Annotated in this window: 50 protein-coding genes and 1 tRNA gene (2 of these 51 cut by a window edge); 27 read left to right on the top strand and 24 right to left on the bottom strand. The window is 66.6% G+C overall.

The window, feature by feature from the left end; all coding sequences use genetic code 11:
• Positions 1-987 carry the 3' portion of a SulP family inorganic anion transporter gene (locus tag Ga0609869_RS02420; RefSeq protein ID WP_125408130.1) on the top strand. It extends 642 nt beyond the left edge of the window, so the window shows 987 of its 1,629 coding nt (coding positions 643-1,629); its start codon lies off the left edge, out of view; its stop codon occupies positions 985-987.
• Positions 988-991: 4 nt separating this feature from the next.
• Here the strand turns inward: Ga0609869_RS02420 and Ga0609869_RS02415 are convergent, their stop codons facing one another.
• On the bottom strand, positions 992-1,597 hold the full coding sequence (locus Ga0609869_RS02415) for a flavin reductase family protein (protein ID WP_125408132.1): 606 nt from the start codon (positions 1,595-1,597) through the stop codon (positions 992-994).
• Positions 1,598-1,672: 75 nt separating this feature from the next.
• Here Ga0609869_RS02415 and Ga0609869_RS02410 point away from each other — a divergent pair, with 75 nt between their 5' ends.
• Positions 1,673-2,170, top strand: a complete 498-nt coding sequence (locus Ga0609869_RS02410; protein WP_125408134.1) for a GNAT family N-acetyltransferase — start codon at positions 1,673-1,675, stop codon at positions 2,168-2,170.
• A 196-nt stretch (positions 2,171-2,366) separates the two neighbouring features.
• Here Ga0609869_RS02410 and ptsP read toward each other — a convergent pair whose 3' ends face one another.
• The 5 genes from ptsP to Ga0609869_RS02385 all read right to left on the bottom strand — a co-directional run bounded on the left by ptsP (position 2,367) and on the right by Ga0609869_RS02385 (position 7,234).
• The gene (ptsP, locus tag Ga0609869_RS02405; RefSeq protein ID WP_125408136.1) at positions 2,367-4,610 is read right to left on the bottom strand and encodes a phosphoenolpyruvate--protein phosphotransferase; all 2,244 of its coding nucleotides are present in this window, start codon (positions 4,608-4,610) and stop codon (positions 2,367-2,369) included.
• 9 nt (positions 4,611-4,619) lie between these two features.
• Positions 4,620-5,858 carry an aspartate kinase gene (locus tag Ga0609869_RS02400; protein ID WP_125408138.1) on the bottom strand — a complete coding sequence of 413 codons (1,239 nt, stop codon included), beginning with the start codon at positions 5,856-5,858 and terminating at the stop codon, positions 4,620-4,622.
• 67 nt (positions 5,859-5,925) lie between these two features.
• Positions 5,926-6,606, bottom strand: coding sequence for an SDR family oxidoreductase (locus tag Ga0609869_RS02395; RefSeq protein ID WP_125408140.1), 681 nt, complete (start codon positions 6,604-6,606; stop codon positions 5,926-5,928).
• Between the two features lie 14 nt (positions 6,607-6,620).
• Positions 6,621-7,061 (bottom strand): DUF1178 family protein, encoded by a 441-nt coding sequence (locus Ga0609869_RS02390; protein WP_125408142.1) that lies wholly within the window; start codon positions 7,059-7,061, stop codon positions 6,621-6,623.
• Complete coding sequence (locus Ga0609869_RS02385) at positions 7,058-7,234, bottom strand: hypothetical protein (protein ID WP_170168866.1); 177 nt, start codon at positions 7,232-7,234, stop codon at positions 7,058-7,060. Before Ga0609869_RS02385 ends, Ga0609869_RS02390 begins: the two co-directional genes overlap by 4 nt.
• Before the next feature lie 116 nt (positions 7,235-7,350).
• Here Ga0609869_RS02385 and Ga0609869_RS02380 point away from each other — a divergent pair, with 116 nt between their 5' ends.
• The 3 genes from Ga0609869_RS02380 to thpR are packed head-to-tail and all read left to right on the top strand — an operon-like array spanning position 7,351 to position 9,535.
• On the top strand, positions 7,351-7,872 hold the full coding sequence (locus tag Ga0609869_RS02380) for a glutathione peroxidase (RefSeq protein WP_125408144.1): 522 nt from the start codon (positions 7,351-7,353) through the stop codon (positions 7,870-7,872).
• Entirely contained in the window at positions 7,869-8,984 is a 1,116-nt protein-coding gene (locus tag Ga0609869_RS02375) for an acetoin utilization protein AcuC (protein WP_125408146.1), read from the top strand. Before Ga0609869_RS02380 ends, Ga0609869_RS02375 begins: the two co-directional genes overlap by 4 nt.
• Entirely contained in the window at positions 8,981-9,535 is a 555-nt protein-coding gene (gene thpR / locus Ga0609869_RS02370; protein WP_125408148.1) for an RNA 2',3'-cyclic phosphodiesterase, read from the top strand. The genes Ga0609869_RS02375 and thpR overlap by 4 nt, the downstream gene beginning before the upstream one ends.
• Here thpR and Ga0609869_RS02365 read toward each other — a convergent pair.
• Complete coding sequence (locus Ga0609869_RS02365) at positions 9,532-10,512, bottom strand: threonine dehydratase (RefSeq protein ID WP_125408150.1); 981 nt, start codon at positions 10,510-10,512, stop codon at positions 9,532-9,534. The two genes, thpR and Ga0609869_RS02365, sit on opposite strands and share 4 nt — an antisense overlap.
• Complete coding sequence (locus tag Ga0609869_RS02360) at positions 10,509-11,825, bottom strand: 3-deoxy-D-manno-octulosonic acid transferase (protein WP_125408152.1); 1,317 nt, start codon at positions 11,823-11,825, stop codon at positions 10,509-10,511. Before Ga0609869_RS02360 ends, Ga0609869_RS02365 begins: the two co-directional genes overlap by 4 nt.
• A gap of 171 nt (positions 11,826-11,996) precedes the next feature.
• Here Ga0609869_RS02360 and Ga0609869_RS02355 point away from each other — a divergent pair, with 171 nt between their 5' ends.
• From Ga0609869_RS02355 to Ga0609869_RS02340, 4 genes are all read left to right on the top strand, one after another.
• Complete coding sequence (locus Ga0609869_RS02355) at positions 11,997-12,137, top strand: hypothetical protein (RefSeq protein ID WP_170168867.1); 141 nt, start codon at positions 11,997-11,999, stop codon at positions 12,135-12,137.
• A gap of 841 nt (positions 12,138-12,978) precedes the next feature.
• On the top strand, positions 12,979-14,310 hold the full coding sequence (locus tag Ga0609869_RS02350; RefSeq protein ID WP_125408154.1) for a hypothetical protein: 1,332 nt from the start codon (positions 12,979-12,981) through the stop codon (positions 14,308-14,310).
• 112 nt (positions 14,311-14,422) lie between these two features.
• Positions 14,423-16,360 carry a DNA methyltransferase gene (locus tag Ga0609869_RS02345; protein WP_125408156.1) on the top strand — a complete coding sequence of 646 codons (1,938 nt, stop codon included), beginning with the start codon at positions 14,423-14,425 and terminating at the stop codon, positions 16,358-16,360.
• Positions 16,357-18,993 carry a DEAD/DEAH box helicase family protein gene (locus Ga0609869_RS02340; RefSeq protein ID WP_125408158.1) on the top strand — a complete coding sequence of 879 codons (2,637 nt, stop codon included), beginning with the start codon at positions 16,357-16,359 and terminating at the stop codon, positions 18,991-18,993. Before Ga0609869_RS02345 ends, Ga0609869_RS02340 begins: the two co-directional genes overlap by 4 nt.
• A gap of 92 nt (positions 18,994-19,085) precedes the next feature.
• Here the strand turns inward: Ga0609869_RS02340 and Ga0609869_RS02335 are convergent, their stop codons facing one another.
• Positions 19,086-19,328: a helix-turn-helix domain-containing protein gene (locus tag Ga0609869_RS02335; protein WP_125408160.1), complete on the bottom strand. Its 243-nt coding sequence runs from the start codon at positions 19,326-19,328 to the stop codon at positions 19,086-19,088.
• Positions 19,329-19,465: 137 nt separating this feature from the next.
• On the opposite strand from Ga0609869_RS02335, the gene Ga0609869_RS02330 reads away from it, so the two are divergent.
• The gene (locus tag Ga0609869_RS02330; protein ID WP_125408162.1) at positions 19,466-20,200 is read left to right on the top strand and encodes a hypothetical protein; all 735 of its coding nucleotides are present in this window, start codon (positions 19,466-19,468) and stop codon (positions 20,198-20,200) included.
• On the opposite strand, the gene Ga0609869_RS02325 is transcribed toward Ga0609869_RS02330, so the two are convergent.
• Both Ga0609869_RS02325 and Ga0609869_RS02320 read right to left on the bottom strand, forming a co-directional pair.
• The gene (locus Ga0609869_RS02325; RefSeq protein ID WP_369022829.1) at positions 20,193-21,560 is read right to left on the bottom strand and encodes a site-specific integrase; all 1,368 of its coding nucleotides are present in this window, start codon (positions 21,558-21,560) and stop codon (positions 20,193-20,195) included. The two genes, Ga0609869_RS02330 and Ga0609869_RS02325, sit on opposite strands and share 8 nt — an antisense overlap.
• Positions 21,561-21,852: 292 nt before the next feature.
• Positions 21,853-21,926: transfer RNA gene (locus Ga0609869_RS02320), tRNA-Cys, on the bottom strand.
• Positions 21,927-22,158: 232 nt separating this feature from the next.
• Between Ga0609869_RS02320 and Ga0609869_RS02315 the strand changes: the two genes are divergently transcribed.
• The 4 genes from Ga0609869_RS02315 to Ga0609869_RS02300 all read left to right on the top strand — a co-directional run bounded on the left by Ga0609869_RS02315 (position 22,159) and on the right by Ga0609869_RS02300 (position 26,699).
• Entirely contained in the window at positions 22,159-23,670 is a 1,512-nt protein-coding gene (locus Ga0609869_RS02315; protein ID WP_125408166.1) for a bifunctional aminoglycoside phosphotransferase/ATP-binding protein, read from the top strand.
• Positions 23,671-23,780: 110 nt separating this feature from the next.
• Complete coding sequence (locus Ga0609869_RS02310) at positions 23,781-24,434, top strand: protein-L-isoaspartate O-methyltransferase family protein (RefSeq protein WP_125408168.1); 654 nt, start codon at positions 23,781-23,783, stop codon at positions 24,432-24,434.
• Positions 24,435-24,486: 52 nt separating this feature from the next.
• Positions 24,487-25,872, top strand: a complete 1,386-nt coding sequence (locus Ga0609869_RS02305) for a TolC family outer membrane protein (RefSeq protein ID WP_125408170.1) — start codon at positions 24,487-24,489, stop codon at positions 25,870-25,872.
• Positions 25,873-25,940: 68 nt separating this feature from the next.
• A complete protein-coding gene (locus Ga0609869_RS02300) occupies positions 25,941-26,699 on the top strand; it encodes a hypothetical protein (RefSeq protein WP_125408172.1) in 759 nt (252 codons plus the stop codon).
• A gap of 146 nt (positions 26,700-26,845) precedes the next feature.
• Here the strand turns inward: Ga0609869_RS02300 and Ga0609869_RS02295 are convergent, their stop codons facing one another.
• Complete coding sequence (locus tag Ga0609869_RS02295; protein ID WP_125408174.1) at positions 26,846-27,166, bottom strand: DUF6280 family protein; 321 nt, start codon at positions 27,164-27,166, stop codon at positions 26,846-26,848.
• A 216-nt stretch (positions 27,167-27,382) separates the two neighbouring features.
• Here Ga0609869_RS02295 and efp point away from each other — a divergent pair, with 216 nt between their 5' ends.
• A complete protein-coding gene (gene efp / locus Ga0609869_RS02290; protein WP_125408176.1) occupies positions 27,383-27,946 on the top strand; it encodes an elongation factor P in 564 nt (187 codons plus the stop codon).
• Between the two features lie 98 nt (positions 27,947-28,044).
• Here the strand turns inward: efp and Ga0609869_RS02285 are convergent, their stop codons facing one another.
• From Ga0609869_RS02285 to Ga0609869_RS02270, 4 genes are read right to left on the bottom strand one after another with little or no spacing between them, the layout of a single operon-like run.
• A complete protein-coding gene (locus Ga0609869_RS02285) occupies positions 28,045-28,848 on the bottom strand; it encodes a fructosamine kinase family protein (protein WP_125408178.1) in 804 nt (267 codons plus the stop codon).
• Positions 28,849-28,851: 3 nt separating this feature from the next.
• Complete coding sequence (gene ygfZ, locus Ga0609869_RS02280) at positions 28,852-29,607, bottom strand: CAF17-like 4Fe-4S cluster assembly/insertion protein YgfZ (protein WP_125408180.1); 756 nt, start codon at positions 29,605-29,607, stop codon at positions 28,852-28,854.
• A gap of 37 nt (positions 29,608-29,644) precedes the next feature.
• Positions 29,645-31,396: an ABC transporter ATP-binding protein gene (locus Ga0609869_RS02275; protein WP_125408182.1), complete on the bottom strand. Its 1,752-nt coding sequence runs from the start codon at positions 31,394-31,396 to the stop codon at positions 29,645-29,647.
• A 3-nt stretch (positions 31,397-31,399) separates the two neighbouring features.
• A complete protein-coding gene (locus tag Ga0609869_RS02270; RefSeq protein WP_125408184.1) occupies positions 31,400-32,089 on the bottom strand; it encodes a phosphatase domain-containing protein in 690 nt (229 codons plus the stop codon).
• A 120-nt stretch (positions 32,090-32,209) separates the two neighbouring features.
• On the opposite strand from Ga0609869_RS02270, the gene Ga0609869_RS02265 reads away from it, so the two are divergent.
• The 4 genes from Ga0609869_RS02265 to Ga0609869_RS02250 all read left to right on the top strand — a co-directional run bounded on the left by Ga0609869_RS02265 (position 32,210) and on the right by Ga0609869_RS02250 (position 35,312).
• Positions 32,210-33,409 (top strand): pyridoxal-phosphate-dependent aminotransferase family protein, encoded by a 1,200-nt coding sequence (locus Ga0609869_RS02265; protein WP_125408186.1) that lies wholly within the window; start codon positions 32,210-32,212, stop codon positions 33,407-33,409.
• A 59-nt stretch (positions 33,410-33,468) separates the two neighbouring features.
• Positions 33,469-34,437, top strand: coding sequence for a Gfo/Idh/MocA family protein (locus Ga0609869_RS02260; RefSeq protein ID WP_125408188.1), 969 nt, complete (start codon positions 33,469-33,471; stop codon positions 34,435-34,437).
• A gap of 82 nt (positions 34,438-34,519) precedes the next feature.
• Positions 34,520-34,966: a baeRF12 domain-containing protein gene (locus tag Ga0609869_RS02255; protein ID WP_125408190.1), complete on the top strand. Its 447-nt coding sequence runs from the start codon at positions 34,520-34,522 to the stop codon at positions 34,964-34,966.
• A 43-nt stretch (positions 34,967-35,009) separates the two neighbouring features.
• Positions 35,010-35,312, top strand: coding sequence for a DUF4389 domain-containing protein (locus Ga0609869_RS02250; protein ID WP_170168868.1), 303 nt, complete (start codon positions 35,010-35,012; stop codon positions 35,310-35,312).
• 200 nt (positions 35,313-35,512) lie between these two features.
• Here the strand turns inward: Ga0609869_RS02250 and Ga0609869_RS02245 are convergent, their stop codons facing one another.
• Positions 35,513-37,339 (bottom strand): M3 family oligoendopeptidase, encoded by a 1,827-nt coding sequence (locus tag Ga0609869_RS02245; protein ID WP_125408194.1) that lies wholly within the window; start codon positions 37,337-37,339, stop codon positions 35,513-35,515.
• A gap of 164 nt (positions 37,340-37,503) precedes the next feature.
• Here Ga0609869_RS02245 and Ga0609869_RS02240 point away from each other — a divergent pair, with 164 nt between their 5' ends.
• Together Ga0609869_RS02240 and Ga0609869_RS02235 are read left to right on the top strand one after the other, a co-directional pair.
• Positions 37,504-38,520 carry a ligase-associated DNA damage response exonuclease gene (locus tag Ga0609869_RS02240; protein ID WP_125408260.1) on the top strand — a complete coding sequence of 339 codons (1,017 nt, stop codon included), beginning with the start codon at positions 37,504-37,506 and terminating at the stop codon, positions 38,518-38,520.
• A complete protein-coding gene (locus Ga0609869_RS02235; RefSeq protein WP_125408196.1) occupies positions 38,517-40,109 on the top strand; it encodes an ATP-dependent DNA ligase in 1,593 nt (530 codons plus the stop codon). The genes Ga0609869_RS02240 and Ga0609869_RS02235 overlap by 4 nt, the downstream gene beginning before the upstream one ends.
• Here Ga0609869_RS02235 and Ga0609869_RS02230 read toward each other — a convergent pair.
• Both Ga0609869_RS02230 and Ga0609869_RS02225 read right to left on the bottom strand, forming a co-directional pair.
• The gene (locus Ga0609869_RS02230) at positions 40,081-41,067 is read right to left on the bottom strand and encodes an alpha/beta fold hydrolase (protein ID WP_125408198.1); all 987 of its coding nucleotides are present in this window, start codon (positions 41,065-41,067) and stop codon (positions 40,081-40,083) included. The genes Ga0609869_RS02235 and Ga0609869_RS02230 overlap by 29 nt on opposite strands.
• Position 41,068: 1 nt before the next feature.
• The gene (locus Ga0609869_RS02225) at positions 41,069-41,356 is read right to left on the bottom strand and encodes an SCP2 sterol-binding domain-containing protein (RefSeq protein ID WP_125408200.1); all 288 of its coding nucleotides are present in this window, start codon (positions 41,354-41,356) and stop codon (positions 41,069-41,071) included.
• A gap of 68 nt (positions 41,357-41,424) precedes the next feature.
• Between Ga0609869_RS02225 and Ga0609869_RS02220 the strand changes: the two genes are divergently transcribed.
• From Ga0609869_RS02220 to Ga0609869_RS02200, 5 genes are all read left to right on the top strand, one after another.
• A complete protein-coding gene (locus Ga0609869_RS02220) occupies positions 41,425-41,985 on the top strand; it encodes a tetratricopeptide repeat protein (protein WP_125402924.1) in 561 nt (186 codons plus the stop codon).
• A 24-nt stretch (positions 41,986-42,009) separates the two neighbouring features.
• Positions 42,010-44,925 (top strand): helicase-related protein, encoded by a 2,916-nt coding sequence (locus tag Ga0609869_RS02215; protein ID WP_125402923.1) that lies wholly within the window; start codon positions 42,010-42,012, stop codon positions 44,923-44,925.
• A gap of 7 nt (positions 44,926-44,932) precedes the next feature.
• The gene (locus Ga0609869_RS02210; RefSeq protein ID WP_245972069.1) at positions 44,933-45,313 is read left to right on the top strand and encodes an RNA-binding S4 domain-containing protein; all 381 of its coding nucleotides are present in this window, start codon (positions 44,933-44,935) and stop codon (positions 45,311-45,313) included.
• A gap of 51 nt (positions 45,314-45,364) precedes the next feature.
• Positions 45,365-45,703: a ferredoxin FdxA gene (gene fdxA, locus Ga0609869_RS02205; RefSeq protein WP_125402922.1), complete on the top strand. Its 339-nt coding sequence runs from the start codon at positions 45,365-45,367 to the stop codon at positions 45,701-45,703.
• Between the two features lie 246 nt (positions 45,704-45,949).
• Positions 45,950-46,462, top strand: a complete 513-nt coding sequence (locus Ga0609869_RS02200) for a CarD family transcriptional regulator (RefSeq protein WP_125402921.1) — start codon at positions 45,950-45,952, stop codon at positions 46,460-46,462.
• Between the two features lie 236 nt (positions 46,463-46,698).
• Here Ga0609869_RS02200 and Ga0609869_RS02195 read toward each other — a convergent pair whose 3' ends face one another.
• Together Ga0609869_RS02195 and Ga0609869_RS02190 are read right to left on the bottom strand one after the other, a co-directional pair.
• The gene (locus Ga0609869_RS02195; protein ID WP_125402920.1) at positions 46,699-48,582 is read right to left on the bottom strand and encodes a monovalent cation:proton antiporter-2 (CPA2) family protein; all 1,884 of its coding nucleotides are present in this window, start codon (positions 48,580-48,582) and stop codon (positions 46,699-46,701) included.
• A 113-nt stretch (positions 48,583-48,695) separates the two neighbouring features.
• Positions 48,696-51,068, bottom strand: coding sequence for a hypothetical protein (locus Ga0609869_RS02190; protein ID WP_369022828.1), 2,373 nt, complete (start codon positions 51,066-51,068; stop codon positions 48,696-48,698).
• A 160-nt stretch (positions 51,069-51,228) separates the two neighbouring features.
• Between Ga0609869_RS02190 and Ga0609869_RS02185 the strand changes: the two genes are divergently transcribed.
• Entirely contained in the window at positions 51,229-51,903 is a 675-nt protein-coding gene (locus Ga0609869_RS02185) for an SIMPL domain-containing protein (protein ID WP_125403575.1), read from the top strand.
• Positions 51,904-51,907: 4 nt separating this feature from the next.
• On the opposite strand, the gene Ga0609869_RS02180 is transcribed toward Ga0609869_RS02185, so the two are convergent.
• From Ga0609869_RS02180 to Ga0609869_RS02170, 3 genes are all read right to left on the bottom strand, one after another.
• Positions 51,908-53,200 carry an O-acetylhomoserine aminocarboxypropyltransferase/cysteine synthase family protein gene (locus tag Ga0609869_RS02180; RefSeq protein WP_125403574.1) on the bottom strand — a complete coding sequence of 431 codons (1,293 nt, stop codon included), beginning with the start codon at positions 53,198-53,200 and terminating at the stop codon, positions 51,908-51,910.
• Between the two features lie 273 nt (positions 53,201-53,473).
• Complete coding sequence (locus tag Ga0609869_RS02175; protein WP_125403573.1) at positions 53,474-54,361, bottom strand: dihydrodipicolinate synthase family protein; 888 nt, start codon at positions 54,359-54,361, stop codon at positions 53,474-53,476.
• Between the two features lie 10 nt (positions 54,362-54,371).
• A protein-coding gene (locus Ga0609869_RS02170) for a GT-B fold glycosyltransferase domain-containing protein (protein ID WP_125403572.1) crosses the window boundary here: on the bottom strand, positions 54,372-55,118 show its 3' portion. The gene runs 258 nt beyond the window's last position; only the last 747 of its 1,005 coding nucleotides appear in the window; its start codon lies beyond the right edge, outside the window — the gene reads right to left on this strand; the stop codon is at positions 54,372-54,374.

The raw sequence follows: 55,118 nt of genomic DNA, 5'->3' as shown, positions 1-55,118 counted from the left end.
GCCGCCATCGTCATCGTCTTCGGCATCGACGTGCCGCGGGTGGGCGATCTCGCCTCGATCCAGGGCGGGCTGCCGCAGTTTCACATCCCCACCGTGCCGCTGAACTTCGAGACGCTGGAGATCATCTTTCCCTATGCGCTGATCCTGGCCGCCATCGGGCTGATCGAAAGCCTGCTGACGCTGAACCTGGTGGGCGAGATCACCGGCCAGCGCGGCGGCGCCTCGAAGGAGTGCATCGCGCAGGGCGTGGCCAATACCGCGACCGGCTTTTTCGGAGGCATGGGGGGCTGCGCGATGATCGGCCAGTCGATGATCAACGTCAAATCGGGCGGGCGCACACGGCTGTCGGGCATCTCGGCGGCGCTGTTCCTGTTGGCCTTCATCGTCGTGGCCGCGCCGCTGATCGAGAAGATCCCGCTGGCCGCGCTGGTGGGCGTGATGTTCATGGTCGTCATCGGCACCTTCGCCTGGCAGTCGCTCATGATCATGACCAAGGTGCCCAAGGCAGATGCGCTGGTCATCGTGCTGGTGACGATCACCACCGTGGTCTACGACCTGGCCATCGCGGTCGTCGTGGGCGTCATCGTCTCAGCGCTGGAATATGCCTGGCAGAACGCCCAGCGCATCCACGCGCGCACCTACGAGACGCCCGAGGGCGCCAAGGTGTACCAGATCGAGGGGCCGCTCTTCTTCGGCTCGACCGACGGCTTTCTGGAGCTTTTCACGCCCGCGACCGACCCCGCCCGCGTGATCGTCGATTTCGCCGGCAGCCGTGTGGCCGACCAGTCGGCGCTGACCGCGATCGAGGCGCTGGCCGAGAAATACGAGGCCGCGGGCAAGACGATCCAGCTGCGCCACCTCAGCCGCGACTGCCATCAGTTGCTGACCAAGGCGGGCCAGTTGATGATCGATTCCGACGACGACCCCGATTACCAGATCGCCACGAACTACTCGGTGCGCACCGGCGTTCTGGGCGGCGGGCACTGAGCCCTCACTCGCCCGGACGCCTGAGTTCGAACACCTCGTTGACCACCGCGTAGTCGCGATAGCCCATCCGCGCCAGCGGGCGGTAGCGGGTGACGTCCACCATCCCGTCCACCAGGATGTCGTCGCGGATATGGATGCCGGTGACCTCGCCGAAGACAGCGAAATTGGCCGCGCCGGGCAATTCGACGATCTGGGTCAGCCGGCATTCCAGGTTGGCCGGCGCGCCGGCCACGCGCGAACAGGCGATGGTGGCGCAATCGGTCCGCTCGATGCCCGCCTCGGTAAATTCGTCGATCTCGCGCGGCCAGGGGCCCGAACTGCGGTTCATCGGGTCGCGCATGGCGTATTCCACCACGTTGACGCAAAAGACCCCGGTCTCGCGGATATTTGCGACGCTGTCCTTGGTGCCGTCGCGGTCGGGTTTGGCCGAGGTCGAGGAAAACATCACCTGCGGCGGCACGTAGGCCACCGCGTTGAAAAACGAATAGGGCGCGAGGTTTTCCGACCCGTCCGCGGCGCGGGTGGAGATCCAGCCGATGGGGCGGGGGGTGACGACCGCGTTGAACGGGTTGTGGGGCAGGCCGTGGCCTTCGGCAGGGCGGTAGAACATCGCTTTCCTTTCGGGCGTTTGCTCCGGAGATAGCGCCGTGCTAACCGCCTTTCCAGAGGCAAGCGAGGGCGCGCGGTGATCCGGCTCGACACGGAACGGGGCGAGGACTGGTGGGAGGTCGAGGCACTTTACGACCTGTGCTTTGCGCCGGGGCGCGAGGCGCTGTCGTCCTACCGGCTGCGCGACGGGGTCGAGCCGCTGGCCGCGCTGTGCCTGACCGCGCGGGATGAGGCGGGCATCCTGATGGCCGCCATCCGCTTCTGGCCGGTGCGGGTCGGGGGGGCGCCGGCGCTGCTGCTGGGCCCCATCGCGGTGCACCCCACCCACCAGGGCGAGGGGGTCGGCGCGTTTCTCATGCGCGAGGCGCTGGAGCGTGCGGCGGGGCTGGGCTGGGCGCGCGTTCTGCTGATCGGCGATGCGCCTTATTACGGCCGTTTCGGATTCGAAAGGCTCGATGGCGTCGAGATGCCGCCGCCCACCAATCCCGAGCGGGTGCTGGGCCTGGCGCTGGCGCCCGGCGCGTGGAGCGGCGTTTCGGGCCCGGTGACCCGGGCGGCGGAGGTGCGGGGATAAATCGCGGCCCCGCGCCGGAGCCATGCCCGGCACGTTCCGGACCGCGCGCGGCTAGCCGTGGGGGTTACGCCGCCCCCTCGGGTCTGCGCGGCCAGTCTCGCAATACCCTTGAGAGAGGTCAGTAAGGCGTGCGCGGGCGACGATGTGATGACCCGCCGGGGGGCGGCGCGCGCGCCGATCTCAAAGCTCAGGCGCCTCAGTCGCGCCGCCTCAGCCAGTCCATCACCGCGGGCCGCACCGATTGTGCGCCCGAGGCCCGCGCCGCGTCGATCACCGCGCGCGCCTCGGCAAGGCTCGACTTTCTGAGCATGTGCTTGACCGGCCCGATCGAGGCCGGGCGCATCGACAGCGCCTTGAGGCCGATGGCGGCAAAGCACAACGCCTCGACCGGCCGCCCCGCATCCTCGCCGCAATAGGAGAGCGGCGTGCCTGTGTCGGTGCAGCGTTCCACGATCTGTTCGAGGAAGGTCAGGAAGCTGACGTTCAGCGTGTCGTAGCGCCGGCGCACGCGCTCGTTCTCGCGGTCGGCGGCAAAGAAGAACTGTTTCAGGTCGTTGCCGCCGATCGAGATGAAATCGGCCATCTCGAAGAACTGCCGCGGCGCGAAGGCGATCGAGGGGGTTTCCAGCATCGCCCCGATATCGACCTTCGAGGGCAGGACGCGGCCCAGCCGTTCCTCGCGCTCCAGCTCGCGCAGCAGGTGGTCGCGGGCCAGCCGGAACTCGTCGAGCTGCGCGATGAACGGGAACATCACCGTCAGCGGGCGCCCGTCGGCCGCGCGGATCAGCGCCTGCAACTGCATACGTAACATGCCGGGCCGGTCCAGCCCGACCCGGATCGCCCGCCAGCCCATCGCCGGGTTGGGCTCTTCGGTGGGCTTCATGAAGGGCACAACCTTGTCCGAGCCGATATCGAGCGTGCGGAATACCACACGCTTGCCGTTGGCCGCATCCATGACGCGGGCGTAAAGCGCGGCAAGCTCGGACCGGCGCGGCACCTTGGAGCGGGTCAGGAACTGCAGCTCGGTGCGGAAAAGGCCCACCCCCTCGGCGCCCGAGCCCTCCAGCGAGGGCAAGTCGGCCATCAGCCCGGCATTCATGTGCAGCCCTACCACATGGCCGCAGGTGGTCTTGGCGGGCTTGTTGCGGATCGAGGCGTAGCGGCGCTGGGCCTTGGCCCGCATCGCCATCTTGTCGCCAAAGGCCTTTTGCACCGTCTCCTCGGGGCGCAGGTGCACCGTGCCCTGTTCGCCATCGACCAGGATGCAATCGCCGTTCAGCGCCTCGGTGGTGATCCGCTCGGCATGGATGATCAGCGGGATTGCCAGCGCGCGGGCGACGATCGCCGCGTGGCTGCCGACCGAGCCCTCCTCCAGCACGATGCCGCGGAGCGACCGGCCGTAATCCAGCAACTCTCCGGGGCCGATATTGCGCGCGATCAGGATCGGGTCGGAGGGCCGCTCGGCCCCGGTCTTTTCACCCTGGCCGGTGAGGATTCGCAGCAGGCGGTTCGACAGGTCGTCGAGATCGTGCAGCCGCTCGCGCAGGTAGGGGTCGGGCACGGTCTGCATCCGCGCCCGCGCTGCCGATTGCTCTTTCTCCACCGCGGCCTCGGCCGACAGGCCGCGGGAGATATCCTCTTCCATGCGGCGCATCCAGCCGCGGGAATTGGCGAACATCCGGTAGGTTTCCAAGACCTGAAGCTGCTCCTTGTCGCCGTCGGATGCAGAGTTCAGCATCTCGTCGACCGAAACGCGCAACTGGTCTACGGCGCGATTCAGGCGGTCGAGCTCGGCGTCGGGGTCGTCGGCGATGGGGTTGGTCACGACCACCCGCGGCTCGTGCAGCCAGACATGGCCCGACGCGACACCCTCTTGCGCGACGGTGCCGCGATAGATCGCCGGGCGCTGGTGCAGCGCCGACAGCGCCTCGCCCTCGCCGACGAAGGCGCCCAGCTCGGTCATCTCGGCCAGCACCATGGCGACGACTTCCAGCGCGTAAAGCTCGTCTTCGGAATACTGCCGGCCGTCTTTCGACTGGACGACCAGCACCCCCAGCCGTTCGCCAAGACGCTGGATCGGCACGCCGAGGAAGGACGAGAAGATCTCTTCGCCGGTCTCGGGCATGTAGCGAAAGCCGCGCTCCTGCGGCGCGTTGCCGGTGTTGATCGGCCGCGTGGTCTTGGCTACCCGGCCGACCAGCCCTTCGCCGACCCTCAGCCGGGTCTGGTGCACGGATTCGGGCTTGAGCCCCTCTGTCGCGCAAAGCTCCAGCGTGTCGGTGTCACGAAACAGGTAGATCGAGCAGACATCGGTCCCCATCTGCGCGGCGATGATCGATGTGATGCGGTCAAGCCGTTCCTGCCCCGCGCCGGGTTCGGCCAGGGTTTCGCGCAAACGTCTGAGCAGTTTGCGGCTGGCGCTTTCGGTTTCCTCGGGCATCCGGCCCCGTCAGGCTGCGTGTTCCAATCCGAACGCATCATGGAGGGCTTGCACCGCAAGTTCCATATATTTCCGGTCGATCAGAACCGAGATTTTTATCTCGGAGGTTGTGATGACCTTGATGTTGATGCCCTCCTTGGCGAGTGCGTCGAACATTTTCGAGGCCACGCCGGCATGGCTGCGCATGCCGATGCCGACGACCGAGATCTTGGCGACATCGGTATCGGCGACGAGTTCGTGGAAATTGATGTCGCCATTGGTGCGCGCATCCTCCATCGCCTTCTGGGCGCGGGCGACCTGGTTGACCGGGCAGGAAAAGGTCATGTCGGTGCGCCCCTCTTCCGAGATGTTCTGCACGATCATGTCGACATTCACGCCCGCGCTGGCCAGCGGCCCGAAGATCGCGGCGGCGATGCCGGGCCGGTCGGCGACCGAGATCAGCGTCATCTTCGCCTCGTCGCGCTGATAGGCGATGCCCGAGACCACGTTCTGTTCCATGATGTCCTCCTCGTCGCAGACCAGCGTACCCGAATGTTCGTCGTTGTCCTCGAAGCTCGACAGCACGCGCAGGCGTACCTTGTAGCGCATCGCCAGCTCGACCGAGCGGGTCTGCAGAACCTTGGCGCCGAGGCTGGCCAGTTCGAGCATTTCCTCGAAGGCGATCTTGTCCAGCTTGCGCGCCTTGTCCTCGATCCGCGGGTCGGTGGTGTAGACCCCGTCGACATCGGTGTAGATGTCGCAGCGGATCGCGTCGAAAGCGGCGGCAAAGGCCACCGCCGTGGTGTCCGAACCGCCCCGGCCCAGCGTCGTGATACGCCCCTCGGGGCTGAGCCCCTGAAAGCCCGCGATCACCGCCACCTTCATGCCCTCGGCGAATTTTGCGTCGATATTGGCGCGCGGAATGTCCTCGATCCGCGCCGTGGAATGGGCCGAGGTCGTCTGCACCGGCACCTGCCAGCCCTGCCAGCTGCGTGCCGGCACGTCCATTTCCTGCAAGGTCAGCGACATCAGCCCGGCGGTGACGTTCTCGCCGGAGCTGACCACCGCGTCGTATTCGCGGGCGTCGAACATCGGCGAGGTCTGCTCGACCCAGCCGACCAGTTCATTGGTCTTGCCCGACATGGCCGAGACGATGACGATCACCTCGTGCCCGCGCTCGACCTCGCGCTTCACCTTTTCGGCGGCGTTCTTGATCCGCGCCAGATCGGCCACGGACGTGCCGCCGAATTTCATCACCAGAAGCGGCATGATCGCCCCGTTTGTCGCTTGTTCCCGGTCCGGCTCGCTCTAGGGGAAGCCCGGCGCGAGGGCAAGGTCAATAGGGGTGGTCGCGGCCATCCCAGGTTTCGAAACAGCCGGTGGTCTCCAGGCTGAGCGCGTCGAAGCGGGCGCTCAGGCCCGCGGCGGCCTCTTGCACCGATATCTCGGCCCCCGCCCCGCCCATGTCGGTGCGCACCCAGCCGGGATGGTAGATGCCCACCGCGATGCCCAGATCGCGCAGGTCGGCGGCGAGGTTCAGCCCCAGGTTCAGCGCCGCGGCCTTGGAGGCGCGGTAGACGTAAGACCCGCCCGGCCCCCGCCGCTGTGCCGCCCGCGTGTCAGAGCCCATCTGCGACGAGATCACCGCGATCTTGGGCGCCTCGGACAGTTGGAGATTGGGCAGCAGGCTCTGCACCGTCAGGAACACGCCGGTCACATTCGTGGCGAAGGTCTCGGCCCACATCTCGGGCGGGTAGCCGTCGGCGAGGCTCTGGCCCTTGTCTGGATAGACGCCGGCATTGCAGACCAGCAGATCGACCGCCCGCCCGTCGAGGGTGCGGGCCAGCGCGCGGTGGCTGCCGGGCGCGGTCACGTCGAGATGCGCCCATTCCGCGCCGGCCACCTCGGGCCCGCTGCCATCGCGCGAGGTGCCGATGACCGGCCGCCCGGCGGCGGCGTAGCCTTTCACAAGCTCCAGCCCGATGCCGCGGGTCGCGCCGGTGATGAAAACGCACATGCCCCGCGTTCCGTTCAGTTGGTCTTGCGCCGGGGCGCAAAGGGCAGGGGGGCGACGGGTACGCCCTCGTCGATCAGCTTTTTCGCCTCGTCGAGCCGGGCCTCGCCGTAGATCGGCCGTTCGGGCGCCGCGCCGTCATGGATGTCGCGCGCCTCTTGCGCGAAGCGCAGGCCGACATACTCGGCGTTTTGCTCCACCTTCCTTCGCAGTTCGGCCAGGGCCTGTTCGGCGGGCGAGGCCGGGGCCGAAAGCGGCCGCTCGGGGGGCGCAGAGCCGGGTGTGCCGGCCTCGCCGGTTGCGACGCGTGGCGCCATCAGCCCCTTTTCCACCCCACCGCCGCCGCAGACCGCGCAGCTGACCATGCCGCGCGCCATCAGATTGTCGAAGGCGTCGGCGGACTGGAACCAGCTGTCGAAGCGGTGGCCTTTCGCGCAGGTGAGGTTGTAGCGGATCATCGCGGAAATCCCGTGGCGTGGATGTCCCAGTAGATAAGCAAATGCCGCCCAAATGCAACGCAGCCGCCGGTCTGGATCGTCGCGCCCATCCCGGCGTCGCGCCGCCGCCAGCCGCCCGCACCAAGGGATTTCGAATGTATGCCCGGCACGAATTTTGCGCCGCGCAGCGGCATGCGAAATCCGCCCAAGGGCCCGGCGCGCGCCCGCAGACGCCCGGCGCGGCCCGTCGCGGGCTTGACCGCCGCGTTCGCAGCGATACCTCACGTTCTGTCACCAGCCGGAGCCACCGATGCGCCTGTTTGCCGCCCTCATGATCGTGATTGCCACCGCCCTGCCGTCGTCGGCGCGCGAAAGCTTCAGCTTTGCCTCGATCGATGGTGGCGAGATCTCGCTTGACGATTACGCAGGCCGCCCGGTGCTGGTGGTCAACACCGCCTCGCGGTGCGGCTTCACCCCGCAATACGATGACCTGCAGACGCTGCACGAGCGCTACGGGCCGAAGGGCCTTCTGGTGCTTGCCGTGCCCTCCGACGATTTCCGGCAAGAGCTGTCCAGCGAGCAAGAGGTCAAGGATTTCTGCGACACCAATTTCGGCCTCACCTTGCCGATGACGGAGATCACCCATGTCAAGGGCAAGGGCGCGCACCCGTTCTACCGCTGGCTGGCCAAGTCGAAGCGGTGGGAGCCGGGTTGGAACTTCAACAAGGTCCTGCTTGATGGTGACGGCGAGGTCGTCGTGACCTACGGGTCGTTTCTCAAGCCCACCGCGCCCAAACTGACCCGCAAGATCGAGCAGTTGCTGGCGCAGTGAGCGTGCCCCGGCTGATCGGATCGGAGATCTTCCGCCGGTCCGGCTATGGCGCCTGGCACCCGCTCAGGGTGCCGCGCGTGTCCACGGTGCTCGACCTCAGCCGCGCGCTGGGCTGGCTGCCGTCGGACCGCTACATCGTCGCGCCCCGCGCCAAGCCTGCGGCATTGACGCTGTGGCACAGCCCCGACTACATCGCGGCGCTCGAACGCGCCGAGGCGGCGCAGGCGGTCAGCGAGGCCGAGCGCGGCCGGTACGGGCTGGGCACCCCGTCCAACCCGGTTTTCCCAGAGATGTACCGCCGCCCCGCCACCGGCGCCGGCGGGTCGCTGCTGGCGGGAGAGCTGCTGGCAAAGGGCGGCGTGATCTACCACCCGGCGGGCGGCACCCATCACGGGATGCCGGCGCGGGCCGGTGGGTTTTGCTACCTCAACGACCCGGTGCTGGCGATCCTGTCGCTCAGGCGCGCGGGCGTCGGGCGTATCGCCTATGTGGATATCGACGCGCACCACCCCGACGGGGTGGAAGTGGCCTTTGCCGACGATCCCCAAACGCTGATGATCTCGGTCCACGAGGAACGGCGCTGGCCCTTTACCGGCGGGTTGCAGGACCGCGGCGGCGGCAACGTGTTCAACCTGCCGGTGCCGCGGGACTTTAACGATACCGAGATGGCAGCGGTGCTGGACCGGCTGATCCTGCCCCGCGTGGCGGCCTTTCGCCCCGAGGCGGTGGTGCTGCAATGCGGGGCCGACGCGGTGGAGGAAGACCCGCTCAGCCGATTGTCGCTGTCGAACAACGCGCATTGGGCGGTGGTGGCGGCGCTGGCGCCTCTCAGCCCGCGCTACCTGGTGCTGGGCGGCGGCGGCTATAACCCGTGGTCGGTGGGCCGGCTCTGGACGGGCGTCTGGGCCACGCTGAACGGGCTCGACATTCCCGACCGCCTGCCCGAGGCTGGGGCGGCCGTGCTGAGGGGCCTGTCCTGGACCGGCAGCCGCCGGGGCAAGGCGCCCCCCGCGCACTGGTTCGACACGCTGCGCGACGCGCCGCGACCGGGGCCGCTACGCGACGAGCTGCGCGACCGCCTGGCGGCGCTTGAGAAACGGGAGCCCCCATGATCCGCGCCTTCGCCGCGCTCGACATCCCCCAGGCCCAACGGATGGAACTGATGATCGTGCAGCAGGGCCTGCCGGTGCCGCGGCTGGTGCCGCCCGAGAATTTGCACCTGACGCTGGTCTTCCTCGGCGAGATCGAGGAGTCGGCGCTGGAGGAGGTGCACCTTGCGTGGCAGGCGTTGCGCATGCCGGGCTTCGAGGTCAGCCTCAGGGGCCTCAGGGGCCTCGGCGTCTTCGGCGGGGGCAAGCCAAGGGCGGTTTATGCCGGCGCGGCCGAGTGCCCCGGGCTGGCCCGCCTGCAGGCCAAGCTGGAACAGGCCGCGCGCGGCGCGGGCCTGACGCTGGAGCGGCGGCGCTTCGTGCCCCATGTGACGCTGGCGCGTATCAACCGCCCGCTGGCCGATCCCGAGCGGCTGGAACGCCACCTGGCCATGCGCGCCGATTTCGCCGCGCCGCCCTTCGCGGTGGATCACTTCGCGCTTTACCGTTCCGATCTGGGCGCGGGCGGTGCGCGCTACGAGGAATTGGCGCGCTACCCGCTAGGCCCTGCCTAAGGGGTCGGCACGCCGCCCTGCAGCACGGTGGCGAACCAGCCGGTATCGACATTGCCGCCGCACAGAATGACGCCGACCTTCTTGCCGGCCATCCGGTCCTTTTCCTGGCAGAGCGCAGCCAGCGACGCGGCCCCCGCCCCCTCGGCCACGTTGTGGGTGGCGCGAAACATCAGGCGCATCGCCTCTGCGACCTCCGCGTCGCTGACCGCCACAATCCGCTCGGCCCCCTTGGAATAGACCTCGAACGCCTCTTTCACCGGCACCCGCACCGCCATGCCGTCGGCGAAGGTCCGGGCGCTGTCGGTCTCGACCAGCCGCCCCGCCTCGGCCGAGCGTTTCGCGCAGTCGGCGTTTTGCGAGACCACCCCGATGATCTGCGTCTTCAGCCCCAGGGCGTCGCGCGCCGCGATCGTGCCGCAAATGCCTGAGCCGCAGCCGATCGGCACGTAGACGGCATCGAGATCGGGCCGGGAATGGAACAGCTCCCACGCGTAGCTCGCCACGCCGCGCACCAGCTCCAGGTGGTAGGGCGGCACGGGCATCAGCCCCTCGGCCGCGGCCACGCGCATCGCCTCGGTCTTGGCGGTGTCGAAATCCGCGCCGTGTTCGATCAGCTCGGCGCCGAAGCCGCGCATCGCGGCGTTCTTTTCCACCGAATTGCCGTGGGGGACGTAGACCTTTGCGGTCAGCCCGGCCGCGCGCGCCTCGCGCGCCTGGCCCTGCCCGTGATTGCCGCGGGTGGCGGTGCAGATGCCCGGCACTTCCGGGTGGGCCCGGCGCAGCCAGTCGATGAAGGTGACAGCGCCGCGCAGCTTGAACGCGCCGGTGGGCGTGTGGTTCTCGTGCTTGACCCAGACCTCGGCGCCGGTCGCCTCGGCCAGTTGCGGCCAGGCGTATTGCGGGGTGGCGGGCATGCGGGAATGAACGAGGGCGGTAGCGGCCTCGAGCGAGTCGCGGCTGAAAAGCGGCTGGGTCATGGGCGTGGTCCGGTTTCGGCATGGGCGGAAAGGGCTGGCAGGCCGGCAAGCTCGCCGATGCGCGTCACGAGCGGCGCAAGCCCGGCCTCGCTGTCCTGCATCCGCACGATCACCGCGACCGCGGCCTTGGCCATGCGCGCGCGGGTGCCCCGGTCGAGGTCGAGACAGGCCTCGGCCAGCGCGTCGGCGCTGTCGACGCGGCGGCTGGCGCCGGCGGCGGCGAGCGCGGCATAGGCGTCGGCGAAATTCGCAACATGTGGCCCGTGCAGCAGCGCCGACCCGTGCGAGACGGGCTCGAACGGCGTGTGCCCGCCCTTGTCCACCAGCGACCCGCCGACGAACGTGATCCCGGCCAAGGCGTACCACAGCGGCATCTCGCCCATCGTGTCGGCGAGATAGACGGACGTTTCCGGGCCCGGCACCTCGCCCGCGCTGCGCTGGGCGAAGGTCAGGTTCCGAGCCTTGATCATCTCGACGATCTCGGGCGCGCGGCGCGGGTGGCGGGGCGCGAGGATCAGCCGCATCGCCGGCCGCCGGGCCAGCGCCTGGGCAAAGCCGCGCAGGATCACGCGTTCCTCGCCCTCATGGGTCGAGGCGGCCAGGAGCGTCGCCTCGTGCGGGAAGCGCGGCAGGAGGCTCGCATACTCGGCCTCGTCGTAGGGCAGGGCGCCGGCGCCGGATTTCAGGCTGACCACCGGGCCCAGCCGCGCCTCGTCGACGCCGAGCGACAGGAACCGTTCCCGCGAGGCCGCATCCTGAGGCGCGACATAGGAAAGACGCCCGATCACCCCACGGGCGAGGGACGGAAAGCGCTGCCAGCGGCGCAGGCTGCGCGGCGACATCCGCGCGCCCAGCACCAGAACGGGGCGCTTGAGATCGGCCATCATCGCCAGGCGGTTCGGCCAAAGCTCGTTCTCGATCACGATCAGCGCCTCGGGCTGCCAGTTGGCCAGGAACCGGCTGAGCGCCCGCCGGTAGTCGAGCGGCGCAAGCCGCGCGGTGACCCGCGCCAGCCCCCAGCCCGCGACAAGGGCCCGGCCCGTGGCGCTGTTGCAGGTGACCACAAGTGCCAATTTGGGGTCGCAAGCCAGCATCGCCTCGATCAGCGGGCGGGCCGCCGCGGCCTCGCCGTTCGAGGCCGCATGCACCCAGATCGTGGCACCCTTGCGTGCCGCCGCCGGGGCGCCGCCGCCCAGCCGCTCGTCCGCCTCGTCGCGCCGGCGCGCCAGGCGCAGCGCGACAACGGGTGCGGCGAGCGTCAGAAGCAGGCGGTAAACCAGCACGAAAAAGGCCCTCTCGGTTGGATCAGGCAAGGCTTAAGGCGCACCGGGCGGTCTGGCAAGCACCGCGCCCGGCTTGGAATCAACAAAAATGCATATGAAATCTATGAATCATGATCGAGCCTGATCGCGGTCAGGGTATCGATGTCTCCCTTTCTGACTTTCGGATGACGCATCAGGCGAAACAAGCCAGCGGTGCAAAACATGACACGCGTGCTGATGGCCGCCCTTCTCGACGCGGTCCTGGCCCTGCCCGCCGCCTATCGCGCCACGGCGCAGGGCAGGGCGCTCCTGCTGTTTGAACTGCGCCTGGGCACCGGTCAGCGCATCGGGAACGTGCTCTAGATGCAGTTGGGCGACATCGAAGCGGGCGGCATCAACGTCCGCCACTCCAAGACCGGGAAGCGGCTATAAATACCGCTCACCGCGCGCCCGGCGGGGCGCTCAGCACCGCCGAGCGTCATCCTCACGAACAGCCGCGCCACCGGCCTGTGGTCCTACTGAGGCGCAGCGCTGGCGGTGATGAAGGTGCGCCGCCAGATCGGGGCCGGAGGATACCACATTCACGGGATGCGCTATACCGCCACCCCAGAATGACAGACGAGGGAATCGCCGCGGTCACGAGGGGAATGCAGGACATGACGGCGCACTGCACCGCGAGCGTCCGGTAGAAGGTCAGGGCACCAAAGGCCCAGGAACAACGCAAGTGAACGAAACGAAACCAAAAAGCGAATGTTGTGGGAGTTGTTGAGAAACCCCGCGCCGAATCCGCCAAGTATTGGAGGCGAGTACCGGACCCGCTACCATTTTTCTAAGCCACTGGAAGGCTTGAACAATCGCGTGCGAGGTTGAGTTGTGTGTCGCACTTCGTGTCACACTTATGCTGTCTTGGTTGTGCTTCTGTCAACCGCCGGGTGTTGTCTCAGGTGGCCTTCCTATCGTCCTATAGGTGGCCCGAATGCATCCTTGGCTGTCCCTTCGTCCTTTAGTGAGGGCGGGTCACGTCTTGGCGCTTCTGTCCCTCTGTAGGTGGTGCGGGTGCTGACCCTATGGCGCTTTCTGTGTCCAATGGTACGGGCGAGGCGCGAACCGGGGCGTGTCCCCCACCGGGCGGGTAGGGTATGGGGGAAGTTGGCGCGTGGCTGTGTATAGATCGGGTCACGAAAAAATGTTTCGGGATTTTTCGATGGCCGATGAAACCAAGTCTGACTTCGCTTTGAGGATGGCGGCGATAGCTGCCACTCTGCCCAGCCAACTGGCGGATCACTCATGGGCGTTTGAGCCGTATCTGGTGGCGTCAAATCGCGATGCACAGAACCTTATCGACTTGCTCATGGATGACGTGTGCGCGGAGTGGGCAGCGGCATTCCCCAAGCGCAAACCGAGCCCCAACACGCAACGGAAGTTTATCGACTGCGGAAGTGTAATCCTTGCTAACTTGATGCGCGCGAAGTGCAACAAATGGCCGACGACAATCGGCATGTATCGCAGCAACGAGGCACTGGACCGGGAACGGCGATACCGACCTGAATATATGACAGCAGACAGGTTCACGACCGTGCAGGACTGGTTGTGCAAACTTGGCCACATTGAAATGGTCAAGCGCGGCTTCAATCTTCCCGACCATAGTCAAACCAGCCGCTTCGCATTGACCGAAAAGGGTGCAAGCGAACTGCAAGCTGAGGATTGGACCTTTGGTGACTTCCGAGTGGAGAGGGGCAAAGAACCCATTCGGTTGAAAGACAAGAAGGACCGGCTTTGCGGATACGACGATACGCCCGACACGATGGCGATGCGGGCACGTCTGGAAGAGATCAACGCAAAGCTGGACGCGACCGATATAGACACGACGCGACCGCTCACGATCCATGACCGAAAACCCGAATACCAAGGCCGCAAGGTGCGCCTGCACCGGGTCTTCAACCGGGGCAACTTCGATTGCGGTGGCCGCTTTCACGGCGGTTGGTGGCAGAACGTCAAAAGCCATGTGCGCCCCGCGATCACGATAGACGGGCAGCACACCATCGAAGCCGACTTTAGCGGTTTCAACCCGGCGGTGCTGTTGGCAGAGGCGGGCCAGCCCATACCGGAAGACCCCTATTCTCCAATAGTGGGGGCGAATGCGGACGAAGATTTACGGGACCATGCCAAGGCCACGCTTGCCGCCTTGCTCAACTCCAAGACAGGCACGACAGAGGAACCCCGCGACTTCGACAGCACCCGGTGGGGCATGACAGCAGAGGACTTCCGCGCGCAGGTGCTGGACGCCTTCCCGATGGTTCCCGCCATGCTGGGCACCGACAAGGGCCTGACCCTGCAACGGCTGGAAAGCGATATGGCTGAGGCGATCATGCTGCACTTTGTCAGGCAGGGCCATGCGATCCTGCCCATCCATGACGCCTTCATCGTGCAGGCCCATCTGGAACGGGAACTGGTGCAGGTGATGAAGGACACCTTCAAGGCGAGGCTGGGGCAGGTTCCCCCTGTCAAAGTCACCCCGGCTTACGCCCTGCGCTGACCTGCCCCTATAAACCCAATATTCCCATTACTGGGGCAAATAAGGGACCGCTGGATTTTCCCTGTCCCGTCAGGCACAAAGGGCGAAAAGACGAACACGGGGGCGACCATTCATGCAGAACCTTCTCGATGACCTGACGGCGCTTCTCCAAGCCGAACAGGCGTTCATCTCGGATGGGGCGATCCTCAAGAATGCGGTGATCGAGGCGGCGCTGAACATGGACGCGCGGCTGCTGGAACTGTTGATGCAGTCCGACACGATCAAGGCGCATTTCTTTGCCGAGGTCGCGGGGGCGCTGGTCTTTGACAAGGTGAAGTTTCAGGACTTCGTGTCCAACAAAGCCTTCCTGCCCGACAGCTACACAGCCTTCAAGAACCGGATCGGCCTGACCGATGGGCGCGGCGATTACCTGAGCCAGTCGCGGGACGTGGTGCTGGCGTGGCCCTACAAGGATTGCGTGCTGGAAGGCGGCATGACGAAAGAGGACCGGGGCCGCAACGAGGTGTTCTGGAACACGACGCTGGCCCCGGACGACATCACGCGCCTGTTTGAACCCAAGGTGCTGACCGGCTGGGAACGCTGGGATGCGGAGGCCGTGGCGGCAGGTAAGGCAAAGCCCGTGGATGCGGTGTCGGAGGACGACAACCTGCTTATCAAGGGCAACAACCTGCTGGCGCTGCATTCGCTGAAAGCGCGCTATGCGGGCAAGGTGAAGCTGATCTATATCGACCCGCCCTATAACACCGGCAATGACGGGTTCCGGTATAATGACCGTTTCAACCACTCTGCATGGCTGACCTTCTTCAAGGGGCGACTTGAAATCGCGAAGTCGCTACTCACCCGCGATGGTGCAATCTTCGTCACACTGGATGATACTGAAGTACACTACGCGAAAGTGATGATGGATGAGGTCTTCGGGCGTGAAAAGTTTGTAGCGCACATTGCGTGGCAAAAGAGAACCTCACCCGACGACCGGGTTATTCTTGGCAACTCACATGACAACATTCTTGTCTTTGCCCGTGAGCAAGGCACAACCAAGCGGTCCAACGGCACCTTCAAGACTATCTTTGAGGAAAGCGCCAATCGCTTGCCCATGACAGACAAGCAGCGCGCGGAATATAAGAACCCAGACAATGACCCCAAAGGACCATGGGTTCATAGAGACTTCACCGCCCAGAACCAAAAGAAGAATGGCAAGTGGGGCCGTGAAAATCAGATGTATTGGATCACCGCGCCGTCTGGCGACAGGTTCTATCCACCAGAAGGCTATTGCTGGAAAGTGACTGAGGAAGAATACCGCATCCTTGAGAAAGAGAAACGTCTTTGGTTCGGCAAGGATGGAAGCAATCAACCAAGACGTAAGAAGTACCTCAAGGACGAAAACGGTATTCAGTCATCGACTTGGTGGGCGCATCAAGATGCAGGGACGAATGAACAGGCCAAGAAAGAGTTGAATGCAATCGTCGGTTCGGATGAAGCGTCTGACTTCACACCAAAGCCTGAGCGACTGTTACAACGCATTGTCCACATTGCCACCAATCCCGGTGACATCGTTTTGGACTTCTATTCCGGCTCAGGAACGACAGCGGCAGTTGCGCACAAGATGGGTCGTCGCTGGATCGCCGTTGAACAGATGGACTACATTCTTGAGTTGCCCGCATCGCGCCTCAAGAAAGTCATCGAAGGCGAACAGGGCGGCATTTCCAAAGCCGTCGAGTGGCAAGGCGGCGGATCGTTTGTCTATGCCGAACTTGCGGCCTCCAACTCGGCCTTTGCCGACCGGATCGAAGCGGCCCCGGACATGGCCGCGCTGCAAACCATTCATGCCGACATGCAGGCCACCGGCTATCTGCGCTATGACGTAGACCTGAGCGCCTTCGACATCAAAGACTTCGCCGCCCTTCCGCTGGAAGACGCCAAGCGCGTTTTGATGGACTGCCTTGATGCCAACCACCTCTATGTCAATCTCGGCTCTCTTGGCGATGTAGACTTCGACATTGCGGAAGACGACAGGCGCGCGACCCGCTCTTTCTATGAGCTGGACCAATGAGCCAGACCCTAAACGACAAGCTGAACGGGGCGGTTGAACTCGGGCTGCTCAAGAAGGACATCCCCGACCATGTGACGGGCAACATCGCGGGCAAGATCGAACTGAGGCCCTATCAGGTCACGGCGCTGGAACGCTGGCTCTACTACATCGAAGACTTCCCGCAACGCCCGACCAACCCGCACCTGCTGTTCCACATGGCCACGGGCAGCGGCAAGACGGTGCTGATGGCGGCGCTGATCCTGGACCTGTACCGGCGCGGCTATCGCAACTTCCTGTTCTTCGTAAACTCTGCCCAGATCATCGAGAAGACCAAGGAAAACTTCCTCAACCCCGCATCGGCCAAGCACCTGTTCGCGCCCAGTGTGCGGATTGATGACAAGCCGGTGGACATCCGCGCGGTGGACACCTTCGACGCGGTGAATACGGACGCGATCAACATCCACTTCACCACCATTCAAGGGCTGCACACAAGGATGCAGGCCCCGAAAGAGAATGCCGTCACCATCGAAGACTTCCGCGACTACAAGGTGGTGATGATCTCGGACGAGGCGCACCACCTGAACGCCGAGACCAAGAGCAAGGACAAGCTGACCAAGGACGAAGCGAAGGAAAAGGCCAGTTGGGAAGGCACGGTATCCGAGATTTTCCGCCAGCATCCTGAAAACATGCTGTTGGAGTTTACCGCGACCGTGGACCTGAGCAACGACGCGATCCGGGCGAAGTATGCCGACAAGATACTGTACGACTATTCGCTGCGGCAGTTTCGCGAAGACGGCTATTCCAAGGACATCGAGTTGCGGCAAGCCGATCTGCCACCCGAGGCCCGGATGATGCAGGCGATGGTCCTGAGCCAGTACCGCCGGAAGGTGGCCGAGGCGCATGGGCTGCATTGCAAGCCTGTAATCCTGATGAAGTCCAAGACCATCGCGGCCTCTGGCGAGAATGAAGTGGCGTTCACGGCGATGGTGGCCGGGCTGACGGGCGAGGCGCTGGACGCGCTGAGGGCGGCCTCTGAGGGCGATGAGACCCTTTCGCGGGCCTTCGCCTTCATCATGGACGAACGGGCCATGAGCGGCGCGGATTTCGCCCGTGAGCTACAGGGCGATTTTGCCCCCGAGAAGGTGGTGAACGTCAACAACCCCAAGGACTTGGAAAACAGACAGATAGAACTCAACGCCTTGGAGGATCGGGACAACGAGATACGGGTGATCTTCGCCGTCGATAAGCTGAACGAAGGCTGGGACGTGCTGAACCTGTTCGACATCGTGCGGCTGTATGACACCCGCGACGGCAAGGCCAACAAGGTGGGTAAGACCACGATGGCCGAGGCGCAGTTGATCGGGCGCGGGGCGCGGTACTTCCCGTTCATCGCCCCGGACCAACCGGACGCGGCACGGGAAAAGCGCAAGTATGACAGCGCGGTGGACCATCCTTTGCGGGTGCTGGAAGGGCTGCACTATCACTGTTCGCACAATCCCAAGTACATCCAAGACATCCGCAATGCCTTGCGGGAAACCGGGATGCTGGACGACACCGCTCGAACGGTGCGCTTGAGGCTCAAGGACAGCTTCAAGCAGTCCTCCCTATATGTGAGTGAATACGTCTGGACAAATGACCGGGTGAAGAACCCGCGCGACGGTGTGGACGGGCTGGACGCCTACAAGATCGAAGGCCCGTTCACCTATCCCAACCTGATGACAGGCCGGGTGACGGAAGCCTCTGCCTTTGGCGGTGGGCAGTTGACGCTGAAACCGTCGAGCAAGGAACCCGTGTCCCGCGACTTTAAGCTGGCCGACTTTGGCAGGGCCATTCTGGGCTTTGCGATGGATGCCAACGACTTCTTCCACTTCGCCAACTTGCGGACCTATTTCCCGCAACTCGCCAGCGCCTCGCAGTTTGTGACCTCCGATACCTATCTGGGCGGCGTGACAGTGAGCGTGCGCGGTTTGCCCGATGACTTGGACAACCTGACCGCACGGCAAAAGCTGGACATCGCGCAATACGTTCTGCACCAGATCGAAAGCGGCGTGAAACGTGAAAGCGTCGAGTATATCGGCACCAAGGACTTCAAGCCGGAACCCATCAAGGACCGCTTCACCGACAAGGTGCTGAAACTGAGGATCGAAGGCGAGACGGGCCTGAGTTGGGTGAAGGGTGAAAGCAACGTGCCGGGGCTGGACCAGATCGACCTGAGCGGCAAGGACTGGCACGCCTACGACGACAGCTACGGCACGGACCAAGAAAAGCACTTCATCAAGTATATGCACGATCAGGAAGCCCGACTTCGGGGCGTGTATGACGACTTCTACCTGCTACGGAATGAGAAGGCGGTGAAGCTGTACGACTTCGACACCGGACGCGCCTTTGAACCCGACTTCGTTCTGTTTCTGAAGAAGAAGGGCGAAGAAGCCAGCACAATCTTGCAGCTATTCATCGAACCCAAGGGCGACCAGTTGCGCCCGCAAGACGATTGGAAGCAGGACTTTCTTGAGCAAGTGAAAGCCAAGGCCCGACTTGAGACGGTATTCCAAGGTCGGGATTACACGGTTCTTGGATTGCCCTTCTTCAATGAGACGGGTCAGACCAATACCGACTTTAAAGCGGCGTTCGAGGCCGAGGCATTAGAGCCATGATGCTACTCAGTCCGGCTATATGTGGGTAGCTCGTGGGGTTAATAATGGTTTCACCCCATTACTGGGGCAAATAGGCCGGGGCCGTGGCAGGCTCAGTCCGACATCTTGGCCAGCCTGCCCACGATCTCGGTAGGATCGAAGCCAAGCACCTCGCCCAGCTTGACCAGTTCCACCACATCCACCCGGCGTTGACCGCTTTCCAGCCGCGCGATGAAGGACTGGTAGACCTTCATCCGCTCTGCAAGTTCCACCTGCTTCAAGCCTGCCTCGCCGCGCTTCTCGATGAGATAGCGGATAAGAGCATCATGCCTTTGATCTCCAAGAGTTTTAGGCATGAACGCCCCATGCTGTTGCACTGGGCGCGTTGACTATATCTCAAAACTAGGTATCTAAAATCTGGATATTGATCGTCCTTGCTGTCCGGTGTCGGGCCGTGCCGGGGCGCGCGTCAGTCTCACCATCGGAGCGCCCTATGAGCCTCAACAACAAGTCACCTGACCACCACATCGCCTACGGTGCTGCGACCGAAGGTTTTGCCGCTGCGAGTACCAGCCTTGGCGTGATCGGGCGCTATTGGTGGAACGTGCAAATGCAACTCTTGGTTGCCACCGGCACCATGCGGTTTTTCCGCGCGTATTGGTGGCTGTTTCTCGTTGCCGGTTTCTTGCTATTGGCTTTCGTCATGCCCTTGGGTGTTGCTTTCGTGGTGAGCGCCTTTTGCGCGGGCGCAATGAACCCGAAAGCGGAAGACAACTTCATTGTGCCGCTCAGGCACGAAGATAACGCGCCGATGGGTGAGCCTGCCGCAACTGAACCAGATGAAGCTGTTTTTACGTCCCAGCCTGATAGCTTGGAGGACGTCCACCTTGCGGCGGGTATGCACCATGTCGGCTATTTGACAGCGATAAAGCGCGACCTCGATGACAAAGAGATTGCCGCCGCTGCGCTAGGCGCATTCGATGGAACGGTGCAGGCATTCGGTCTGAAACTGTCCGATCTCGACATGCACACCAACGGCGCGGCATTCATCGTTGCGCAACTGACCGCGCTTGAGCGCATGGACGAAGTTGACCCGGAGTGGATAGCAGAAGTCACGGAAGAAGCGATGACCTCCGAAACACTCGAAGCGATCCGCGCGGAAGCTGGCCGTTTTGCGTTCACGATGGAAGGGGCCATGCAAAATGGCCCCGACCAGCCGACTAGTTAGCTTGGCAGATGGCGAAGCGGTCAATGTTCTCTTTCAACTGGGTCAACGTGTAGCCTTCCCGATTATAGACCTCTTGCGTGACACCAGAACGCGCGTGACCGACGATGCACTGCACAATGGGTTCGGGCACGTCTGCTTGGCTCAGCCGCGTCACAACAGTGTGCCGCAGGCTATGAAAGACAAGACCCGGCTGCTTGATGCCCAGCTTGGGCAAGAAACTCTCATTGCACCAGCGGCCCAAGTTGCGACCGTAGCCGCCATTGGCGCTGTAGCTGTAGTCTGGGAACAGGCGTGTGGCGTTCCTGCGACTTTCCACGAAGTCGAGAAAGCCAAGGCGGATCAACTCGGAATGCAGGGGCACCTTGCGCCGTCCTGCCTTAGACTTGACGCTTTTGGTGTCGTCGCCTTCGTCAGTGATGTTCAGGAACCATGTACCGCCGTCCTGCTTCACATCGGCAATGTCGAGTTGGCAAATCTCGTTCAAACGCGCCCCGGTGAACATGCCCAAGAGCATCCCCCACTTGTGGCTGTCTTTGCGCACCAGCCCGGACGGGTTCTCCGTCAACTCGGTGTAGATCAACCGCGCCTGATCCGGTGTGAAGGGCTTGCGCTCACTCTCGCTGGCCTTGTCCTTCCTCACCTTCATTCCTTCAAAGAGCGTGTGCGGAGCATGTCCGTGCCGTTCCGCCCAGTCGAAGAACATCTTGAACATCTGGATATGGCTGTTGAGTGTCCCGGCTGCGATCTTCTTGTGCCCCGGTTCCTTGATGACTTGCATCAAGGGCATGGCTTTCAACTTGGGCTTGGTGTTTCGGCTGGCCGGTAGCACCTGCAAGACCTTCTTTACTTCGCTTGCATCTTGCTTGGTGATCGTCGCAAGCAGCCGATCAGGGCCGAAGTATTCGACAAGGATGTTCAGGTAAGCCCGGTTCTGAACCGTGGTCTTGCCCGTCCATTGGCGCGAATGCTCAGCGATGAAATCATCCACCGCCGCACCCAAGGGCGATGAGGCTGGCAGAGCGGGCGCAGGAGCGGCAGAAACGATGTTCGGGGCATCGTCATAGGAGTAATGCTCAAGGCGCTCAGCGGCTTCCAGAACGCGCCTGAGCATGTCCCGGCGACCCTTGCGTAGTTCAATGGCGATGCGGGGCAGGCTGGCCTCCCAATCGGCGTCCGAGACTTCCATCTTCGTCTTGAAGCGGGCGATTGGCAGGTATTGGGGATGGACGCTTTCAAGATCGACCATGCTGTCATGGTCCAGCATTTCTTCGCGGGCATCGGCCAAGGCATTCTTCGACAAGCCGCGCCGGTCCAGCCAGTCAAGGTACTGGTCCAGTTGCGCCTTGAAGTAGGCTTGCACCTTCTCGCGTATCTCGCTTTGTCTCAGTCCCGCCAATGCATTGTTCTCGCGCAGTATTCGTCCGCAGGATGCAAGATGGCGGGCCAAATCACCAGCCCGATCCGGGCAACGTGTCCGCAGGGAGATGCGCACCGTGGTCCGCTTTCCCTCTTGGGACGGAGGGATAGGCCAACGGAAGTAATAAACACCATGCCGAGAAGGGCTTAGATAGGATGACAGCATCATAGGGCGTGTGTCCCACTTTGTGTCACACCCGACCGTTCAGCCGCTAACCCTATGATTTAGAAAGAAATGGAGGCGAGTACCGGAATCGAACCGGTGTACACGGATTTGCAATCCGCTGCGTAACCACTCCGCCAACTCGCCGAAGTGCCGCATTCATTAGGTTTTCGTGCCCCCCCCGTCAAGCGTGTATCGCCGCGGCCTGGGGCGGTTTGGAGCGCCCGCACGAGGCCGCCGGGGGGCCTGCCCCCGGACCCCCGGGATATTTTCGGCCAGAAGAAACCGGGCGGGGCGGGCGGGTTGCGCGGCGGCGCATTGGCGCTTTGCGATCGCGGCGGGCCGAGCCTACTCTGGGCTTGCCAACGGAGCCCGTGCCATGACGCCCGATGACCAGAGTGCCGTCACAGCCTTTCTCGGCGCAGCGGGAGGCGAGGTGATCGAGACGCATATCTCGCGGGTCTTCCTGTCCGGCGACCGGGCCTTCAAGCTTAAGCGCGCGGTCAGGCTGCCCTATGCCGATTTCTCGACGCCCGCGCGACGGCTGGCCTATTGCGAACGCGAGATCGCGCTGAACGCACCCTTTGCGCCCGAGATCTATCTCGGCGTGCGCCGGATCACGCGGGCCGCGGATGGCGGCCTTGTTTTCGACGGCGACGGGCCGCTGGTCGACGCGGCGGTCGAGATGGTGCGGTTCGACCAGGCGGCGCTTTTCGACCGTATGGCTGCGGCGGGGTGGCTGAGCCCGGCGCTGATCGAGGCGCTGGCCGGGCAGATCGCCGCCTATCACGACCGGGCGCCGGTCCGCGGCGGGGGCGGGGCGGCCAACATGGCCGGCGTGCTCGACATCAACGCGGCGGGGTTTGCCACCTCGCGGGTCTTCTCGCGCGGCGAGGTGGCGGCGCTGGGCACACGTTTCCGCCGGGCGTTGGCGCGCCATGCGGGGCTGTTGAACCGGCGGGCGGCGCAGGGCCGGATCCGGCGCTGTCACGGCGATCTGCACCTGCGCAACATCTGCCTGGTGGAGGGCGCGCCGCGGCTTTTCGACTGTATCGAGTTTTCCGAGCAGCTGGCCACGGTCGATGTGCTGTACGATCTGGCCTTTCTGTTGATGGACTTGTGGCATCGCGGGATGGCGGGGGTCGCCAACCGGCTGGCCAACCGGTATCTCGACCTGACCGGCGACGAGGCGGGCGCGGGGCTGCTGCCGTTTTTCATGGCGGTGCGTGCGGCGGTCAGGGCGCATGTGACCGCGACCTTTGCCGAGGGTGCCGAAGAAGGGGCAGGGGCGGCGGCAGATACCGCGCGCAGCTATTTCGCGTTGGCCGCGGCGCTGCTCGACCCGGCGCCGGCGCCGGTTGTCGTGCTGGGCGGGTTCAGCGGCAGCGGCAAGACAACGGTGGCCGAGGCGCTGGCGCCGCGGATGGGGCCGCCGCCGGGGGCGCGCATCGTTGAAAGCGACCGAACGCGAAAGGCGCTTTTCGGGCTGGCGCCCGACGCCCGCCTGCCCGAAAGCGCCTATGCGCCCGAGGTTTCCGACAGGGTTTACGCGCGGCTGGGCCGGCGCGGCAGGGGACTGGCCGCGGCGGGTGTGCCGGTCATCGTCGATGCGGTCTTCGACCGGGCGGGGCGGCGGGCGGCGGCCGTGGCGGCGCTGTCGGCCGCCGGCCGGCCAGTGACGGCGGTCTGGCTGGACGCCCCGGCCGAAACCCTGCGCGGGCGCGTCGCGGCGCGGCGCGGCGGGCCCTCGGATGCGGGGCTGGCGGTGCTCGAGGCGCAGTTGGCTCGGGGCACCGGTGCCATCGGCTGGGCGCGGGTGGACGCCGCCCGGCCGGTCGCGGCCATCGTCGATGAAATCCTGGCGCTGCCGGCCGCCGCTGCGGCGGTGTGAGCGCGCAACAGCGCTTCGGCAGCCGCGTTTCACCGCCCTGCTGGCGTGTTGCCGAGTCCCGGTTTCTGTGGCATCACCAATCCAACCCCGAGACTGTGCGAGTTTTGCCGATGACCGATTTCACCGCCCGCCGCATTGCCATGGTCGACACCCAGGTCCGCCCGTCCGACGTGACCCGCCTGCCGATCATTCAGGCCATGCTGGAGGTGCCGCGCGAGGTCTATGTGCCCGACTCGCAACGCGAGGCGGCCTATGTCGGCGAGAACCTCGCTCTTGGCGGCGGCCGCGTCATACTCGACCCCCGGACGCTGTCCAAGATGCTGGAAGAGGTGGCGATCCAGCCCGACGAGCTGGTGCTCGATATCGGGTCGGCGCTGGGCTATTCCGCCGCCGTGATCGCGCGCCTGGCGCAAACCGCCGTGGCCGTCGAAGAAGACAGCGACATGGCGCGCGAGGCCGAGGGCCTGCTTTCGGAACAAGGCGTGGACAATGCCGCGGTGGTCACCGGGCCGCTGGCCGAGGGGGCCGAGCGCTATGCCCCCTACGACGTTATCGTGGTGGAGGGCGGGATCGAGCGTTTCCCGCCGGCGCTCGAGGCGCAACTGCGCCCCGGCGGCCGCGCCGTCGCGGTGTTCATGGAAGGGCAGCTGGGCGTATGCCGGTTGGGTTACAAGGGCGCGGGCGGCATGAGCTGGCGCTTCATCTTCAACGCGAGTGCCCCGGTCTTGCCGGGGTTCGCACGGGTGCCGGCCTTCGAATTCTGATCGCGGTACGTTCGGGGGGCGCCGAGTGGCAAATAGGCAAAGGCTGAGAGAAATGGGTAATATCTTCAGACAGACGGCAGCCGGGCTTGCGTTGCTATGCGCCGTCGCCGTGCCGGCGGGGGCGCGGGCCGAGACGCTGACCGATGCAATGATCGCGGCCTACAAGAATTCCAATCTTTTGGAACAGAACCGGGCGCTGTTGCGCGCCGCGGACGAGGATGTCGCGCAGGCCGTTGCGGCGCTGCGGCCGATCGTGTCCTTTATTGCGCGAGCGACCAAGACGCATGTCGCGCCCTCCAACCCCTCGGCGGCAGCGCCCACGACCAGCACCGAGGCCACGCTGGCGCTCAGCGCGGAACTGACGCTCTACGACAACGGCCGGAACAGGCTGGCGGTGGAAAGCGCGAAAGAAGCCGTGATGGCCACCCGGTCCGACCTGATCGGGGTCGAGCAGGACGTGCTGCTCAACGCGGTCTCGGCCTACATGGACGTGCGCCGCGCGCTGGAAAACGTGGCGCTTCGGCAAAGCAACGTTCGGCTCATCAGCCAGGAATTGCAGGCCACGCGCGATCGGTTCGACGTGGGCGAGGTGACGCGCACCGACGTTTCGATCGCCGAGGCCGCGCTGGCCGAGGCGCGCAGCAACCTGGTGGCCGCCGAGGGCGACCTCGTCGCCGCGCGCGAGGGGTTCAAGCTCGCCGTGGGCCGCTATCCCGGGCCGCTGACCGGTATCCCGCCGACACCCGATCTGCCGGCCACGGTCAACGCCGCGCGCGATATCGCCGTGCGCCGCCATCCCGATATCGTCAGTGCGCAGCATAACGTGACCGTCGCCCGTCTGAGCGTTGCGCGCGCCCGCGCCGCGCTGGGTCCGACCGTGACGGCGGGGGCCGAGATCGGCGTCGACGACTACGGCAACGACAGCTCAAGCCTGTCGCTCACCCTCAGCCAGCCGATCTACCGCGGTGGCCAGCTGCGCTCGGTCGAGCGCCAGGCGCTGGCTGGCGCCGATCAGGCCAGTGCCGGGCTGTTGCAGACGGTGCGCGCCATCGACCAGGAGGTGGGCACGTCGTGGGCGAGCCTTTCCACGGCCCGCGCCCAGCTTTCCGCCACGCGCGAGCAGATCAGCGCCGCGCAGCTGGCCTATGAGGGGACCCGCGAAGAGGCCAATCTGGGCTCGCGCACCACGCTCGACGTGCTCGATTCCGAACAGGACCTTCTCGATGCCCGCGCCGCGCGGATCAACGCCGAGGCGAACCAGTATGTCGCCGTCTACGCGCTGCTTTCGGCGATGGGTCTGCTGACGGTCGATCATCTGGGGCTCGGCATTCCGACCTACGATCCGGTCGCCTATTACAACGCTGTGCGCAACGCACCGGTGACAAGCGTTCAGGGCGATCGGCTGGATCGTGTGCTCAAAAGCATTGGCCGGGAGTGACGTACAATTTGTTGTGCGATTAAGGGAGTGCAGCTACCATCGCTGTGTACTGGCTGTGAGGACGGGGTATGTCTGACACGATGAAGACGGCAGAGCTTGAGGACGTCCTGTCCTCGATCCGCCGCCTTGTGACCGAGCAGGCCGAGGCCCGCGGACCGGGCGCGAGCCGACTGGTGCTTACCCCGTCGCTGCGCATCGACGCCAGTGCGGCCCCCGATCTGTCGGAGTTCGACCTCGACGAGGCCGACGATCTGCCGGGCGACGACGTGTGTGAAGACGATGCGACCGACGACGAGCGCGCCTTCGACGCCGGCGAGGACCCCGAGGCGGCCTCGGAAGAGGCCTGGGAACTGGCCTGGGACGAGGAAGAAGGCGGCGCCCCGTCACTGGAAGAGCGGCTGTCCGAACTTGAAGCCGCGGTGGCCGCCACGCCGGACGAGACGGCCTGGGCCGCGTCATCGGCGCGGGTTGGTTCGACCCGCCTTCATATCGGTCTGCCCGAGGACCCCAGCTACGATGACGCCGCGGAGGCCGAGGAAGAGCCCGAGGAGTACCGCGCAGCCAGCGCGGCGAGGACCCGCGCGCGCTGGCAGCCCCAGCCTTCGCAACGCGACCTGGACGCTTCGGATGAGGCCGACGACACGGCGTCGGAAGACCTGTTTTCCAGCCTGGAAGACGCGCTCGACGAGGACGCGCTGCGGGCGCTTGTCAGCGAGATCGTGCGCGAGGAACTGCAGGGCGCTTTGGGCGAGCGGATCACGCGCAACGTGCGCAAACTGGTGCGAAGCGAGATCAACCGGGTTCTTTCCAGCCGCGCGTTCGACTGACACGCGGCCAGCCGGCGCGCGCTTTCCCGGGATTTGTTGCAACAAGACCGGGCGAGGTCGGCGCTGGCCAAAACCAAACACCCGCCCGGCAGGACCGCGGCGGGTGTTGGTATCTTGGATCGTTCCATTCGGGCGGTTCGCCGGCGTCAGGCCGCCTCGGCATGCTCCTGCATCAGGCGGCGTTCGCTTTCCTCGCGCGACAGCGCGACCGAGGTGCGCACGCCTTTCGAGACGAACTCCATCAGCCCCGAGACGACACGTTCGTTCGGGTCGATACCCGCACAGGTCAGCACCTCGCGTCCGTCGCGCGATCGCGCCCAACGAGCAATTTGCTCGGGGCCGTTGCCGTATTTCTTGTCATCCGCGATCGCGTCGTCGAGCGCGGCCAGAACCACCGCGGCAAACAGTTTGCGTGCACGGGATCCCTGTTCATGGTTGAAGGCAGTGCCATCAACGAAATCGACCATCTCGCTGTCCTTTATTCTTGCTCTTGCATTTTCTGGCGTGCCGCCGAATATGACGGTTTTATTGCGATTCGGTATTTCCATTTCGGAATACCTATCATGCACTGGGCGCATAGCCAACCCGCGCAGTGCACCGTATCTAGTCGTCTTGCAAGCCCACCATCAGCAAGATATAGGTGCGCCGAAATCGCGATCAACCGTCTGTCAAGGTTCTGTCCCATGCCCAAGATCAACGGCAACGAAATTCGCCCCGGCAACGTTTTGGAACATAACGGCGGGCTCTGGGCCGCCGTGAAAGTCGATCACGTCAAGCCCGGCAAGGGCGGCGCCTTTGCCCAGGTCGAGCTTCGCAACCTGCGCAACGGATCGAAACTGAATGAACGTTTCCGCAGCGCCGACAAGGTGGAACGGGTGCGGCTGGAACAAAAAGACCAGCAGTTTCTTTATGAAACCGACGGGATGCTCGTCTTCATGGACATGGAGACCTACGAGCAGATCGAACTGCCTGCAGAGATATTGGGCGAGCGCCGGCCGTTCCTGCAAGACGGGATGACGGTGATGATCGAGTATTACGAGAACGAGGCGCTGAACGCGACCCTGCCTCAAAAGGTGGTCTGCAAGATCGAAGAGACCGAGCCGGTGGTCAAAGGCCAGACCGCCGCCAACAGCTTCAAGCCCGCGGTGCTGGACAACGGCGTGCGCGTGATGGTGCCGCCCTTCGTCGGCCCTGACGAGTCGATCGTCGTCAACACCGAGACGATGGAATATTCCGAGCGCGCCTGACGGCGCGAGGCCCGATCCGCCGGGCGCGGGTCAATATGCGCAATACATGGCCGCTTCGCTGCGCGGCTGTGGAAAAGGCGCAGGCGTCCTGCCTCGGGCTATGCCCCCAACGCCCCCAACATCCGCTCGACCATGCCGCGATAGCCGGCCCCGAACAGGCGCAGGTGCACCAGCGCCGGCCAAAGCTGATAAAGCGTCCGACGTTCGGCGAGCCCCGGTTCCAGGGCGCCGTAAGCGTCGGCAAAGCCCGGCCCAGGCGCCCCGAAAAGATGCAGCATGGCAAGATCGACCTCCGCGTGCCCGTAATAGCAGGCCGGGTCGATCAGCGCCGCGCCGCCCTCGGCGGTGAAAAGGACGTTGCCCGACCACAGGTCGCCATGAAGCAGGGCAGGGGCCGGCCCTGCGGGCAGCATCTCTGGCAGGCGGGCGGCCAGCGCCTCGGTGCGCCGCGCGATGTCGCCCGGCAGCGCCTCGGGCCAGGCCATCAGCCGCCGTTCGGCCCAAAACGCCGGCCAATCGCCGGTGGCGGCGTTGGGCAGGGCGGCGGGACCAAAGGCGTAATCTTCTTCCCAGCCATAGTCGGCCCCGCGGACCGCGTGCAGTTGGCGCAGCTCTTCGCCCAGGGCGGCCCAGCCCTGGGGCCCCGCGCGGCCCTCGTCGAGATAGGTCATCGCCAGCAGGGGGCCGCGGGCGGCCAGCACCTGGGGCGCGGCCACGCCCACGGCCCCGATCGCATCCAGCATCCGCGCCTCGCGCATCGCCAGCGACCCCTGCTTGACGGCGATTGTCCGCCCGTCCTCCAGCGTGACGGCAAAGACCTCGGACAAGTCGCCGCCATGCAAGGGCGCGACCCGCGAGATAGCGGCATCCAACAGCGTTTCCAGGGCGGTGCGGTCGAACATGGCTCAGCCCCTGCGGGTCACGGTGGCGTCGCCGGCCTGCATCGGCCCCGCGGCGCGGTCGAACCGCAAATAGGCAATTGCCTGCCCATCCGCCCGCGTAAAGAGCGTGCCGGCGGGCTTGCCGTCGGCGGTGATCTCGCTCCCGACCGGGGCGTCGCCGGCAATCAGGACCGTCGCGAGGCCCTTTTTCAGCTCGGTCTTGTGCTTCATCCGCGCGGTGACCTCCTGGCCGACATAGCAGCCCTTGTGGAAATCGACGCCGTTCAGCCGCTCGAACCCGGCCTCCAGCAGGAAAGTCTCGTTCGGGATCAGCTCAACGCCGGTTTCGGGGATGCAGTTTGCCACGCGCCGCGCGTCCCAGTCGATTTCGGGCGCGGTGCCGGGCGCCTCGGTATAGGCGCGCCATCCCATATCCGGGTGACGCGGATCGGCCAGCGCACCCTCGGGGGCCGGTCCCAGGCCGCGCTGGACATGCAGGCCGGTCTCTTTTAGCGCCACATCCGCGCGCAGCTTGTACATGGTCAGCCGCTGCATCAGTCCCGGCGCGAGTTCGGACTTGATGTCGAGCAGGATGGTCTCGCCTTGCTCGGTCAGGAAGAAATCGGCCAGGTACTTGCCCTGCGGGGTCAGCAACGCGGCATAGACCAGCCGGCCCGACAGGTCGGTCACATCGTTGCTGACCAGTCCTTGCAGGAAATGCCGGCGGTCGGCGCCGGTAATGGCGATCACGGTTCGGTCTGGGGCGGCCTCGCCTGGCATTACGGTCTCCCTGGGGGTGGCTGTCTCGGCCAGAGGGTCAGGATTCCACGGCGAATTGCAACCGGTAGAGGCCGGAATAAATGCCGCCCCGGGCAATGAGGTCCTCGTGGCGGCCCTCTTCGGCCACCCGGCCGCGGTCCATCACCACGATATGCTCGGCATCGCGCACGGTGGCCAGCCGGTGGGCGATCACCAGCGTGGTGCGCCCAGCGGCCAGCCTGTCCAGCGCCTCTTGCACCGCCTGTTCGGATTTCGCGTCAAGCGCCGAGGTCGCCTCGTCCAGCAGCAGGATCGGCGCGTCGCGCAAGAGCGCGCGCGCGATCGCCACCCGCTGGCGCTGCCCGCCCGAGAGGTTGGCGCCGCGGGGCCCGGCGGGGCTGTCGAGGCCGGCGGGAAGCGCGGGCAGGAAATCGTCGACATGGGCGGCCTTCAGCACCTCGGCGAGTCGGTCCTCGGTGATGTCGGTCCGGCCCAGCAGGATGTTGTCGCGCAGCGTGTCGTCGAACAGCGGCGCATCCTGCGTGACCACCGAAAACAGGTCGCGCAGCGCGGTCAGCTCCAGCGCGTCGACCGGCACGCCGCCTACGGCGACGGTGCCCGACTGCGGCTCGACGAGCCGTGTCAGCAGGTTGAAGACCGTGCTCTTGCCCGCGCCCGACGGGCCGACCAGCGCGGTGGTCTGACCCGCCCCGGCGGTAAAGGACAGCCCGTTCAGCGCCGGGCTGTCCCGGTAGGCAAGGTGCACGTCCTTGAGCGCGATGTCGCACGCGCCGCCCGGGGCGGGCAGGGCGCGGGGCCGGGCGGGCGACAGGATCGTGGGCCGGTCGAGGAAAACCGCGTGCAGCCGTTCGAGGCTGGCAAGCGCCGCCTGCCACGCGCCCGAGACATTGCCGATGCGGCGCAGCGGCTCGAAGACCAGCGCCATGGCGGTGAAAAACGACATGAACTCGCCCACGGTCTTTTCCCCCGCGACGATCTGCAACCCGCCATAGCTGAGCACCCCCAGAAACCCGATGCCCGCGATCACGTCCATCAGCGCCGGGATGCCCGCCTGCCCGGTCATCGAGCGGATCTGCGCCTGCACGTAGTCGTCCACCGTGTCGGCAAAGCGGTCGCCCTCGCGCGCCTCCAGCCGGTTCAGCTTGATCGTGACCACGCCGTGGAAAATCTCGTCAAGACGCGTGGCGATCTCGGCCGCCGCAGCGCGGGCCGCGCGGGTGGTGGCCCGGACCCAGCGTTGCAGTGCCATCACCGGGACGATCAAGAGCGGCACGCCGGCCACCGCGATCAGCGTCCAGACCCAGTCGATCGACAGCGCCACGGCGAAAAGCGAGATCAGCGCGACGAGGTCGCGCCCGCCGGCCGCCAGCACCGTCGACCAGATATTGGCGGCGACCAGCGTGTCGCCGCGTACCCGTTCGATCAGGTTGCCCGGCGGGGTTTTCTGAAACCAAAGGCTGTCGAGCGTCAGCATGTGGCCCACGAGGTCGCGTTGCAGCGACGCCGAGACCCGCTGGCCCACCCGCGCCATCAGCACCCGCTGGCCAAAGCCCGCCAGCGCCCTGATCAGGAACACCGCGCAGACGCCCCCCGCGACCAGCGGGATCGCGCCCTTGTTGCCCGACACGAACACGTCGTCGAACAGCGGTTTCACGAGGTAGCTGAGCGCGCCCAGCATCGCGCCCTCGACGGTCATCAGCACGAGCGCGGCGCCGATGGTGCGCAGATGCCCGCGCAGGTAGCCGTGCCACAGCCAGCCGACGACGCCCCGGCCTTCGTCGCCCGCCATGGCCTAGCCGCCCTTCGCTTGCAACGCGCGGTACTCGTCTTCCAGCGCGTGCTTGTCGTAGCGGGTTTCGATCCATGTCCGGATCGGCATCGGCTCTTTCGCTGTGTCGGCGGCGTAGGCGTCGAGCATGTGATCCAGCAGGCCGGTCGCCCCCCGCCGCGAATGCAGGAACCGCATGGAAAGCTGTTTCGCGGCCTCCTCGACCGGGCGGCCCTCGATATGCATCAGGTAAAGCGCCGCGGCGAGTCCCGCCCGGTCGGCGCCTGATTTGCAGTGCATCACGAAGGGGCGCTCGACCGTTTCGAAAAGGTCCAGAAGGTGCAAGACGCGGTCCGCCGGCACCAGCCGCCGCGCACCGATCGAGGCAACCTCGAAGGTCAGGCCCAGCCGGGCGCAGGTGGCGCGCTCCAGCGCGAGGTGGCTCGACGGCTTGTCGCCTCTCAGCGACAGCACCGTCTTGATGCCCATGTCACGATAGCGTTTCAGCCGCCTATCGTCGGGCTGGTTCGAGCGCCAGACCCCCGGCGCGACCTGGGCCATGTTGCTCCAGAACACGCGCAGGAAGGCGTGATCCATCAGGTGGAAATGCCAAAGCGCCGATCGCCGCGCGCCCGGCGCCGAAAGATCGCCCCCCGCGGACTGTCGCCAGCGGCGTTCGAATGCGTCATATCCGGACTTGAGGCGGTCGATCATGGGGGCCTTGGGCTGGGCGGGACAGGGGGCGGAGATAGCCCGAATGGCGCGGTGTGACAAGCGATTGACGCCCGTCGGTGCCGGGGCTAACCGGGATATGTACGCATCCGAGGTCTGCCCATGCCCCTGTCCCACGGTCGCCCATATCTCGCCATTCCCGGCCCTTCGGTCATCCCCGACCGGGTGTTGCAGGCCATGCACCGGCCCGCGCCCAACATCTACGAGGGCGCGCTTGTCGAGATGGTCGAGGGCATGATGCCCGATCTCAAGGCGGCGGCGCGCACGGCCCATGACGTGGCGATGTACATCGCCAACGGCCACGGCGCGTGGGAGGCGGCGATCTCGAACACCTGCTCGCGGGGCGACAAGGTGCTGGTGCTGGCCACCGGGCGGTTCGGCCCGGGCTGGGGCGAGGTCGCCCGGCGCATGGGCGTCGAGGTCGAGGTGATGGATTTCGGCAAGCGCGCCCCGGTCGATGCGGCGCGGGTGGCCGAACGGCTGAGCGCCGACAGCGGACACGAAATCCACGCGGTTCTGGTCGTCCATGTCGATACCGCCACCGCGGTCAGGAACGATATCCCGGCGATCCGCGCGGCGATCGACGCGGCCGGCCACCCGGCGCTTTTCATGGTCGACTGCATCGCCTCGCTGGCCTGCGATGCCTACGACATGGATGGCTGGGGCGTCGATGTCACCGTGGCGGGCTGTCAGAAGGGGCTGATGACGCCGCCGGGCATGAGCTTTGTCTATTTCAACGGCAAGGCGGCCGAGGCCCGGCAGAAGGCCGACCTGGTCAGCCAGTACTGGGACTGGGCGCCGCGCGCCGATCCGCAGGTCTTTTACCAGTATTTCGGGGGCACCGCGCCGACGCATCACCTCTACGGGCTGCGCACCGCGCTCGACATGCTGATGCATGAAGAGGGGCTCGACGCCGCGCTGGCCCGTCATCGCCGGCTGGCCCGCACCGTCTGGGCCGCGCTCGAGGCCTGGGGCGCGGACGGGCCGATGGAAATCAACATCGCCGATCCCGCCCATCGCAGCCACGCGGTGACGGCCGTGCGGATCGGCCCGCCCCATGGCACCGCCCTGCGCGACTGGCTGGCCCAGACCGCCGGCGTGACCCTGGGCATCGGGCTGGGCATGGCCGAGCCGGGCGACCCGGCCTGGCACGGGTTTTTCCGCATCGGCCATATGGGCCATGTGAACGCCCACATGATCCTCGGCGCGCTCGGCGCGATCGAGGCCGGGCTGGTGGCGCTGGACATCCCCCACGGCAAGGGCGCGCTGGAGGCCGCGGCGGGGGTGGTCGCCGCCGGCTAGGGCCCCTTTCCGCGGCGGCGGTTCTTGACTACCCTCCTGTGGCAGAGAGGGAGGATGCAATGACCGAACGGCCGATCCGCTGGGGGGTGCTGGGCGCCGCCAATTTCGCCCTGACCGACATGGCGCCCGCCATCCACGCCGCGCGCGGGGCCGACCTGGCCGCGCTCGCCACCTCCAGCACCGAAAAGGCCGCCCGCTTCAGCGCCTTCGCGCCCGGCCTGCGCGTCCACGACAGCTATGAGGCGCTGCTCGATGACCCCGCCATCGACGCCGTCTACATCCCGCTGCCCAACCACATGCATGTGGAGTGGACGGAAAAGGCGCTTGCCACCGGCAAGGCGGTGCTTTGTGAAAAGCCCGTGGCGCTGGACGTGGCCGGGCTGGACGCGCTGATCGCCGCGCGCGACGCGGCGGGGGTGCTGGCCGCCGAGGCCTACATGATCGTGCATCACCCGCAATGGCTGCGGGTCCGGGCGCTTCTGGCCGAGGGGGCGGTGGGAGAACTGCGCCACGTCAACGCGCTCTTCAGCTTCAACAACCCCGACCCTGGCAATATCCGCAATCGCCCCGACACCGGCGGCGGCGCGCTTTATGACATCGGGGTGTACCCCTGCGGCGCCGTGCGGTTCGCCACCGGGCAGGAGCCGCAAGAAGTCTCGGCCCGGCTGATCCGTGAAAACGGCGTGGACGTGACCGCCGATGTCAGCGCCGCGTTCGACGGCTTCAGCTTTTTCGCCAAGCTCAGCATGCGTCTGTGCCCCTGGCAGGAGGTCGTCTTTCACGGCACGGAGGGGGTGCTGCGCCTGACCGCGCCCTTCAATGCCGGCAAGTTCGGCGAGGCCCGGATCGAGCATCGCGACGGGGCGGGCCGGGTGACGGTCGAGACCTTTCCCACCGCGCGCCAATACGTGCTTCAGGTCGAGGCGTTCGGCGATAGCCTGCGGGACGGCACCCCCTATGCGTGCCCGCTGGAATTTTCGCGCGGGACGCTCGACATGATCGGCCGGGCCTATGCCGCGGCGGGGTGAAACGATTGCGCCAAATCAAGGTGCGGCGCGGGCCGGGGTTTAAGATGTTTGCCTAAAGGGCCGCATAGACGGGAGGATTTCGATGAAACCGGTACAGACGCTTGTTCTGATTGCCAACGAAAAGGAGGTGCGGCTTCTGGCGAATGCCGGCGTGGGCAAGGGGTTGCGCGAGCTGTCGCATTTCGACCGGATGCGCGATCCGTCGATGCATCCGCGCTATTCCGATGCGCCCGGCCGCTCGCAGGCCTCGCCGGGGGCGGCGCGACACGGCTATGAACGCACGTCCTCCGAGCGCGAGCAGAGCCGCGAGGCCTTTGCCGACCTGGCGCTGAAGATCACCGCCGACGAATGGGCCCATGGACTGTATAATCGCCTGGTGATAACCGCGCCGCCCGAGATGTTGGGCGCGCTTCGGGCCGCGATGAGCGTTCAATTGTCGCAGGCCCTCGTTGCGGACATGAACAAGGACCTCATCAAGGTTGCAACCGCCGACCTGCCACGCCATTTCGAAGAGGTCATCGTGTTCTGATCCGGTCGGTATGCGGCCGGGGATAGATCCTCAGGAGGATGCCATGGCTGACGAAGACGCAAAGACCCCGACCGAAGACCAAACCCGGCCCGCCGTGTCCGGGCCCGCGAAAGCGGTATGGATACGCGGCGGCTGGATGCTGGTTCTGCTGATCCTGTTCTCGATCGCGCAGACGCTGCTGGTCGCCACCGCAATCCTGCAATTCGGCTGGATGCTGTTTACGAAAAAGCACAACCCGCACATCACAGAGTTCGGCACCAAGCTGGGCAACTGGATGGCGACGACCGCGCGCTACCAGGCAGTGGCCAGCGAGGAAAAGCCCTTCCCCTGGTCGGAATGGGCCTGATCGTGCAGTAAGGATAATGTCGCCGGCCCGACGGCCGGCGACCCGCCAAGACAGCGCCACCGGCCGCCGGGCCGGTGGCCGTCGCCACGGCCCGTCAGGGCAGATCGACCTCTCGCACGCAGACCGGCACGTCCGGCACGGCGCGCAGCCCGTTCGGTATTGCCCCGAACGGGCCCTCGCACCCAGCGGGAAGCGGGCGGTCAGCCTTCCATCGCCTCCAATTCGTCGATGAAGCCCGAGATCATCGACAGCCCCTTGTCCCAGAAGGCCGGGTCCGAGGCGTCGAGGCCGAAGGGTGCCAGGAGGTCCTTGTGGTGCTTGGACCCGCCGGCCTTGAGCATGGCGAAATACTTGTCCTGGAAGGCCGGCCCGCTTTCCTCGTAGACGGCATAAAGGGCGTTCACCAGCCCGTCGCCGAAGGCATAGGCGTAGACGTAGAAGGGCGAGTGGACGAAATGCGGGATGTAGGCCCAGAAGGTCTCGTACCCGTCCATGAACTCGAAGACGGGGCCGAGGCTTTCGCCCTGTACGCTCATCCACAGCGCGTTGATGTCGTCGGGCGTCAGCTCGCCCCCCTTGCGCGCATCGTGCAGCTTGCACTCGAAATCGTAGAACGCGATCTGGCGGACGACGGTGTTGATCATGTCCTCGACCTTGCCGGCGAGCAGGGTCTTTTTCTCCTCCGGCGTTTTCGCGGCGGCCAGCAGCTTGCGGAAGGTCAGCATCTCGCCGAACACGCTGGCGGTCTCGGCCAGGGTCAGCGGCGTGGAGGACAAAAGCTCGCCCTGGTCGGCGGCCAGCACCTGGTGCACGCCGTGGCCCAGCTCGTGGGCCAGCGTCATCACGTCCCGCGGTTTGCCGAGATAGTTGAGCATGACATAGGGGTGCACCTCGGTCACCGTGGGATGGGCAAAGGCGCCCGGCGCCTTGCCGGGCTTCACGCCCGCGTCGATCCAGCCCTCGGTAAAGAAGGGTTCGGCGATCTCGGCCATCTTGGGAGAGAATTCGCCATAGGCCTCCAGCACGGTGGCCTTGGCGGTGTCCCAGTCCACGGTTTTCTGGTCCTCGGTGGGCAGCGGCGCGTTGCGGTCCCACACTTGCAGCTTGTCCAGCCCCAGCCATTTGGCCTTTAGCGCGTAGTAGCGGTGCGAAAGCTTGGGGTAGGCCGCGACCACCGCATCGCGCAGCGCCTCGACCACTTCGGGTTCGACGTGGTTCGACAGGTGGCGCCCCGTCTGCGGGCTGGGCATGCCGCGCCAGCGGTCCTCGACCTCTTTCTCCTTGGCCAGCGTGTTGTGGACCCGCGAGAAAAGCTTGACGTTCTCGCCGAAGACGCGCGCCAGCTCGCGCGCCGCGGCCTCGCGTTTGGCGCGGTCGTGGTCGGTGAGAAAGTTGAGCGTACCCTCGATGCCGTAGCTTTCGCCATCGACGTTGAAATCCAGCCCGGCAATGGTCTCGTCAAACAGCTTGTTCCAGGCGGTCGCGCCCACGACCGACTGGTCGTGGAGAAATTTCTCCAGCTCGTCCGACAGCTGGTAGGGCCGCATCGCGCGCAGCCGGTCGAAGATCGGCTTGTAACGGGCAAGATCGGCGTTTTCCCCGAAAAGCGCGTCGAGCTTGTCATCGGGGATGCGGTTGATCTCCAGCGAGAAGAAGACCAGAGGCGAGGTAAAGCCGGTAATCTTGTCCTGGCAGTCCGAGATGAACTTGGCGCGGCCCGCATCGGTGGTGTTCTGGTAGTAGCGCAGGCCCGCGAAGGACATGATCCGCCCCGACACAGCCTCGATCCGCTCGTAGCGCAGAACGCAATCGAGAAGGCCCTTGGCGTCGAGACCGGCCAGCTTGCCCTCGTAATCGGCGGCAAACTCGGCGCAGGCCTTTTCCAGCCAGTCCATGTCGCGTTTCAGCTCTGGCGCGTCCTCGGCGGCGTAGAGGTCGGTCAGATCCCACACCGGCAGATCGCCGAAGCCCTCGGCCCCGGTGCTGGCATTGGCGTCGAAGACAGGCGAAGACTTGGTCAGGCGCATCGAAATTCCCTCTCGGTCAGGTTTCAATGACAGATAGGGCGCGCGCGGCCCAAGTCGCAACCCGGACCGGCCCGGTCGGTGCAGATATTATGGCCAATCGGGCGGTCCGGGGCGCGGCCGATATCGCCCGTGGCGCCGGACCGGCCCGGCACTATAGTTGGCTCATGGCGCGCGACCCGCTTTTGAGTGTGACCGAAAAGGGCATCTATTGCCCCGAGGGCGATTTCTTCATCGACCCGTGGGCGCCGGTGCCGCGCGCGCTGATCACCCATGGCCATGCCGACCATGCGCGGCCCGGGCACGCGGCCTATCTGGCGACCCGCGCGGCCGCCCCGGTGATGCGCCACCGGCTGGGCGAGATCGCGCTGGATACGGTGGGCTATGGCGAGGCGCGCACCATCGGCGGCGTGACGGTATCCTTCCACCCGGCGGGGCACGTGCCGGGCTCGGCCCAGATCCGGGTCGAGAGGGGCGGCGAGGTCTGGGTCGTGTCGGGCGATTACAAGACCGTGCCCGACGGGCTGTCAGAGCCGTTCGAGCCGGTGAAATGCCACGCCTTCGTCAGCGAATGCACCTTTGGGCTGCCGGTGTTCAAATGGGCCGACCAGGCCGAGGTGATGGGCGAGGTCAACCGCTGGTGGGCCGGCAACCGCGCCGCCGGCCGCTTCACGCTATTGGGCGCCTATGCGCTGGGCAAGGCGCAGCGGCTTTTGTCGGGGCTCGACCCCGGCATCGGGCCGATCCTGACCCATGGCGCGGTGGAAGCGACGAACGCGGTGATGCGGGCGCAGGGAATCGCGCTGCCCGAGACGGTGCAGGTCACGCCGGAGATCGACCTCAAGGCGCATGCGGGCGCGCTGGTACTGGCGCCGCCCTCGGCGCTGGCGGGCCCGTGGGCGCGGCGGTTTCGCCCGGCCTCGACCGGCTTCGCTTCGGGGTGGATGGCCCTTCGGGGCGTGCGCCGGCGGCGGGCGGCGGACCGCGGCTTTGTGCTGTCGGACCATGCCGACTGGGCGGGGCTGAACGCGGCCATTGCGGCGACCGGTGCGGAAAAGGTGCTGGTCACCCACGGATACACATCGGTCTTCCGCCGCTGGCTGGAAAGCCGCGGCTACGACGCGACCATCGTCGAGACCGAGTTCGAGGGCGAAAGCCTGGAGGCGGGCGAGGGGGCGGCATGAAACGCTTTGCCCGGCTTTTCACGTCGCTCGACCAGACCACCCGGACAACCGCCAAGGTCGATGCGCTGGCCGCCTATTTTTCCGAGGCGCCCGCGGCCGACCGGCTATGGACCATCGCACTGCTGTCCGGGCGGCGGCCAAGGCGGGCGGTCACCACCACGCGGCTGCGCGAATGGGCGGCCGAGCGGGCGGGGCTGCCCCTTTGGCTGTTCGAGGAATGCTATCCGGTGGTGGGCGATCTCGCCGAGACCATCGCGCTGGTGCTGCCGCCCGCGGCGAGCGCCAGCAAGGCCACACTGGCCGAGCGTATGGCCGAGATCCGCGCGCTGGCCACGGTGGACGAGCCCGAGCGCAAGGCGCGTATCCTGAATGCCTGGGACAGCCTCGACGGGACCGAGCGGTTCCTGTTCAACAAGCTGATCACCGGCGGCTTTCGCGTGGGCGTCAGCCAGAAGCTGATGACCCGTGCGCTGGCGCAGGCCACAGGTCAGGACGAGGCCGAGCTGGCGCACCGTCTGATGGGCGACTGGCGGCCCGAGACGACCAGCTATCATGCGCTGATTGAGGCGCCCGACCCGGCGGCGGACCTCTCGCGTCCCTATCCCTTTTACCTCGCCTACCAGCTGGAGGACGGGCCGGAGGGGCTGGGCGCGCCCGAGGACTGGCTGGCCGAGCACAAATGGGACGGCATCCGCGGCCAGTTGATCGTGCGGGGGGCTGAGCATTTCGTCTGGTCGCGCGGCGAAGAGCTCATGACCGACCGCTTTCCCGAACTGGCCGCGGCGCGGGATTTCCTGCCGCCGGGCACGGTGCTGGATGGCGAAATCCTGGCCTGGGCGGGCGACCGCCCCTTGGCCTTCAACGCGCTGCAAAAGCGGCTGGGGCGCAAGAGCGTGCCCAGGAAACTGCTGGAAGAGGCGCCCGTGGTGCTGAAGGCCTACGATCTGCTGGAGGAGGGCGGCGCGGATACAAGGGCGTTGCCCTTCGCCGAGCGCCGCGCGCGGCTGGAGGCGCTGCTGGCCGATCTGCCCGCGGGCCTGCCGCTGCGCCTGTCGCCGCTGATCGCGTTCGACACCTGGGACAGCCTGGCCGAGACCCGCGCCGCCTCGCGCGGGTTGGGCGCCGAGGGGGTGATGCTGAAACGGCGCGCCTCGCCCTACCTGGCGGGCCGCAAGAAGGGCGACTGGTGGAAATGGAAGGTCGATCCGCTGAGCGTCGATGCGGTGATGGTCTATGCCCAGGCGGGGCACGGGCGGCGGGCCAATCTCTACACCGATTTCACCTTCGCGGTGTGGGACGGCGCGGCGCTGGTGCCCTTCACCAAGGCCTATTCGGGGCTCACCGATGCCGAGTTCCGCCAGATCACCGCCTGGGTGCGCAAGAACACCCTGCAACGGTTCGGCCCGGTGCGGCAGGTGACGCCACAGCATGTCTTCGAGATCGCCTTCGAGGGCATCCAGGAAAGCTCGCGCCACAAATCCGGGCTGGCGCTGCGCTTTCCGCGCATGGCGCGCTGGCGCCACGACAAGCCCGCCGCCGAGGCCAACACGCTGGACGACCTCAGGTTGCTTCTACAGCGCTATGGGTGAAGCGGCGGGGCGGCGGTGGCATGACGCCGCCGGTTGCCCGGAAAAGCGAAGCTGCCGCATCGTAAAAGCGCCGCCGCACCGTCTTGCCCTCCATCATCACCTCGTGGCGCGCGCCCTCGACCAGTTCCAGCCGGCCTTTGGGCCACTGTTCCATGCGCTGAACGATGGCGCAGGGACAGACGATTTTCTCGGCGCTGCCGAGGAAGGTGACCGCGGGCACATCGGGCGCAGGCTGGCGCGCAAGCTCGCGGCTGTCGCACAAGGCCTCGTGCAGCCAGGCCAGGCTCGGTCCGGCAAGGGCGAGGTCGGGCTCGGTCGAGAGCTGGCGCCGCATGTAGGCGTACATCTCGGCGTCGGTGGTCAGTTCGTTGGTCTCGAACGGCGTGGCCGCGACATAGCTCTCGCCGCCGGTGCCGGGGGTGAAACGCCCGTCGAAACCCAGCGGGCGGCTGGCCGCGCTCAGCGCCCAGGCGGCCGGGCGCAACAGCAAAGGTATGCGAATGCCCCACATCGGCGCACTGAACACCGCCGACTTTACCCCCATCCCCTCGATCATGGAACGCAGGCCGATGGCCCCGCCCATCGAATGCGCAATCAGGAAACGCGGCCCGGCCAGGGCCAGCGACTCGGTCGCCGCCAGCATGGCCGCGACGTCGCGCTGGTACTCGGTAAACCGGTCGACATGGCCGCGGTCGCGCTCGGACAACAGCCGGTCGGACAGGCCTTGGCCGCGCCAGTCGATGGTCACCGTGGTAAAGCCGCGCCGCGCCAGCGCAGCCGCCCCGCGGCCGTATTTCTCGGCATATTCCGTGCGGCCCGGAAACAGCAGCACCGTGCCCGCCGCCCCGCCGCGCCAGACCGCGAGGCGCAGCCGCACGCCGTCCTCGGCGTGCACCCAATAGGCCTGCCCGCCTTGCGGGCCATCCGCGATATGGTCGAAAAGCGGCGCCTGCTCCATGTCAGCCGAAGGCCGAGCCGAGCTTCATCGCGAGCCCCATATCGCCCGAGATGCGCAACTTGCCGGTCATGAAGGCCGCCGTCGGGTTCACGTCGCCGTCGAGCATGCCGCGAAACGTGTCGAGGTCGGCGGTGAGCGTGACATCGGCCGCATCGTCGCCGGCGCGCGCGCCGTTTTCGTCGACCATGACGGCGCCCTCGTTCTTGATGACGAATTTCACCACGCCATCCATGCCGCCCGACAGTTTTTCGTTGAGGGCCTCCACGGCCTTGTCGATCGTCTCGCTCATCGCACTCCTCCAAATGTGACCGGCGCGACGCTCGCTTTCGCGGCCAGTTGCGCTAAAGTGTTACCGATATGAAAGCGATACGCAAAGCTATCAATACCGTTCTCGCGGCTACCCTTGCGGGAAGTGTCTGGCTCGCGCCCGGTGCTGGGTCTGCGGCGCCGGTCGACGAGTTGTTGGAAGAACTCGGCAAGTCCGATCTGCCCAACTGGAAGATGGTCGAAAACGAGATCCGCACCGCCTGGTCGAAATCGGGCTCCGCTTCGATGGACCTCTTGTTGCGCCGGGGCCGCGAAGCGGCCGAGGCAGGCGACTGGGACGTCGCCATCGCGCATTTCACCGCCCTGACCGACCACGCCCCCGGTTTCGCCGAAGGGTACAACGCCCGCGCGCTGGCCTATTACAAGTCGAACCGATACGGGCCGGCCATTGCCGACCTGCGCCGCGCGCTGGCGCTCAACCCGCGGCATTTTGAAGCGATGACCGGTCTGGCCACGATCCTCGAGGAAATCGGCCGCGAGGCCGAAGCGTTGGAAATCTACCGTGCCGCCCGCGCTATACATCCCCACGATCCTGACCTAGAAAAGGCCGAGGAGCGGCTCGAGCAAGAGCTGTCGGGCCGCTCGCTCTGAGGCGCAGGCGCAAGAGGCGACAGAATGCGACAGCCGTCGAGGATCACCGCGGTCCTCGGGCCCACCAATACCGGCAAGACCCATTACGCGATCGAGCGGATGCTCGCCCACCGTACAGGCGTGATCGGCCTGCCGCTTCGGCTGCTTGCGCGCGAGGTCTATGACCGCATCGTCGCGTTGCGCGGCCCCTCGGTGGTGGCTCTGGTCACCGGCGAGGAACGCATCGTGCCTCAGCGCACCCAGTATTGGGTCTGTACCGCCGAGGCGATGCCAACCGATATCGGTGCAGATTTCCTGGCCATCGACGAGATCCAGCTTTGCGCCGACCCCGAGCGCGGCCATGTCTTCACCGACCGGCTGCTGAACGCGCGCGGCCTGCACGAGACGCTGTTTCTGGGCGCCGATACCATGCGCGGCGCCATCGCAGCGTTGGTGCCCAAGGCCCAGTTCATGCGGCGCGAGCGGTTTTCGGAACTGACCTACACAGGTTCGAAAAAGATCAGCCGGATGCCGCCGCGCTCGGCAATCGTGGGGTTTTCGGTTGATAACGTCTATGCCATCGCCGAATTGATACGCCGCCAAAAGGGCGGCTGCGCCGTCGTGATGGGCGCGCTCAGCCCCCGCACGCGCAACGCCCAGGTCGCGCTTTACCAGAACGGCGACGTCGATTTCCTGGTGGCGACCGACGCCATCGGCATGGGGCTGAACCTCGACATCCGGCACATCGCCTTTTCGGGACTGTCCAAATTCGATGGCCGGCGGATGCGGGCGCTGGCGCCCAACGAACTGGCCCAGATCGCCGGCCGGGCGGGGCGGCACACCACGCCGGGCACCTTCGGCGTGACCGGCGAGGCGCCGCCGATCGACGAGGGCGCGGCAGAGGCGATCATGAACCATCGCTTCGCGCCCATCCGCAAGCTTTACTGGCGCAACGAAAGGCTGGAATTCGGCTCGGTGGACCGGTTGATTGTCTCGCTCGAGGCGAAGGCCGAGGACGAATGGCTGTCGCGCGGACGCGACGCCGACGATTTGCAGGCGCTCAAGACCCTGGCCGCGCTGGGCCCGGTGCAGGACCGCCTGCAAGGGGCGCCGGATGTGCGCCGGCTGTGGGATGTCTGCCGCATCCCCGATTTCCGCGGCATCTCGGCGGGCGAACATGCGGGGCTCCTGGAGCGTATCTTCGGCTTTCTCCAGGATGCCGGGCAGGTGCCTGACGACTGGCTGGCGCGGCAGATAAAGCGGATCGACCGGACAGATGGCGACATTGACACGTTGTCGAAACGTCTGGCCTATATCCGGACCTGGACGTATGTCGCCCAGCGCGCGGGTTGGGTCGCAGACGAATCCCATTGGCGCGAGCAGACCCGCGCAGTAGAAGACCGCCTGTCCGACGCGCTGCATGGCGCGCTGACGCAGAGATTTGTTGACCGGCGGACCAGTGTCCTGCTTCGCCGGTTGAAGCAGAAGGAGAGCCTTGTGGCCGAGGTGAACGACAAGGGTGAGGTAACCGTCGAAGACCAGTTCGTCGGCCGGCTGGAGGGCTTTCGCTTCCGCCAGGATGCCAGCGCCAGCCCCGACGAGGCAAAGACGCTGCGCCAGGCGAGCATTGCCGCGCTGGCGCCGGAGTTCCACCTGCGCGCCGACCGCTTTTACAACGCCCCCGACACCGAGCTCGACTTTACCGAGCAGGGCGGGCTGATGTGGGGTGAACATGCGGTGGGCAAACTGGTGGCCGGCGCCGAGCCGCTCAAGCCCCGCGTCGAGGCGTTCGTCGATGACGAGGCCGGCGCCGAGGTGGCCGAAAAGGTCGCGCGCAGGCTGCAGCATTTCATCGACCGCAAGATCGCCACGCTTTACGAGCCGCTGATCGCGATGCAGCGCGACGAGGCGCTGGCCGGGCTGGCGCGGGGCTTTGCCTTTCGCATGGTCGAGTCGATGGGCATCCTGCCGCGCGACCGGGTGGCCGCCGAGGTCAAGCAACTGGACCAGGAGGCGCGGGGCCTGCTGCGCAAGCACGGCATCCGCTTCGGCCAGTTCACCGTGTTCATGCCGCTGTTGCTGAAGCCCGCGCCGACGCGGCTGCGGCTGGTCCTTTGGTCGCTTGCCGAAGGCTTTGACGAGTTTCCCGAAAGCCCGCCGCCGGGGCTGGTGACGATCCCGGTCGCCGAGGGCGGCCCGGCCGATTACCATACGATGTCGGGCTACCGCGCCGCGGGCGCGCGGGCGATTCGAATCGACATGCTGGAACGTCTGGCCGATCTGCTGCGCGCCAAGGACAGCCGCGGCGGCTTTGAGGCGACGCCGGACATGCTGTCGATCACCGGCATGACGCTGGAACAGTTCGCCGACCTGATGCAGGGCCTGGGCTACCGCGCCGAGCGCGGCGAGCGGCCCAAGGCCAAGCCCGCACCCGAGACACCGGCGGCCGAGGGCGAAGCCGCGCCCGAAACCGGCGTGCCGGAGGCGGCGACCGACGCGGCAACCGCACCCGACGAGACCGCCGAGCCCTCCGCGGCCCCTGAGACAGAAACGCCGCAGGAGGAGACGCCCGAGGACACCGAGGCGCCGCAGACCGCCGCCGCAGACGCGCCTGCCGCGCCGCAGGAAAGCGCCCCCGACACCAGCGCCCCCGAGGCCAGCGACGACGAGGCCAGCGGCGACGAGGCGCCGCCAGAGCCAGAGCCCGAGCCAGAGCCCGAGATCGAGGTCTTCTTCACCTTTTCGTGGGCGCCGCGGCGCAAGGGCGGCCGCCCGCCCCGCCGCGACAAGCCCGAGGGCAAAGGCCGTGGGCCCAAGGGCAAGCCCGGCGCCAAGGGCAAGCGCCCGCCGCGCGAGGACAAGCCGAAAAGCTTTGAGGCGCGCCCGCCGCGCAAGGAAAAGCCCATCGACCCCGACAACCCCTTCGCCGCCGCTCTCATGGGGCTGAAGGACAAGTCGTGAGCCCTGCGTGAGCGACGACGCCCCGCGCCCGCTGATCCGGCTGGACAAGTGGCTGTGGCAGGCGCGGTTTTTCAAGACGCGCAGCCTGGCCGCACGGGTGGTTTCGGGCGGGCATGTCCGGGTCAACGCCGCCAAGACGGCCAAGGCCGCCCACCGGGTGGGGCCGGGCGACACGCTGACCTTCCCGCAGGGCCGCGATATCCGCGTGGTGCGCATCTGCGACACCGGCACGCGGCGCGGCCCCGCGGCCGAGGCGCGCACGCTCTACGAGGACTTGACCCCGATCAAGGACACCGCCCCCTCTGCCCCGCGATACGAGGGCAAGGGACGCCCGACCAAGAAGGATCGCCGCAGTCTCGACAGCACCCGCACGCCGCCGCTTGATTGACGCGCCGGGCTGATCTAGCTAAGTGGCCTACGAGACAGAGAGAGTTCGCACATGACCTATGTCGTCACCGACAATTGCATCGCCTGCAAGTACACCGACTGCGTAGAGGTCTGCCCGGTCGATTGCTTCTACGAGGGCGAGAACATGCTGGTGATCCACCCCGACGAATGCATCGACTGCGGCGTGTGCGAGCCCGAATGCCCCGCCGACGCGATCCGTCCAGATACCGAGCCGGATATGGACGAGTGGGTGGAGTTCAACCGCAAATACTCCGAGATTTGGCCGGTGATCGTCACGCGCAAAGACCCTCTGCCCGAGGCCGAGGAACGCGACGGCGAGGCCGGCAAGCGCACGAAATACTTCTCCGAGGCGCCGGGCGAGGGCGGCTGAGAAGCGACGAGACCGGATTACCCGTGCCGCAACGTCACACGTTGCGCACATGTGCGATTGTTGGGCATGCCCTTCCAATTTCGCCTGTGTTCTGTTATATTCTGTTCACAAATGGCACCCAATGCCCCAAATCCACTCGCAGGACTGCTCGCCTGCGCGGTGGTTTTTTAGCGCCTTATGCCCCCTTGGGCCTGTGCGCGGTGGCAGGCGGGTGCTGACCTGGGGGTCCTTGCGAGGAAAGACTTAATGACCAAAACCAAGAAATCCGAGTTCCGCCCGAACGATTATGTCGTGTACCCGGCCCATGGCGTGGGCCAGATCGTCTCGATCGAAGAGCAGGAAATCGCGGGGCTCACGCTGGAACTGTTCGTCATCTCGTTCGAAAAAGACAAGATGACGCTGCGCGTTCCGACCAACAAGGCGACCGAGGTGGGGATGCGCTCGCTCTCCACGCCCGACGTCGTGTCCAAGGCCATGGCGACGCTCAAGGGCAAGGCCAAGGTCAAGCGGGCGATGTGGTCGCGCCGCGCGCAGGAATACGAACAAAAGATCAATTCCGGCGACCTTATCTCGATTGCCGAGGTCGTGCGCGACCTGCACCGCACCGACGACCAGCGCGAGCAAAGCTATTCGGAGCGTCAGCTTTACGAGGCCGCGCTCGAGCGTCTGACCCGCGAGGTCGCCGCGGTGAGCGGTGTCGACGAGGCCGGCGCGCAAAAGCAGGTGGACGAGGTCCTCGTCTCCCGCGCCGCTGCCTGATCCGCAAGGAAACGCCAGTCTTTATGTGCCGCGGCCCTCGGGCCGCGGCCTTTTTCTTGTTTCTTGGCCATGTCTCGGCTGAGTTTGGGTCGTCAACACACCCGGTGTCACTAACCGTCTCACGATCTTGGTGCGTGGGGTAGGTGCCAAGCTGCGGGTGAAATCACGCGCCGCGCCGATGGCCCGTCTGTCCCGCAAAGCGGACCGGCGCGGATAACCGGCAACACTGCGGTGCGCTATTCCGCGGCATTGCGTCCGCCGCCATCGGCCTCGTCATCGGGCCGGCCGTTCCGCTGCGATGCGAGCGCGGTCTCCAGCTCGGTGTTCAGCTCTCGCGCGCGTTTGACATAGGCGTCGTTCTGGACCAGCGGGATTTCCGGGTCCCAAAGCTCTGCCAACTCGCGCAGGGTGCCGCGGTCATGGTGGTAAAAGGCGCTCTGCAACTCGTTCGCCTCGAACTCGCTGAGCCCCATGTTCTCCAGCACGTAACGCCCGGCGCGCAGGCTTGAATCGAACATTTCGCGGACGATGTCGTCGGCCCCGGCGCGGTAAAGCTCGTAGACATGCACCCGGTCGCGGGCACGGGCGACGATGTGCAGGTCGGGCCGCTCGCGCCGCGCAAAGCGCACCAGCTGTGTGGTGGCGTCACGGCTGTCCAGCGCGGCCACCAGCACCTTGGCATTGCCCAACCCCGCCGCGTGCAGCAACTCGGGCCGCGTCGGGTCGCCGAAAAAGCTTTTGAATCCGAACTTGCGCATCAGCTCGATCGTGGCGAGGTCGTGGTCCAGCACCGTGGCGCGAAAGCCCGACATCTGCAGCATCCGGTTCACCACCTGCCCGAAGCGGCCAATGCCGGCGATGATGATCGGCTGTTGTTCGTCGATCTTGTCGGGTTCGCGCCTGGCCCCGTCCTGGGCGGCCGCGATGCGGCGCGACAGGATGTCGAAGAGGATGAACAGCAATGGCGTGATCAGCATCGACAGTGCGATCACCAGCAAGAGCTGCTGGCCCAGTGTCGTGCCGAACACCCCCTGCTGTTGCCCGAAGCCGACCAGCACAAAGCCGAACTCGCCCGCCTGGGCCAGCCCCAGGGTGAACAGCCACCGGTCGCGCCCGCGCAGCTTGAACGCGCTACCAAGAAGGTAAAGCAGCACCCCCTTGGCGACGATCAGCGCCAGCGTGATCCCGATCAGCAGGGCCGGGCTGGCCAGCAGCACCTCGAAATTGATGCCCGCGCCGACGGTGACGAAATAAAGCCCCAGGAGCATCCCCTTGAAGGGCTGGATGTCGCTTTCCATCTCGTGGCGGAACTCGGAATTGGCCAGCACCACGCCCGCCAGGAAGGTGCCGAGCGCGGGCGACAGGCCGACCATCAGCATCAGGATCGCGATCCCCACCACGATCAGAAGCGCCAGCGCGATATACATCTCGCGCATCCGCGCGCCGTGGATGAACCGAAACACGGGCCGCGTCAGATAATGGCCGCCGGCCACAACAGCGCCGACCGCGGCCAGCGTGACCAGCGTGACCCCCCAGCCGGGCAGCCCCTCGACCAGCGACATCGACTCGTGCCCGGCGCCGTGCGCTTCGCCCGGCAGGGCGCCGTGGCTGACCGCCAGCAGCGGCAGCAGCGCCAGCATCGGGATCACCGCGATATCCTGCGTCAGCAGCACCGAAAAGGCCGAGCGCCCGCCGCCCGTCTGCATCAGCCCCTTTTCCGTCAGCGTCTGCAACACGATTGCCGTCGAGGACAGCGCGAGGGCCATGCCGACGGCCAGCGCCGTGGGCCAGGCCAGCCCCAGCGCCATGGCCCCCGCCATCACCGCGCCCATGGTCAGCAGGATCTGCAGGCCGCCCAGCCCCAACAACCGGTGGCGCATGTTCCAAAGTGCGCGCGGTTCGAGCTCGAGCCCGATCAGGAACAGCATCATCACCACGCCGAATTCGGCAAAATGCTGCAGCTCGGACACCTCGTGGTCGATCAGCCCCAGCACCGGGCCGATCATCACCCCGGCCACCAGATACCCCAGCACCGAGCCCAACCCCAGCCGCGCGGCCAACGGCACCGCGATCACCGCCGCGGTCAGGTAGATCGTCGCCTGAAGCAGGAAGTCTTCCATCTCGTCCGTTCCCGTCCGCCCGGCCGCGCGTATCCGTCCGGTTGCCGGAAGACCCTAGGTCCGCCGGCGTCCAATCTCAATTGCGACACATCGGTGATGACGCGCCACAAGCCCTAGCCGCCGGGCATCCTCAGCACGATGTTGCGCCCGCTCTTGATGTAGCGCAGTTCGCTGTCGCCTATCGCGGCCACGCGCCCGCCATCCACCCGGTCTCCGACCTTCAGCTTGACATAGCGCCCGCTGCCCAGTCGGACCAGCGCGCGCCGGTTCGACGTCGATCCATAGACGCCGATCAGGTTGAGCTTGCCGAGATTGATCGCGTTGGGCACGGTCGCCTGCTTGGCCACCGAGGCCGAGGTGGGAATGCGCGGAGTGACGCGGGCGCTGGCCGGCACCGCCGGGGCGGCCTGCCGGGCCGTCGCCACCAGCGAGGCGAAATCGTCAGGCCGGTGGCCGGGCGGTCGCGATCGGGCGATGGCCAGGGGCGAGGCGCTGGCGATCTCGACCGCGGCGTCGATGGTGCCTTGCCGGTCGGGCGGGGTGGCCGGAACGGTCCGGGTCGCCGCCGCCGCGAGGGCTGCCTGCTGGGCCGAGGCCGGCCGGGCAGCAGGCCGGAAATTCGCCAGTTCCACCCGGCTGTAGCCGCCCAGCGTGGCCCGCTCGTTGCGCTCGACCAGACCGCCGGGGCGCAGCCGGGGGCGGACGCCGGCCAGCCGCGTGCGCTCGGCCGTTTCGAGCGCGGCGTCGGATTCGCTGGCCGGGCGCTGGGGCGGTGTGACCTCGGGCGGGCCGGTATGCACCATCACCCCCTCGGGCGACAGCGCGCCCTCGGGCGTGGGTCGCACCAGCCCCCGTTCGTCAAGATCGAAGACATTGCCCGGTTCGGGCGGCAGCGGCTGGGGCGGCAGCGCCTCGTCCTGTGCCGCGCCGTCGTCCGGCGACAGGGCGACCGCGTCATGCGAGCGGATCACCGGGTCGATCGAGGCGATGTAGAGATCGTCCAGCCGGTCATGCAGGGTCGGGCCCGCCGCGGCGGGGGCGCGATCGGCCAGCCCCGGCGCGGTGCCGGCAGGGGCATCGGGGGGCAACTCGGCCGTTTCGCGCGCGGGCGCGCGCGCGGGGTCGGGCGGTGGCGGCGGCGCAGCCGGCGCCGGGTCCGGCGCGGCGACCTCGGGCTCGCCGCCGCCGGTGGGGTCGGCCTCGGAGGGCGCAGGCGGCGCGACGGCATCGGGCGCCACGCGCGCCAGCGTCTCTTCAGGTGCCTCGCCCGCGCCGGGCCACAGCAGGTAGGCGGCCAACGCGACAGCGGCCAGTCCGCCTGCGATCCAAATGCCCAGCAACGCGCCGCCGCGGCGCGGCTCGGCCTTGGTGTCGCGCGCGCCGAAGACGGTCAGCGCCTCGGCTTCGTTGCGCGGCGGGGTCGGGGCGCTGGGCGCGGCTGGTGCGGGCCGGGGCGCGCTGGTCGCCGGCCGGGCGCGGCGCCTGGTCGCCGGCGCCGGGTCCAGCCCGGCGACCTCGGGCGCGGTTACCCCGGCGCGGGCGATATCCTCGTCGGTCTTGGGCGCGGGCGGCGGCGGCCTCCCGGCCAGGGAAAAGCGCGCCGCGCCGGCAACGGGCCGCGGCGCCTCGGGCGCGGCGCCGGCGCGTTGGGTGGCAAAGGCGGCCCGCGTTGCGGCGCTGGTGCCGGGCGGCTCGGGCACGCTGTCGTCGGGGGGCGGCGCGGGCGCCTCTGGCGCGTCGGCAGCAGGGATATCCGGCTCGGCAGGATCGTCGGCCTCCGGCAATCGGTCTTGCGCCTCGGCCGTCGGGATGTCCGGCTCGGCCAGGTCGTCCGCCTCCGGCGAGGGGTCTTGCTCGGTCGACTCTGTCGGGGGGGCTTCTGCGCCCGCGGGCGCCTCGTCAGCCGCTGCCGCCGTCTCTTCTTCCTCCGGCTCGGGGGCCGGGGCGGGCTCGGCGGGCGGCGCCGCGTCACGCTCCAGCGTCTCGCCGTCGGGCAGCAGCCCGGCCGCGGTCCCGGTCAGGCCGAACCAGGGCTCTCCGGGGAACCGGCCGTCGCCGGGAGCGGCCACGAAACAGACCGGGTTGAAGCGATGCTCGGCGGCAAAGGTTTCGGCCTCGTCCAGCGTCTCGCGGGCGACCACGGCCACCTGTGCCCCCTCGCCGTCGGGCTGCCAATCGAACACCAGCTCTTCCACCTTATAGGGCGTCAGCCCGTCCAGCCCGGCGCGGATCGCCGCCTCCTGCGCCTCGGCATCGCCTTCGGGGATCGGCAGGCGGGTATAGAGAACGTGGCTTTCGGGCAGGATCAGCTTGGTCATCACCCCGCCGCCCTCCAGCGCGCTGGCGGTGCTGCGCATCAGCTTCAGCGTGTCGCCAAGATCGGGCGCGTCGAGCGCGGCCTCGCCGACGCGAGTCCAGCCAGAGCCGGAACGGTGCAGCAGCGTCAGGCCGTCGGGTGAAAGATCGAGAGCGAAGTTTGCTTTCATTGACTGTATCTATAGCGAGTGGCCCAAGGGTCCGGCAGGCCCCGTGCATCGCGACCGTGGCGACTATAGCAGGATTTCGCCGATGGAATGAACCGTGCCGCCGGATTTCCTTTGCATCATCAGTTAGGCGTGAACGCGCTTTTAAGAAAGGGGTATTTCGATGCGTTTCCCATTCCTTCCGATCCTTCTGCTGGCGCTTGCCCTGCCGGCGGTGGCCGCGCCGCCCAGCTTGCGCGTCACCGGCGAGGGCAAGGTCGCAGCGGCGCCCGACATGGCGACGCTGACCCTGGGTGTGACGCACCAGGCGCGCACCGCCGCCGCGGCGATGGACCAGGTCTCGACACAGACCGCCGCGGTCTTGGCGCGGCTGCGGGCCGCCGGCATCGCCGAGCGCGACCAGACCAGCGCACTGACGCTTTCGCCGGTCTGGTCGCGCCCCGATTCGGAGCCAGCGCGCCAGATTACCGGCTTTGCCGCGGCCAACCGGCTGACGGTGCGCGTGCGCGCGCTCGATGCGCTGGGCGCGGTGCTGGATCAGGTGATCGGCGCGGGGGCCAACAGCTTTCGCGGGCTCAGCTTCGGCGTGCAAGACCCCGCGCCGCTGATCGACGAGGCGCGCCGCCGCGCGGTGGCCGACGCGACGGCCAAGGCCGAACTCTATGCCACCGCCGCGGGGCTGAGCCTGGGCCCGGTACAGCAGATCGAGGACGTGGAGCGCGCCAGCCCCCGCCCGATGATGCGAGAGGCCACGCGGGCCGGCGCCCAGGTGCCCGTCGCCGCGGGCGAGGTGACGCTGTCGGCCAGCGTCACCATGGTCTTTTCGCTCGGGCCGTAGGCGGCTAGGCCGTCGCCTTCGCCAGCGCCTGGTCGAGATCGGCGATCAGGTCGTCGGCATCCTCGATCCCGATCGACAGCCGCACCACGTTGGGCGCCGCGCCGGCGGCCTCCAACTGCTCCGGCGTCAGCTGGCGGTGGGTGGTCGAGGCCGAATGGATGATCAGCGAGCGCGTGTCGCCCAGGTTGGCCACATGGCTGAACAGCTCGACCGAATCGACCAGCTTGACGCAGGCCTCGTACCCGGCCTTCAGGGCAAAGGTGAACAGCGCCCCGGCGCCCTTGGGGCAGATCCGCGCCACGCGCTCGTGATAGGGGCTCGACGGCAGACCGGCATAGGTGACCGCCTCGACCGCCGGGTGGGTTTCCAGCCAGCTCGCCACCTTGACCGCGTTTTCCACGTGCCGCTGCATCCGCAGGCTCAGCGTCTCGATCCCCATCAGCGTGTAATGGGCGCCCTGCGGGTTCATCGTCATGCCGAGATCGCGCAAGCCCACGGCGATGCTGTGGAAGGTGAAAGCCAGCGGGCCGAAGGTTTCGTGGAACTTCAGCCCGTGATAGGCCGGTTCGGGCTCTGACAGCGAGGGGAACTTGCCCGAGGCGGACCAGTCGAACGTCCCCGAGTCGACGATGGCCCCGCCGGTCACCGTGCCGTTGCCGGTCAGGAACTTGGTGGCCGAATGCACGACCAGCGTGGCCCCGTAGTCGATGGGGCGGCAAAGGTAGGGGGTCCCCGAGGTGTTGTCGACGATCAGCGGCAGGCCGGCCTCTTCGGCGATCGGCGCGATGGCGTCGAGATCGGTGATGTAGCCGCCCGGATTGGCCAGCGCTTCGCAAAAGATCGCGCGCGTGTCGTCGTCGATGGCGGCCTTCACGGCGTCCAGATCGTCGAAATCGACGAACTTGGCCGACCAGCCAAAGCGTTTGATGGTCTGGCTGAACTGGGTCACCGTCCCGCCGTAAAGCCGGGTCGAGGCCACCACGTTGCGCCCCGGGCCCATCAGCGGGAACAGCGCCAGGATCTGCGCCGCATGCCCCGACGAACAGCACACCGCGCCTGCGCCGCCTTCCAGCGTGGCGATCCGCTCTTGCAGCACGGCCACGGTGGGGTTGGTCAGCCGCGAATAGATATAGCCCACCTCCTGCAGGTTGAAGAGCGCCGCGGCGTGGTCGGCATCGCGAAACACGTAGGCGGTGGTCTGGTAGATCGGCGTTTGCCGCGCGCCGGTGGCCGGGTCGGGCCGGGCGCCGGCGTGAACCTGCAGCGTGTCGAAACCGTATTGCGCCGTGTCGGTCATTTCTCGAATACTCCCATTTGTCCCTCGTCCCCAGCACTAGGCCATTGCCGCGCCGCCCTCAACAACCCCGCGCGGGAAAGGACGGGCGCCCCGCCGCGCCCCCGCTGCGACGACCCTGGTCCGCCCCTGCACCGCGGTGCGGGAAATCCGTCTCCTGAACGGAGCGCGCAATTGCCCGGCGGGGCGCCACTGGCCCCGGCAGGACAACGGGTATTTTTTCCAAGAAGAAACCCATATCCGCTTCTTCTTGGCCCAAATACCCAAATTCCCGCGCTAGACGCTCTCCAGCCGGTCGAGGAGGTCGCCAAGCTCTTTGATCTGCGACGCGCTGAGCGCCGCCTGCGGCGCGATGGGGGCGCCGCAATCGAAACCCTGGATCGCCAGCCCTGCCTTGATCGCGGCGGCGAGGTTGTATTTTGCGAAGGCCTCGTTGACCGCCCAGAGATCGCGCTGCAGCGTCATGGCCTCGGTCCAGTTCCCGCCGCGGCAAAGATCGTAGAGCCGCACGCTTTGGCGCGGGATCAGGCAGGAGGGGCCGGCCATCCAGCCCAGTCCCCCGATCAGCATCACGGCGACGGTGATATGCGACGACGCGGCGAAGATCCCGATGCGGCCCTCGGTGCGGTTCATGATCGACAAGAGCCGCCCGGTATTGGTCGAGGCATCTTTCAGGTAGGCGATATTGGGGTGGCGGCTGAGCCGCTCGATCGCGGCAAGCGACAGGTCCGAGCGCTGGAAATTGGGATTGGTGTAGAGCGTTACGGGGCGGTCGGTGGCCTCGGCGATGGCACTGAAATAGGCCACCACGCCCTCGTCGGGAACCGGGAAATAGGCCTCCATCACCGCGAGGATGCCGTCGGCGCCGCGCGCCGCCCAGTCGCGGGCCTGGGAGACCGCGTCGTCCGTGGCGGTGGACGCGACACCGGCGATCACCGGCACCCGGCCGTCGGTGGCGGCGACCACGGTCTCGATCACCTCGGCCTTCTGCGCGCGGCTGAGATAGGCGAACTCGCCGGTGGACCCCAGCGGCGCGAGACCGTGCACGCCGGCATCTATCAGGTGCTCGCACAGCCGGGTGAGGGCGGGGCGGTCGATACGGCCCTCGCCGTCGAGCGGGGTGGCAATATAGGGGATCACCCCGTGCATGTTGCGCGCGTCCATAGGCTCTCCTTCAACGCATCCAGAGTTTTTCTTTCTTCAGCCGGTTGCGGATCATCTGTTCGCGCCGGGGCAGGGCCGCGCGGTCGAAAAGGGCGCGGGCCCTGGCGCCCTTGCCCTGGTAGACAAAGCGCCGGAAGGGTTCGTGCGCCTTGAGCACCTTCTTGATCTTGTTGGGCGCGGCCACCGTTTCCAGCACCTCGACCGCGTGGTCGCTTTCGCGGGCGTAAAACAGCGGCATGGTGCGCCAGTGGCAGGTGATGTCGCCGTCGAGCCCGGAAAGCTCGGGCCCCGGCCGGCCGCCGCCGAAGGCATGGATCACCAGCGGCAGCGCCACCTGGTCGAGCCACGGATCGAGCGATTGGCAGATGAGTTCGGGGGGCGGATCGTCGCGGATCGCCGTCGCATAGTCGAGAAAACGCGCGCCGAACTCGGCCGGGCAGTGGAAGAAGAACCAGCCCGCGTTGAAATAGAGGTAGCGCCGCCAGTATTCGTCGGGCTGGGAGGTGTCGAGGCTGGTCTCGAAATCCAGCCCGAACCGGTCGTAGAGCGATTTCCAGATCGCCCCGTAGCCGGGCCCGTAAAGGTCGATTTCCGGCCATGTGCCTTCGCGCCGCATCGAGGCGGCGGGGTGGTCGAAGTCGAACGCCACCTGCGAGAGCGGCCCGGTGATCAGCGTATCGCTATCGAAGAAGACGAAGGGCGCGCCCGCGGGCAGCGCCGACAGTGCCTCGATCTTGTTGCCGTAGGGGTAGCGCTG

The sequence above is a fragment of the Rhodovulum iodosum genome (genome assembly GCF_041020385.1).
Lineage (GTDB): Bacteria > Pseudomonadota > Alphaproteobacteria > Rhodobacterales > Rhodobacteraceae > Rhodovulum > Rhodovulum iodosum.
This window is presented reverse-complemented; position numbering and strand designations above follow the sequence as displayed.

What these genes read in the sequence shown, in the direction of transcription:
- Ga0609869_RS02270 (WP_125408184.1), bottom strand. Translation starts at nt 32,089, where the DNA reads ATGATCGACCGCCTCAAGTCCGGATATGACGCATTCGAACGCCGCTGG.
- thpR (WP_125408148.1), top strand. Translation starts at nt 8,981, where the DNA reads ATGATCCGCGCCTTCGCCGCGCTCGACATCCCCCAGGCCCAACGGATG.
- Ga0609869_RS02310 (WP_125408168.1), top strand. Translation starts at nt 23,781, where the DNA reads ATGACCGATTTCACCGCCCGCCGCATTGCCATGGTCGACACCCAGGTC.
- Ga0609869_RS02335 (WP_125408160.1), bottom strand. Translation starts at nt 19,328, where the DNA reads ATGCCTAAAACTCTTGGAGATCAAAGGCATGATGCTCTTATCCGCTAT.
- Ga0609869_RS02180 (WP_125403574.1), bottom strand. Translation starts at nt 53,200, where the DNA reads ATGACCGACACGGCGCAATACGGTTTCGACACGCTGCAGGTTCACGCC.
- Ga0609869_RS02340 (WP_125408158.1), top strand. Translation starts at nt 16,357, where the DNA reads ATGAGCCAGACCCTAAACGACAAGCTGAACGGGGCGGTTGAACTCGGG.
- Ga0609869_RS02305 (WP_125408170.1), top strand. Translation starts at nt 24,487, where the DNA reads ATGGGTAATATCTTCAGACAGACGGCAGCCGGGCTTGCGTTGCTATGC.
- Ga0609869_RS02400 (WP_125408138.1), bottom strand. Translation starts at nt 5,858, where the DNA reads ATGCCGCTTCTGGTGATGAAATTCGGCGGCACGTCCGTGGCCGATCTG.
- Ga0609869_RS02215 (WP_125402923.1), top strand. Translation starts at nt 42,010, where the DNA reads ATGCGACAGCCGTCGAGGATCACCGCGGTCCTCGGGCCCACCAATACC.
- ygfZ (WP_125408180.1), bottom strand. Translation starts at nt 29,607, where the DNA reads ATGCCAGGCGAGGCCGCCCCAGACCGAACCGTGATCGCCATTACCGGC.
- Ga0609869_RS02295 (WP_125408174.1), bottom strand. Translation starts at nt 27,166, where the DNA reads ATGGTCGATTTCGTTGATGGCACTGCCTTCAACCATGAACAGGGATCC.
- Ga0609869_RS02315 (WP_125408166.1), top strand. Translation starts at nt 22,159, where the DNA reads ATGACGCCCGATGACCAGAGTGCCGTCACAGCCTTTCTCGGCGCAGCG.
- Ga0609869_RS02390 (WP_125408142.1), bottom strand. Translation starts at nt 7,061, where the DNA reads ATGATCCGCTACAACCTCACCTGCGCGAAAGGCCACCGCTTCGACAGC.
- efp (WP_125408176.1), top strand. Translation starts at nt 27,383, where the DNA reads ATGCCCAAGATCAACGGCAACGAAATTCGCCCCGGCAACGTTTTGGAA.
- Ga0609869_RS02345 (WP_125408156.1), top strand. Translation starts at nt 14,423, where the DNA reads ATGCAGAACCTTCTCGATGACCTGACGGCGCTTCTCCAAGCCGAACAG.
- Ga0609869_RS02175 (WP_125403573.1), bottom strand. Translation starts at nt 54,361, where the DNA reads ATGGACGCGCGCAACATGCACGGGGTGATCCCCTATATTGCCACCCCG.
- Ga0609869_RS02415 (WP_125408132.1), bottom strand. Translation starts at nt 1,597, where the DNA reads ATGTTCTACCGCCCTGCCGAAGGCCACGGCCTGCCCCACAACCCGTTC.
- Ga0609869_RS02350 (WP_125408154.1), top strand. Translation starts at nt 12,979, where the DNA reads ATGGCCGATGAAACCAAGTCTGACTTCGCTTTGAGGATGGCGGCGATA.
- Ga0609869_RS02355 (WP_170168867.1), top strand. Translation starts at nt 11,997, where the DNA reads ATGACACGCGTGCTGATGGCCGCCCTTCTCGACGCGGTCCTGGCCCTG.
- Ga0609869_RS02220 (WP_125402924.1), top strand. Translation starts at nt 41,425, where the DNA reads ATGAAAGCGATACGCAAAGCTATCAATACCGTTCTCGCGGCTACCCTT.
- Ga0609869_RS02230 (WP_125408198.1), bottom strand. Translation starts at nt 41,067, where the DNA reads ATGGAGCAGGCGCCGCTTTTCGACCATATCGCGGATGGCCCGCAAGGC.
- fdxA (WP_125402922.1), top strand. Translation starts at nt 45,365, where the DNA reads ATGACCTATGTCGTCACCGACAATTGCATCGCCTGCAAGTACACCGAC.
- Ga0609869_RS02195 (WP_125402920.1), bottom strand. Translation starts at nt 48,582, where the DNA reads ATGGAAGACTTCCTGCTTCAGGCGACGATCTACCTGACCGCGGCGGTG.
- Ga0609869_RS02200 (WP_125402921.1), top strand. Translation starts at nt 45,950, where the DNA reads ATGACCAAAACCAAGAAATCCGAGTTCCGCCCGAACGATTATGTCGTG.
- Ga0609869_RS02265 (WP_125408186.1), top strand. Translation starts at nt 32,210, where the DNA reads ATGCCCCTGTCCCACGGTCGCCCATATCTCGCCATTCCCGGCCCTTCG.
- Ga0609869_RS02285 (WP_125408178.1), bottom strand. Translation starts at nt 28,848, where the DNA reads ATGTTCGACCGCACCGCCCTGGAAACGCTGTTGGATGCCGCTATCTCG.
- Ga0609869_RS02330 (WP_125408162.1), top strand. Translation starts at nt 19,466, where the DNA reads ATGAGCCTCAACAACAAGTCACCTGACCACCACATCGCCTACGGTGCT.
- Ga0609869_RS02395 (WP_125408140.1), bottom strand. Translation starts at nt 6,606, where the DNA reads ATGTGCGTTTTCATCACCGGCGCGACCCGCGGCATCGGGCTGGAGCTT.
- Ga0609869_RS02255 (WP_125408190.1), top strand. Translation starts at nt 34,520, where the DNA reads ATGAAACCGGTACAGACGCTTGTTCTGATTGCCAACGAAAAGGAGGTG.
- Ga0609869_RS02250 (WP_170168868.1), top strand. Translation starts at nt 35,010, where the DNA reads ATGGCTGACGAAGACGCAAAGACCCCGACCGAAGACCAAACCCGGCCC.
- Ga0609869_RS02275 (WP_125408182.1), bottom strand. Translation starts at nt 31,396, where the DNA reads ATGGCGGGCGACGAAGGCCGGGGCGTCGTCGGCTGGCTGTGGCACGGC.
- Ga0609869_RS02190 (WP_369022828.1), bottom strand. Translation starts at nt 51,068, where the DNA reads ATGAAAGCAAACTTCGCTCTCGATCTTTCACCCGACGGCCTGACGCTG.
- Ga0609869_RS02225 (WP_125408200.1), bottom strand. Translation starts at nt 41,356, where the DNA reads ATGAGCGAGACGATCGACAAGGCCGTGGAGGCCCTCAACGAAAAACTG.
- Ga0609869_RS02185 (WP_125403575.1), top strand. Translation starts at nt 51,229, where the DNA reads ATGCGTTTCCCATTCCTTCCGATCCTTCTGCTGGCGCTTGCCCTGCCG.
- Ga0609869_RS02260 (WP_125408188.1), top strand. Translation starts at nt 33,469, where the DNA reads ATGACCGAACGGCCGATCCGCTGGGGGGTGCTGGGCGCCGCCAATTTC.
- Ga0609869_RS02235 (WP_125408196.1), top strand. Translation starts at nt 38,517, where the DNA reads ATGAAACGCTTTGCCCGGCTTTTCACGTCGCTCGACCAGACCACCCGG.
- ptsP (WP_125408136.1), bottom strand. Translation starts at nt 4,610, where the DNA reads ATGCCCGAGGAAACCGAAAGCGCCAGCCGCAAACTGCTCAGACGTTTG.
- Ga0609869_RS02245 (WP_125408194.1), bottom strand. Translation starts at nt 37,339, where the DNA reads ATGCGCCTGACCAAGTCTTCGCCTGTCTTCGACGCCAATGCCAGCACC.
- Ga0609869_RS02385 (WP_170168866.1), bottom strand. Translation starts at nt 7,234, where the DNA reads ATGCCGCTGCGCGGCGCAAAATTCGTGCCGGGCATACATTCGAAATCC.
- Ga0609869_RS02240 (WP_125408260.1), top strand. Translation starts at nt 37,504, where the DNA reads ATGGCGCGCGACCCGCTTTTGAGTGTGACCGAAAAGGGCATCTATTGC.
- Ga0609869_RS02300 (WP_125408172.1), top strand. Translation starts at nt 25,941, where the DNA reads ATGTCTGACACGATGAAGACGGCAGAGCTTGAGGACGTCCTGTCCTCG.
- Ga0609869_RS02380 (WP_125408144.1), top strand. Translation starts at nt 7,351, where the DNA reads ATGCGCCTGTTTGCCGCCCTCATGATCGTGATTGCCACCGCCCTGCCG.
- Ga0609869_RS02365 (WP_125408150.1), bottom strand. Translation starts at nt 10,512, where the DNA reads ATGACCCAGCCGCTTTTCAGCCGCGACTCGCTCGAGGCCGCTACCGCC.